General features: G+C 66.5%; 60 protein-coding genes (1 of these 60 cut by a window edge). 24 read left to right on the top strand and 36 right to left on the bottom strand.

The genetic code is table 11. The features are described from left to right. From proC to OSH07_RS21515, 3 genes are all read right to left on the bottom strand, one after another. On the bottom strand, positions 1-811 hold the 5' portion of the coding sequence (gene proC, locus OSH07_RS21525) for a pyrroline-5-carboxylate reductase (protein WP_266340757.1). The gene continues 14 nt to the left of window position 1, outside the view; 811 of the gene's 825 nt are visible here — the first part of the coding sequence; its start codon is at positions 809-811; its stop codon lies beyond the left edge, outside the window. 171 nt (positions 812-982) lie between these two features. After that, on the bottom strand, positions 983-1,486 hold the full coding sequence (locus OSH07_RS21520; RefSeq protein ID WP_266340756.1) for a type III secretion system chaperone family protein: 504 nt from the start codon (positions 1,484-1,486) through the stop codon (positions 983-985). Between the two features lie 340 nt (positions 1,487-1,826). Next, complete coding sequence (locus tag OSH07_RS21515; protein WP_266340755.1) at positions 1,827-2,039, bottom strand: cold-shock protein; 213 nt, start codon at positions 2,037-2,039, stop codon at positions 1,827-1,829. Between the two features lie 644 nt (positions 2,040-2,683). Between OSH07_RS21515 and OSH07_RS21510 the strand changes: the two genes are divergently transcribed. After that, positions 2,684-2,884 (top strand): hypothetical protein, encoded by a 201-nt coding sequence (locus tag OSH07_RS21510; RefSeq protein ID WP_266340754.1) that lies wholly within the window; start codon positions 2,684-2,686, stop codon positions 2,882-2,884. A 2-nt stretch (positions 2,885-2,886) separates the two neighbouring features. Here OSH07_RS21510 and OSH07_RS21505 read toward each other — a convergent pair whose 3' ends face one another. Both OSH07_RS21505 and lepB read right to left on the bottom strand, forming a co-directional pair. Then, the gene (locus OSH07_RS21505; protein WP_266340753.1) at positions 2,887-4,056 is read right to left on the bottom strand and encodes an MFS transporter; all 1,170 of its coding nucleotides are present in this window, start codon (positions 4,054-4,056) and stop codon (positions 2,887-2,889) included. A 151-nt stretch (positions 4,057-4,207) separates the two neighbouring features. Then, positions 4,208-4,978 carry a signal peptidase I gene (gene lepB / locus OSH07_RS21500; RefSeq protein WP_420909668.1) on the bottom strand — a complete coding sequence of 257 codons (771 nt, stop codon included), beginning with the start codon at positions 4,976-4,978 and terminating at the stop codon, positions 4,208-4,210. Between the two features lie 227 nt (positions 4,979-5,205). Between lepB and OSH07_RS21495 the strand changes: the two genes are divergently transcribed. The 5 genes from OSH07_RS21495 to OSH07_RS21475 all read left to right on the top strand — a co-directional run bounded on the left by OSH07_RS21495 (position 5,206) and on the right by OSH07_RS21475 (position 9,166). After that, on the top strand, positions 5,206-6,270 hold the full coding sequence (locus OSH07_RS21495) for an LLM class flavin-dependent oxidoreductase (protein WP_266340751.1): 1,065 nt from the start codon (positions 5,206-5,208) through the stop codon (positions 6,268-6,270). Between the two features lie 339 nt (positions 6,271-6,609). Next, on the top strand, positions 6,610-7,317 hold the full coding sequence (gene minC, locus OSH07_RS21490; protein WP_266340750.1) for a septum site-determining protein MinC: 708 nt from the start codon (positions 6,610-6,612) through the stop codon (positions 7,315-7,317). Positions 7,318-7,337: 20 nt separating this feature from the next. Further along, on the top strand, positions 7,338-8,153 hold the full coding sequence (gene minD, locus OSH07_RS21485; RefSeq protein WP_266340749.1) for a septum site-determining protein MinD: 816 nt from the start codon (positions 7,338-7,340) through the stop codon (positions 8,151-8,153). After that, positions 8,150-8,434 (top strand): cell division topological specificity factor MinE, encoded by a 285-nt coding sequence (gene minE, locus OSH07_RS21480; RefSeq protein WP_266340748.1) that lies wholly within the window; start codon positions 8,150-8,152, stop codon positions 8,432-8,434. Before minD ends, minE begins: the two co-directional genes overlap by 4 nt. A gap of 264 nt (positions 8,435-8,698) precedes the next feature. After that, complete coding sequence (locus tag OSH07_RS21475; protein ID WP_266340747.1) at positions 8,699-9,166, top strand: DUF4126 family protein; 468 nt, start codon at positions 8,699-8,701, stop codon at positions 9,164-9,166. Positions 9,167-9,181: 15 nt separating this feature from the next. On the opposite strand, the gene OSH07_RS21470 is transcribed toward OSH07_RS21475, so the two are convergent. The 5 genes from OSH07_RS21470 to OSH07_RS21450 all read right to left on the bottom strand — a co-directional run bounded on the left by OSH07_RS21470 (position 9,182) and on the right by OSH07_RS21450 (position 12,291). After that, on the bottom strand, positions 9,182-9,412 hold the full coding sequence (locus tag OSH07_RS21470; protein WP_266340746.1) for a SlyX family protein: 231 nt from the start codon (positions 9,410-9,412) through the stop codon (positions 9,182-9,184). 76 nt (positions 9,413-9,488) lie between these two features. After that, a complete protein-coding gene (locus OSH07_RS21465; RefSeq protein ID WP_266340745.1) occupies positions 9,489-10,760 on the bottom strand; it encodes an RNA polymerase sigma factor in 1,272 nt (423 codons plus the stop codon). Positions 10,761-10,842: 82 nt separating this feature from the next. Further along, the gene (locus OSH07_RS21460) at positions 10,843-11,382 is read right to left on the bottom strand and encodes an SRPBCC family protein (protein ID WP_266340744.1); all 540 of its coding nucleotides are present in this window, start codon (positions 11,380-11,382) and stop codon (positions 10,843-10,845) included. A gap of 30 nt (positions 11,383-11,412) precedes the next feature. Beyond that, complete coding sequence (locus OSH07_RS21455) at positions 11,413-11,832, bottom strand: YciI family protein (RefSeq protein WP_266340743.1); 420 nt, start codon at positions 11,830-11,832, stop codon at positions 11,413-11,415. Between the two features lie 39 nt (positions 11,833-11,871). After that, positions 11,872-12,291, bottom strand: a complete 420-nt coding sequence (locus OSH07_RS21450; protein WP_266340742.1) for a YciI family protein — start codon at positions 12,289-12,291, stop codon at positions 11,872-11,874. Positions 12,292-12,532: 241 nt separating this feature from the next. Here OSH07_RS21450 and OSH07_RS21445 point away from each other — a divergent pair, with 241 nt between their 5' ends. Then, positions 12,533-13,558: an Ldh family oxidoreductase gene (locus OSH07_RS21445; protein ID WP_266340741.1), complete on the top strand. Its 1,026-nt coding sequence runs from the start codon at positions 12,533-12,535 to the stop codon at positions 13,556-13,558. On the opposite strand, the gene OSH07_RS21440 is transcribed toward OSH07_RS21445, so the two are convergent. Then, entirely contained in the window at positions 13,533-14,501 is a 969-nt protein-coding gene (locus tag OSH07_RS21440; RefSeq protein WP_266340740.1) for a DMT family transporter, read from the bottom strand. The two genes, OSH07_RS21445 and OSH07_RS21440, sit on opposite strands and share 26 nt — an antisense overlap. Before the next feature lie 60 nt (positions 14,502-14,561). Then, complete coding sequence (locus OSH07_RS21435; RefSeq protein ID WP_266340739.1) at positions 14,562-15,356, bottom strand: AraC family transcriptional regulator; 795 nt, start codon at positions 15,354-15,356, stop codon at positions 14,562-14,564. 97 nt (positions 15,357-15,453) lie between these two features. Between OSH07_RS21435 and uvrB the strand changes: the two genes are divergently transcribed. Beyond that, positions 15,454-18,285 (top strand): excinuclease ABC subunit UvrB, encoded by a 2,832-nt coding sequence (gene uvrB, locus OSH07_RS21430; protein ID WP_266340738.1) that lies wholly within the window; start codon positions 15,454-15,456, stop codon positions 18,283-18,285. Between the two features lie 67 nt (positions 18,286-18,352). On the opposite strand, the gene OSH07_RS21425 is transcribed toward uvrB, so the two are convergent. From OSH07_RS21425 to OSH07_RS21415, 3 genes are all read right to left on the bottom strand, one after another. Further along, positions 18,353-19,069: an MgtC/SapB family protein gene (locus OSH07_RS21425; RefSeq protein ID WP_266340737.1), complete on the bottom strand. Its 717-nt coding sequence runs from the start codon at positions 19,067-19,069 to the stop codon at positions 18,353-18,355. Between the two features lie 196 nt (positions 19,070-19,265). Then, on the bottom strand, positions 19,266-19,571 hold the full coding sequence (locus tag OSH07_RS21420; RefSeq protein WP_266340736.1) for a hypothetical protein: 306 nt from the start codon (positions 19,569-19,571) through the stop codon (positions 19,266-19,268). Positions 19,572-19,706: 135 nt separating this feature from the next. Further along, complete coding sequence (locus tag OSH07_RS21415; protein WP_266340735.1) at positions 19,707-20,432, bottom strand: phytochelatin synthase family protein; 726 nt, start codon at positions 20,430-20,432, stop codon at positions 19,707-19,709. A 505-nt stretch (positions 20,433-20,937) separates the two neighbouring features. Between OSH07_RS21415 and chvE the strand changes: the two genes are divergently transcribed. From chvE to mmsB, 3 genes are all read left to right on the top strand, one after another. Further along, the gene (gene chvE / locus OSH07_RS21410; RefSeq protein WP_266340734.1) at positions 20,938-22,005 is read left to right on the top strand and encodes a multiple monosaccharide ABC transporter substrate-binding protein; all 1,068 of its coding nucleotides are present in this window, start codon (positions 20,938-20,940) and stop codon (positions 22,003-22,005) included. A gap of 104 nt (positions 22,006-22,109) precedes the next feature. Further along, positions 22,110-23,642: a multiple monosaccharide ABC transporter ATP-binding protein gene (mmsA, locus tag OSH07_RS21405; protein ID WP_266340733.1), complete on the top strand. Its 1,533-nt coding sequence runs from the start codon at positions 22,110-22,112 to the stop codon at positions 23,640-23,642. Beyond that, positions 23,642-24,928: a multiple monosaccharide ABC transporter permease gene (mmsB, locus tag OSH07_RS21400; protein WP_266340732.1), complete on the top strand. Its 1,287-nt coding sequence runs from the start codon at positions 23,642-23,644 to the stop codon at positions 24,926-24,928. Before mmsA ends, mmsB begins: the two co-directional genes overlap by 1 nt. A 223-nt stretch (positions 24,929-25,151) precedes the next feature. Here mmsB and OSH07_RS21395 read toward each other — a convergent pair whose 3' ends face one another. Continuing rightward, positions 25,152-25,979 carry an SDR family NAD(P)-dependent oxidoreductase gene (locus OSH07_RS21395; RefSeq protein ID WP_266340731.1) on the bottom strand — a complete coding sequence of 276 codons (828 nt, stop codon included), beginning with the start codon at positions 25,977-25,979 and terminating at the stop codon, positions 25,152-25,154. 88 nt (positions 25,980-26,067) lie between these two features. Continuing rightward, positions 26,068-26,346, bottom strand: a complete 279-nt coding sequence (locus OSH07_RS21390) for a TM2 domain-containing protein (RefSeq protein WP_266340730.1) — start codon at positions 26,344-26,346, stop codon at positions 26,068-26,070. Between the two features lie 176 nt (positions 26,347-26,522). Between OSH07_RS21390 and OSH07_RS21385 the strand changes: the two genes are divergently transcribed. Continuing rightward, complete coding sequence (locus OSH07_RS21385; RefSeq protein WP_266340729.1) at positions 26,523-26,876, top strand: DMT family protein; 354 nt, start codon at positions 26,523-26,525, stop codon at positions 26,874-26,876. A 120-nt stretch (positions 26,877-26,996) separates the two neighbouring features. Here the strand turns inward: OSH07_RS21385 and OSH07_RS21380 are convergent, their stop codons facing one another. Together OSH07_RS21380 and OSH07_RS21375 are read right to left on the bottom strand one after the other, a co-directional pair. Continuing rightward, entirely contained in the window at positions 26,997-27,230 is a 234-nt protein-coding gene (locus OSH07_RS21380; RefSeq protein ID WP_266340728.1) for a hypothetical protein, read from the bottom strand. Positions 27,231-27,436: 206 nt separating this feature from the next. Further along, positions 27,437-28,057 carry a glutathione S-transferase family protein gene (locus tag OSH07_RS21375; RefSeq protein ID WP_266340727.1) on the bottom strand — a complete coding sequence of 207 codons (621 nt, stop codon included), beginning with the start codon at positions 28,055-28,057 and terminating at the stop codon, positions 27,437-27,439. A 157-nt stretch (positions 28,058-28,214) separates the two neighbouring features. Between OSH07_RS21375 and modA the strand changes: the two genes are divergently transcribed. The 5 genes from modA to modC all read left to right on the top strand — a co-directional run bounded on the left by modA (position 28,215) and on the right by modC (position 31,346). Further along, a complete protein-coding gene (modA, locus tag OSH07_RS21370; RefSeq protein WP_266340726.1) occupies positions 28,215-29,021 on the top strand; it encodes a molybdate ABC transporter substrate-binding protein in 807 nt (268 codons plus the stop codon). Positions 29,022-29,026: 5 nt separating this feature from the next. Beyond that, positions 29,027-29,233 carry a TOBE domain-containing protein gene (locus OSH07_RS21365; protein WP_266340725.1) on the top strand — a complete coding sequence of 69 codons (207 nt, stop codon included), beginning with the start codon at positions 29,027-29,029 and terminating at the stop codon, positions 29,231-29,233. Positions 29,234-29,317: 84 nt separating this feature from the next. Beyond that, a complete protein-coding gene (locus OSH07_RS21360) occupies positions 29,318-29,590 on the top strand; it encodes a molybdopterin-binding protein (RefSeq protein ID WP_266340724.1) in 273 nt (90 codons plus the stop codon). Beyond that, a complete protein-coding gene (gene modB, locus OSH07_RS21355; RefSeq protein ID WP_266340723.1) occupies positions 29,587-30,282 on the top strand; it encodes a molybdate ABC transporter permease subunit in 696 nt (231 codons plus the stop codon). Before OSH07_RS21360 ends, modB begins: the two co-directional genes overlap by 4 nt. Continuing rightward, complete coding sequence (modC, locus tag OSH07_RS21350; protein WP_266340722.1) at positions 30,279-31,346, top strand: molybdenum ABC transporter ATP-binding protein; 1,068 nt, start codon at positions 30,279-30,281, stop codon at positions 31,344-31,346. The genes modB and modC overlap by 4 nt, the downstream gene beginning before the upstream one ends. Positions 31,347-31,472: 126 nt before the next feature. Here modC and OSH07_RS21345 read toward each other — a convergent pair whose 3' ends face one another. Further along, positions 31,473-31,853, bottom strand: a complete 381-nt coding sequence (locus OSH07_RS21345) for a septal ring lytic transglycosylase RlpA family protein (protein WP_266340841.1) — start codon at positions 31,851-31,853, stop codon at positions 31,473-31,475. 202 nt (positions 31,854-32,055) lie between these two features. Further along, on the bottom strand, positions 32,056-32,847 hold the full coding sequence (locus OSH07_RS21340; RefSeq protein ID WP_266340721.1) for a DUF72 domain-containing protein: 792 nt from the start codon (positions 32,845-32,847) through the stop codon (positions 32,056-32,058). Positions 32,848-32,919: 72 nt separating this feature from the next. Between OSH07_RS21340 and OSH07_RS21335 the strand changes: the two genes are divergently transcribed. Then, the gene (locus tag OSH07_RS21335) at positions 32,920-33,159 is read left to right on the top strand and encodes a YgaP-like transmembrane domain (RefSeq protein ID WP_266340720.1); all 240 of its coding nucleotides are present in this window, start codon (positions 32,920-32,922) and stop codon (positions 33,157-33,159) included. A gap of 40 nt (positions 33,160-33,199) precedes the next feature. Here OSH07_RS21335 and OSH07_RS21330 read toward each other — a convergent pair whose 3' ends face one another. Together OSH07_RS21330 and arfB are read right to left on the bottom strand one after the other, a co-directional pair. Further along, on the bottom strand, positions 33,200-33,454 hold the full coding sequence (locus OSH07_RS21330; protein WP_266340719.1) for a GlsB/YeaQ/YmgE family stress response membrane protein: 255 nt from the start codon (positions 33,452-33,454) through the stop codon (positions 33,200-33,202). A 73-nt stretch (positions 33,455-33,527) separates the two neighbouring features. Next, on the bottom strand, positions 33,528-33,947 hold the full coding sequence (arfB, locus tag OSH07_RS21325; RefSeq protein WP_266340718.1) for an alternative ribosome rescue aminoacyl-tRNA hydrolase ArfB: 420 nt from the start codon (positions 33,945-33,947) through the stop codon (positions 33,528-33,530). A 131-nt stretch (positions 33,948-34,078) separates the two neighbouring features. Between arfB and OSH07_RS21320 the strand changes: the two genes are divergently transcribed. Then, on the top strand, positions 34,079-34,267 hold the full coding sequence (locus OSH07_RS21320; protein WP_266340717.1) for a hypothetical protein: 189 nt from the start codon (positions 34,079-34,081) through the stop codon (positions 34,265-34,267). Between the two features lie 206 nt (positions 34,268-34,473). Here the strand turns inward: OSH07_RS21320 and OSH07_RS21315 are convergent, their stop codons facing one another. The 3 genes from OSH07_RS21315 to OSH07_RS21305 all read right to left on the bottom strand — a co-directional run bounded on the left by OSH07_RS21315 (position 34,474) and on the right by OSH07_RS21305 (position 36,355). Then, a complete protein-coding gene (locus tag OSH07_RS21315; RefSeq protein WP_266340716.1) occupies positions 34,474-34,800 on the bottom strand; it encodes a GYD domain-containing protein in 327 nt (108 codons plus the stop codon). A 144-nt stretch (positions 34,801-34,944) separates the two neighbouring features. Further along, entirely contained in the window at positions 34,945-35,202 is a 258-nt protein-coding gene (locus tag OSH07_RS21310) for a hypothetical protein (RefSeq protein WP_266340715.1), read from the bottom strand. Between the two features lie 163 nt (positions 35,203-35,365). Next, positions 35,366-36,355 (bottom strand): substrate-binding domain-containing protein, encoded by a 990-nt coding sequence (locus tag OSH07_RS21305; protein WP_266340714.1) that lies wholly within the window; start codon positions 36,353-36,355, stop codon positions 35,366-35,368. A gap of 469 nt (positions 36,356-36,824) precedes the next feature. Here OSH07_RS21305 and OSH07_RS21300 point away from each other — a divergent pair, with 469 nt between their 5' ends. From OSH07_RS21300 to OSH07_RS21290, 3 genes are all read left to right on the top strand, one after another. Next, a complete protein-coding gene (locus OSH07_RS21300) occupies positions 36,825-37,565 on the top strand; it encodes an ATP-binding cassette domain-containing protein (protein ID WP_266340713.1) in 741 nt (246 codons plus the stop codon). A 31-nt stretch (positions 37,566-37,596) separates the two neighbouring features. Next, positions 37,597-38,592 (top strand): ABC transporter permease, encoded by a 996-nt coding sequence (locus OSH07_RS21295; protein ID WP_266340712.1) that lies wholly within the window; start codon positions 37,597-37,599, stop codon positions 38,590-38,592. Positions 38,593-38,735: 143 nt separating this feature from the next. Then, complete coding sequence (locus tag OSH07_RS21290) at positions 38,736-39,101, top strand: winged helix-turn-helix domain-containing protein (protein WP_266340711.1); 366 nt, start codon at positions 38,736-38,738, stop codon at positions 39,099-39,101. A gap of 3 nt (positions 39,102-39,104) precedes the next feature. On the opposite strand, the gene OSH07_RS21285 is transcribed toward OSH07_RS21290, so the two are convergent. From OSH07_RS21285 to OSH07_RS21265, 5 genes are all read right to left on the bottom strand, one after another. Next, positions 39,105-40,349: a BaiN/RdsA family NAD(P)/FAD-dependent oxidoreductase gene (locus OSH07_RS21285; protein ID WP_266340710.1), complete on the bottom strand. Its 1,245-nt coding sequence runs from the start codon at positions 40,347-40,349 to the stop codon at positions 39,105-39,107. Positions 40,350-40,425: 76 nt separating this feature from the next. Beyond that, complete coding sequence (locus OSH07_RS21280; RefSeq protein WP_266340709.1) at positions 40,426-41,253, bottom strand: lytic murein transglycosylase; 828 nt, start codon at positions 41,251-41,253, stop codon at positions 40,426-40,428. Between the two features lie 164 nt (positions 41,254-41,417). After that, a complete protein-coding gene (locus OSH07_RS21275) occupies positions 41,418-41,930 on the bottom strand; it encodes a YaiI/YqxD family protein (protein ID WP_266340708.1) in 513 nt (170 codons plus the stop codon). Positions 41,931-42,226: 296 nt separating this feature from the next. Further along, complete coding sequence (locus OSH07_RS21270) at positions 42,227-43,462, bottom strand: lytic murein transglycosylase (protein WP_266340707.1); 1,236 nt, start codon at positions 43,460-43,462, stop codon at positions 42,227-42,229. A 72-nt stretch (positions 43,463-43,534) separates the two neighbouring features. Beyond that, positions 43,535-44,329 (bottom strand): DUF1194 domain-containing protein, encoded by a 795-nt coding sequence (locus tag OSH07_RS21265; RefSeq protein WP_266340706.1) that lies wholly within the window; start codon positions 44,327-44,329, stop codon positions 43,535-43,537. Between the two features lie 172 nt (positions 44,330-44,501). Between OSH07_RS21265 and OSH07_RS21260 the strand changes: the two genes are divergently transcribed. Next, entirely contained in the window at positions 44,502-46,019 is a 1,518-nt protein-coding gene (locus tag OSH07_RS21260) for a DHA2 family efflux MFS transporter permease subunit (RefSeq protein ID WP_266340705.1), read from the top strand. Here the strand turns inward: OSH07_RS21260 and OSH07_RS24480 are convergent. From OSH07_RS24480 to OSH07_RS21245, 3 genes are all read right to left on the bottom strand, one after another. Continuing rightward, complete coding sequence (locus OSH07_RS24480) at positions 45,903-47,828, bottom strand: diguanylate cyclase (RefSeq protein WP_266340704.1); 1,926 nt, start codon at positions 47,826-47,828, stop codon at positions 45,903-45,905. The genes OSH07_RS21260 and OSH07_RS24480 overlap by 117 nt on opposite strands. 181 nt (positions 47,829-48,009) lie before the next feature. After that, positions 48,010-50,073 carry an elongation factor G gene (locus tag OSH07_RS21250; protein ID WP_266340703.1) on the bottom strand — a complete coding sequence of 688 codons (2,064 nt, stop codon included), beginning with the start codon at positions 50,071-50,073 and terminating at the stop codon, positions 48,010-48,012. Positions 50,074-50,289: 216 nt separating this feature from the next. Further along, a complete protein-coding gene (locus tag OSH07_RS21245; protein ID WP_266340702.1) occupies positions 50,290-50,805 on the bottom strand; it encodes a DUF992 domain-containing protein in 516 nt (171 codons plus the stop codon). Between the two features lie 232 nt (positions 50,806-51,037). Here OSH07_RS21245 and OSH07_RS21240 point away from each other — a divergent pair, with 232 nt between their 5' ends. Beyond that, on the top strand, positions 51,038-52,006 hold the full coding sequence (locus tag OSH07_RS21240; protein ID WP_266340701.1) for a magnesium transporter CorA family protein: 969 nt from the start codon (positions 51,038-51,040) through the stop codon (positions 52,004-52,006). A gap of 18 nt (positions 52,007-52,024) precedes the next feature. On the opposite strand, the gene OSH07_RS21235 is transcribed toward OSH07_RS21240, so the two are convergent. Continuing rightward, entirely contained in the window at positions 52,025-53,467 is a 1,443-nt protein-coding gene (locus OSH07_RS21235) for a phospholipase D-like domain-containing protein (protein WP_266340700.1), read from the bottom strand. A gap of 36 nt (positions 53,468-53,503) precedes the next feature. Continuing rightward, positions 53,504-53,908 (bottom strand): VOC family protein, encoded by a 405-nt coding sequence (locus OSH07_RS21230; protein ID WP_266340699.1) that lies wholly within the window; start codon positions 53,906-53,908, stop codon positions 53,504-53,506. Positions 53,909-54,031 lie beyond the last annotated feature (123 nt).

Raw genomic sequence — 54,031 nt, 5'->3', positions numbered from 1 at the left:
CCTGTGCGCGTTGCTTGGCGGCGGCGACGGCACGGGTGAGAATCGGCTCGATGCCGTCCTCGGCCATCAGAACGTTCAGCGCCGCGGCCGTCGTGCCGCCCGGCGATGTAACGTTCTTGCGCAGGATATCGGCCGGCAGCGGCGACTGGTTGAGCAGTTCGCCGGCGCCCACGATCGTCTGGCGGGCGAAGCGCTCCGCCTGCTCGGGCGAGAAGCCGGCCTCGACGCCGGCTTTCGCCAGGTACTCGGCGAGCAGGAAGACATAGGCCGGGCCGGAGCCGGAAACCGCCGTCACCGTATCGATCAGCCCTTCGCTTCCGACCCAGCCGAATTCGCCGACCGCGGAAAGCAGCGCGCCGACCAACTCGCGGTCCTCGGCGGTCACGGCCGGGTTGGCGAAGGCGCCGGTCATGCCGCGGCCGACCTGCGCCGGCGTATTCGGCATGGCCCGGACGATGGCGCCGCCGAGCGCGGCCTCGAGCGTCGCGAGCGTCGTTCCTGCCGCGATCGACACCGTGACCGTGCCCGGTCCGATCAGGTCGCGCACGGCGGGGAGGGCGGTGCCCATCATCTGCGGCTTGACCGCGAGAAGCAGCACGCGGGCCGCGACGCCGGCAGGCGCGCTGGTCCGATGCTCGACGCCATGCTTCGCGAGAAGCGCCCGCGTCTCCTCCGGCGGGTTCGGATCGACGACGATCGCCGCCTTCGGATCGAGGCCGGAAGCGAGCCAGCCGGTGAGCAGGGCGCCGCCCATCTTGCCGGCGCCGATCAGGACGATGGGGGAGGAGGGCGTGAGGGCGGACAGGGACATGCGGAAGCGCTCGCTCTTCGATGACGACGCTTGTCTGTACGCGGCTCCGCGCCCGGGCGAAAGGCCCTCCTTGCCGGGCAGGATCCTACCTGCCGGCGGCGGCCGGCACGGCGGCCTCGGTCCCATCCGGCAAGAGAGGCGGCGCGTACCGGCACGCGCCGCCTTGTGGTCTCAGGCCTCGCCGACCGTCTCGAACAGGACGGTCTCCAGCGCCTCGGCGGCGGACTTGCCGGCCCAGACGACGAACTGGAAGGCCTGGTAATAGCGCTCGCAGCTTTCGATGGCGTTCTCGAGGAGGCCTTCGACCTGGCGGCTGTTCGGCTCGGCGCCGCCGGCGAGCAGCAGAGTCTGCCGGTACATGACGACGCCTTCCTTGCTCCAAAGGTCGAAATGGCCGATCCACAGCTGCTCGTTGACCAGCGACAGCAGTCGCATGACCTCGGTTTTGCGCGGTTCCGTAACTTTAAGGTCGAAGGCGCAGGCGAGGTGCACGGCCTCCATGTCCTCCATCCAGGAGAAGGAGACGTGATAATCGCACCAGCCGCCGGCTATCGAGATGGTGATCTCGTCGTCGCCGGATCGCTCGAAGCTCCAATCATTGAGCCCTGCGATTTGCTCGATCATATCAACCGGGTTGGATTGCCGGTCTTCGGTTTCGAAGTCGATGAGGCTCATGGCCGACCCTCGCGCTTGATCGGGGGATACGCAACGCAACAAAACGACTGCCGAAAGCAGATCTCGAGATCGAGCCCTCCTGTTGAGCAAAAACCGCTCCGCCCCGCGCGGAAAAACCGGTCTCCCATTCCAACTCAACGGCGGTGCTTGGCAGAGCAGCGCGAATCTTCATTTAGTATCAGTATATAGGCAGGCGAAGAGAATGCGCGATGACTTTTCCTGCACGGGCGTGTCGGAATTGTGGACGCAGCGTCAGGCGCCTGTCGCGACCGGGAGGCAGACGCGCAAAAGCCGCCGGGCAGGCCGGCGGCTTTCTGGACTTGTCCGCGAAGGCGAGGGGCTAGCCGGGTTGCAGGTCTACCGCCTTCGGGCCCTTGCCGCGCTTATCGGGCTCGGTCTCGAACGTGATCCGCATGCCGTCATTCATGTTCGCAATGCCCGAACGCTCGACAGCCGTGACGTGCACAAACACATCCTTGCCGCCATCGTCGGGGGTGATGAAGCCAAAGCCCTTCGACGCATTGAAGAACTTGACCGTACCAGACTGTCGCATCGCTGTTCCTTTCCCATTCTTCTTTACTCTACCAGCCGCTCCGCTCGGCCGGCACACTCCAGGCACTCAGGTTGTCGGGGAAAGGTCTCTGCGTCTTGTCGATATCGTGCGGTCGCTCGCGCAAGCCGCCCCGCGAATGCCGTAGCATCCGACGCGCGTTTGTCCAGTCTCCGTCGGGTCCTATGCCCGTGCGAGCGAAACTATGCTTCAGCATCCACAGAAAATCAATGGGTCGTATTCCCTAACGTAAAGTTGCAGTTGCTTCACCTACACTGAAAAGGACCGTTATGTTGTCCGATATAGGCAGCTTACTATCAGGATAGCATTGTTTGGCGGCGCCCTGCCGTCTGCGTCTCCCGGGACGCGCCGACCCGCGGCCTTGAAGAGCGGACCGCCCATCCGGCGCAAAGCCGACGCGCCGGAGACACAATGCGCCCGGTCGTCCGCGAATACTTCCGTTTTTCTCGCGTCGGGGCCGTCAATTGTCATCAAGCTGGCATGATCGCTGCATATTGCGATGCGAAATCATCGGCCAAGCGGATCCCGATCGACCTCCTGACGCAAATTTGATGTCGGAGGGCGGAACCCGCAGGTCGGGGACGTATTATTTAACAGTGCATCGCAGGGCAGGGCGGAGTTTGGCTATGTCGGGATTGACCGCGGATAATCTGCTGGCTGTCGCGGCTGTGTGGGTCGCGATCATGTTGCCGAGTGCGGCATTTGGCGGTGATCCGGTCGCCGCGCAAACCGAGGCGCAGCGCTGCGAAACACTGGCGGTGCCGCCCGCCGGGGCCGCCCTTATTGCCGCCGTGCAGGGTCGCTTCGAGGCCTGGCAGGCCGACTGAGCCTAGCCGGTCGAAGCGACCGCCATCGGCTGCCTGCCGAGATGCCAGGACAACAGCGCGATCATCAGTGCCAGCACCGTCAGCGCGGCGCCGACGAGCGGCAGGCTGTCGAAGCCGGCGCCGAAGGTGATGGCGAGGCCGCCGATCCAGGCGCCGCCGGCATTGCCGATATTGAAGGCGCCCTGGTTGAGCGTCGATGCGAGATTGGGCGCCTCGCCGGCGCATTCGATTACCCGCATCTGCAGCGGCGCGATCAGGATGAACATCACGCAGCCCCAGACGAACACGCTGACGCAGGCGCCGACGACGGAGTGGCTGGTGTAGGAGAACTGCGCCAGCACGACGATCAGCGCGGTCAGCGCGCCGAGGATTGTCGGCATCAGCTTCCAGTCGGCCAGTCGGCCGCCAATCAGGTTGCCGATGGTGATGCCGACGCCGAACAGCAGCAGCACCCAGGTGATCTGGTGCGATTCCAGCCCCGTCACCGTCTTCAGGATCGGCGCGATATAGGTGAAGCAGGCGAAGGTGGCGGCGGCGGCCAGCACGCTGACCGCCATGGCGAGCCAGACCTGCAGGCGCTTGAACACCGCGAATTCGCGCATCAGGCTCGGCGGCGCCGAGGCGCCTCGGTCCGACGGCACCCAGGCGATGATGGCGGCGACCGAGACCAGCCCGATCAGGACTACGGCCCAGAAGGTCGAGCGCCAGCCGGCGATCTGGCCGAGCGCGGTGCCGCCGGGAACGCCAAGGATATTGGCGAGCGTCAGGCCGGCGAAGACCAGCGCCATGGCCTGGGCACGCTGGTTGCGCGGCACCAGCGTGCCGGCGACGACGGCGCTGATGCCGAAAAAGGCGCCATGGCCGAAGGCGGTGAAGACGCGCGCCGCCATCAGCAGCCCGTAGGTCGGCGCGATGGCGCAGAAGAGATTGCCGATGACGAACAGCATCGCCAGCCCGACCAGCGTGATCTTGCGCGGCAGCCGCGATGTGGCGAGCACGATGATCGGGCCGCCGATGACGACGCCGATGGCATAGCCGGTGATCAGCAGGCCGGCGCTGGGGATCGAGACGCCGAGATCGGCCGCCACTTCCGGCAGCAGCCCCATGATGACGAATTCAGTCGTGCCGATGCCGAACGAGGCAATGGCCAGGGCGAAGAGGGCGATCGGCATGGGGTGGTCCGGCGGTGAGGATCAGGCGGGCGCGGAGGCGCGACCCTCACGACAATGACCGCCGATTCGTGCATTTTGCAATGCACAAATCGGCGGTCGTTGCATTTTGCGATGCGTGTCACTCAGGCGCGACGGTGGCCTGCCTGCGGCGTCAGGTAATCGAGGTGAACAGCCGGTTCCAGCGGATCGACCAAGGCCACTTCCAGAACTCCCAGACGCGCGATCCTTCGTCGATCGAGAAGAACACCCAGCGCGCCTTGCCCTCGACATTCTCGTTCGGGACGTAGCCCATCGACTGCATGTCGCGGGAATCGGCCGAGTTGTCGCGGTTGTCGCCCATCATGAAGAGATGGCCCGGCGGAACCTCGTATTTCGGCGTGTTGTCGAACGAGCCGCGATCGCCCTCGATCTCGATGATCTGGTGCTTGACGCCGTTCGGCAGCGTCTCCTCATAGCGCGCCGCCGAGATCGTGTTGCCGAAGAAGTCCTTGGTCTCGTAGGGCTCGATCTGCTGGCGCTCCACCATCTTGTCGTTGATGTAGAGCCGGCCGTCGATCATCTGCACGGTGTCGCCGGGCTTGCCGATGACGCGCTTGATGAAGTCGGTCGAATTGTCCTTCGGTCCCTTGAAGACGACGATGTCGCCTTGGTTTGGCTCCGAGCCCCAGATGCGGCCCTCGAACGGACCCATGCCGAAGGGGAACGAATAGCGCGAATAGCCGTAGGAATATTTGGAGACGAACAGGTAGTCGCCGATCTCCAGCGTCGGGATCAGCGAGCCCGACGGAATCTCGAACGGCTGGAACAGGAAGGTGCGCACGATCAGCGCGATGATCAGCGCCTCGGCGAAGACGCGGATGGTGCCGCCGAGGCCGTCCTTGGACGCCTGCTTCTTCTCGGCGCTCTTCGTGGTGTCTTCCATCATGCGACTTTCGGTCGATTGGGGAACCCGTCATTTAGGGGATGCGGGGCGAGGCGGCAACCAAAAGCCGTGCGCCGCGCCGACGTTGCGGAAGGACATGCCCGTTTCGGTTGACGATGCGTCTTCCTGCGTCGGGGCTGACAATCCGGCGCCGGGTTGCCATATCTGCCGCGAAACGGGGCGATCCGGGCATTTCCGCGCCGACGTCATTCGGAGAGGCGACCAGAATGGAATTCGGCATCTACACCTTCGGCGACAATATGCCCGACCCGACGACCGGCGTGCGGCTCGATCCGGTCGAGCGGATCCGCAATCTCATCGAGGAGATCGAACTGGCCGATCAGGTCGGTCTCGACGTCTTCGGCCTGGGCGAACACCACCGGCCCGACTATCTGGTCTCTGCGCCTGACGTCGTGCTGGCGGCTGCCGCCGCGCGCACCAAGTCCATACGCCTGACCAGCGCCGTCACGGTGCTTTCCTCCGATGATCCCGTGCGCGTTTTCCAGCGCTTTTCGACGCTCGACCTTGCCTCGAACGGCCGGGCCGAAGTCATGGCCGGGCGCGGCTCGTTCATCGAATCCTTCCCGTTGTTCGGTTTCGATCTCGCCGATTACGACGCGCTGTTCGCCGAAAACCTCGAACTGCTGCTGCGTATTCGCGACAGCGAGCGGGTAAGCTGGCCGGGCGGCCATCGCGCCGCGATCCAGGATCTCGGTGTCTATCCACGCCCCGCCCAGGATCCGCTGCCGGTCTGGATCGCTGTCGGCGGTACGCCGCAATCGGTCGTGCGCGCCGGCGTGCTCGGCCTGCCGCTGGCGATCGCCATCATCGGCGGCAATCCAGCCCACTTCCAGCCGCTGGTCGAACTGTACCGCCGCGCCGGCAAGGAAGCCGGCAGCGATCCCGCGCGGCTGAAGGTCGGCATCAATTCACACGGCTTCATCGCCGAGAACTCGCAGGAAGCCGCCGACATCGCCTATCCCCCCTTCGCCGCCGTGATGACCAAGCTCGGCAAGGAGCGCGGCTGGCCGCCGACGACGCGCGGACAGTTCGAGGCGCAGCGCCGCCTGCATGGCGCGCTCTTCGTCGGCAGCCCGTCCGAGGTGGCGGAGAAGATCCTCTACCAGCACGAACTGTTCGACCATGACCGCTTCCTGATTCAGTTCAGCGTCGGCACGCTGCCGCACGACAAGATGATGAAGTCGATCGAACTGTTCGGGACGAAGGTCGTGCCGGAGGTGAAGCGGGCGCTCGCCGCCAAGGCTTCGGACGTCGCGCCGGAACAGGCCTGAGGCCATGCCTCGCACCGCCGCGGCGGCTTCGAACAAGCGGGTGTAAACGTTAACGGCGCCCCCTGGCGGGGCGCTGGATCGATTCGCCGAATCCGCTCTGCGGCGGGCGCCGGGTCGATTCGGCATGACGCAGCGCTTCGCGATGGAATCGAGGCAAAGGGCGGCTTTTCGCGCTGCTGTTGACGGGTTTCCGGACTGCAACCCAGATTTTTTTGTTCGGCCTAACCCCCTCGGGATTCCTCAGCTTTTGCCCTCCAAACCCTTAACGGGTCCGACGTGGTTAACCACTCGTTAACCAGCGTGTCGCACACATTGCTTAACAGAAGGCAAACAGCGACCGTGGCTACTCCCGCTTCCAAACAACGCGCAGCGATCCGGTTCCGGGGAAGATCCTTCCTCGCCACCGTTCTGGCGCCCGAACTCCCGCTGGCCGACTGGCTGGCGGAACTCGACAAGCTTTCCAAGCGTTCCGAGGGCTACTTTGCCAGTCGCCCCGTCATTCTCGACGTCACCGGCCTCGCCATCACCAAGCGCGACTTCGCAGAGCTGATCGCCATGCTCTACGAACGCGAGATCAAGGTGATGGGGGTCGAGGGCGCCGATCCGTCCTGGCTCGGCTTCGGCATGCCTCCGTCCGTCAGCGGTGGCAAGCAGACCGAAATCCTGCACAAGCCGTCCGCCGAGCCACCCAAGCAGAACAGCTTCGTCGACCGAGCGGTCCCGTCGCTGCTGATCGAGACGCCGGTCCGTTCCGGCCAGTCGATCATCTTCCCGCAGGGCGACGTGACCGTGGTCGGCTCCGTCGCATCCGGCGCGGAGATCATCGCCGGCAACTCGATCCACATCTATGGCACGCTGCGCGGCCGCGCCATCGCCGGATCGACCGGCAACGCGGCGGCGCGGATCTTCTGCCAGAAATTCGAGGCCGAGCTGATCGCCATAGACGGCCTCTACCAGACTGCCGACGACCTCGACCCGGGCCTGCGCGGCCGCGCGGTCCAGGCTTGGCTCGCAAATGACAAGATGAACATGGCGGCGCTGGCCTGAGCCAGCAAGGAGCAGAAGCAATGTCTCAGGTTCTCGTTGTGACATCGGGCAAGGGCGGCGTTGGCAAGACGACGTCCACCGCCGCCATCGGCGCCGCGCTGGCCATGTCCGGCCAGCGCGTGGCTGTCGTCGATTTCGACGTCGGCCTGCGCAATCTCGACCTCGTCATGGGTGCCGAGCGCCGCGTCGTCTACGACCTGATCAACGTGGTCCAGGGCGAGGCGAAGCTGCAGCAGGCGCTGATCCGCGACAAGCGGCTCGACACGCTCTATGTGCTGCCGGCCTCGCAGACGCGCGACAAGGACGCGCTGACCGCCGAGGGCGTCGCCCGCGTCATGGAAGAGCTGCGCGGCCATTTCGACTGGGTCGTCTGTGACAGCCCGGCCGGCATCGAGCGCGGCGCCATGCTCGCCATGCGCCATGCCGACGTGGCCATCGTCGTGACCAATCCGGAAGTGTCGTCGGTGCGCGATTCCGACCGCATCATCGGCATGCTCGATTCGAAGACGCTGAAGGCCGAGCGCGGCGAGTACATGGAGAAGCACCTCCTGCTCACCCGCTATGACGCCGCCCGCGCCGAGCGCGGCCAGATGCTCAAGGTCGAGGACGTCCTCGAGATCCTGTCGATCCCGCTGCTCGGCATCATCCCCGAGAGCGAGGCGGTGCTGAATGCCTCGAATGTCGGCTGCCCGGTCACGCTGGTCGATGCCGACAGCGCCCCGGCGCGCGCCTATATCGATGCGGCCCGCCGCCTCGAAGGCGAAAACATCCCGATGGTCGTTCCGGCGGAGCGGCGCGGCTTCATGAGCAAGCTTTTCGGTCGGAGGGCTGCATGACGATCTTCAACTTCTTCAAGCCGGCGCGATCCGCGCCGGTGGCGCGCGACCGGCTGCAGATCCTGCTGCAGCACGAGCGAGTCTCGGCCGGCGCCAGCGATCTGATCGCCAAGCTCCGCGAAGAGATCCTCGGTGTCATCGCCCGCCACGTCGACATCCCGGCCGACAAGGTCCAGGTGAAGATGCAGCGGGCCGAGGCCGTCTCCACCCTCGAGGTCGAGATCGAGCTGCCGAACCCGGTCCGCCAGCGGCGGAAAGAGGGCGCCGAGGCGGCAGCATGAGACCCTGAAGCCGGCAGCGATGCCGGCTTTTTCATGCCCGCCTGCGCAGGAACCGACCGAGTCGCGGCGTGGCCTGACGAAGCGTCTGCCTGCAGGGCCGGCGCTACCCGAGCGGCCAAAGGTTCCTTAGGGTAAGAAATTCCGCCCGCCGGGCACGGCATGGCGGCTTCCTAGTTTTTCTTTTCTGCAATCGAACAAATCCCTGGCATCGACGGCCGGAAATCCGTCACCCTGCGGTTGTGGGCAACGTAGGGGGAAGACAGCATGTTCATCTATGTCCTGGCGCTGTTGATCGGCGTCGTCGCCGGCCTGCGCGCGATGACCGCGCCGGCGGCCATCGCATGGGCCGCCTATCTCGGCTGGATCAATCTTGACGGCAGCTGGCTCTCCTTTCTGAGCCACTGGCTGGCGCCGGTGATCCTCACCGTGCTGGCCATCGCCGAACTGATCACCGATCAGCTGCCGACGACGCCGAGCCGCAAGGTGCCGGTGCAGTTCGCCACCCGCATCTTCATGGGCGCGGTCTGCGGCGCCGCGCTCGGCTTTGCCGGCGGCGCCTGGATCGTCGGCCTGATCCTCGGTGCGATCGGCGCCGTGATCGGCACGCTCGGCGGCTACGAGGCGCGCAAGCGCCTGGTTGCGGCAACGGGCGGCAGGGACCTGCCGATCGCCCTCATCGAGGATGGCATCGCCATCGCGCTCGCGCTCTGGATCGTCGCCTACGCCACCTGAGCGCGGCGCCGGCTCTCAATAATGGGGCGGCGGCGGCTCGGGCAGGTTCGGGCGGCCGATCTGCTCTGATGTCTCGCGCAATTGCTCGGTCAGCTGCGCGATCTTGCGGGTCAGGAGATCGACCTGTTTCCATTGCGCCGTGATCGCGCTGTTCAGGTCCTCGATGGTTTCATCCTGGTAGGCGATCCGGATTTCCAGCGCTTCGATGCGGCTCGCCAGAGCCTCTTCGGCGTTCGTGTCGGTCATCCGATCCTCCCTCTGCCATCTGCGTGCTCCCTAAGGCGCGCCGGCCGCCGGCGCAAGGGCAGGCCGGCGGGCGGGATCAGACGGCGATGCCGTTCGCACAGGTCGCGGCGCGCTCGAGCAGCAGCTGGCGTTCGCGCAGATTGCGGGTGAGGGCGGCGGCACGCTCGAAATCGAGCTTCGCCTCGGCGAGGCGGCCGAGCTTCATCAAGAGGTCGGCGCGCACGCCCGGCAGCAGATGCGAGCTCGCCAGCGCCGGCTCGGTTGCCAAAGGCTCGACCACGGCGAGGCCGGCGGCCGGTCCCTCGGCCATGCCGACAGCGACGGCACGGTTCAGCTCCACCACCGGCGAGGGCGCGATCGCACCCAGCTCGGCATAGAGCCCGGCGATGCGGCGCCAGTCGGTCTGGTCGGCGGTCGGAGCGCGCGCGTGGCAGGCCGCGATCGCCGCCTGCAGCGTATAGGTGCCGCGCGGACCGAGCGCCTCGGCGCGGGTCAGCGCCGCGAGGCCACGGCGGATCAGTAGGTGATCCCAGCGCGCCCGGTTCTGGTCCATCAGCAGCACCGGCTCGCCATTCGGGCCGATCCGCGCCGCGAAGCGCGAGGCCTGGATTTCCATCAGCGCGACGAGGCCGTGCACGTCCGCTTCGTTCGGCGCGAGACCAGCCAGGATGCGGCCGAGCCGGACCGCCTCGTCGGCCAGCTGCGGCCGGATCCAGTCCTCGCCGGCGGTCGCCGAATAGCCCTCGTTGAAGATCAGGTAGATTACCTCGATCACCGAGGCGAGGCGTTTGGCCAGTTCGTCCCCGCGCGGCACCTCATAGGGCACGTTGGCGTCGGCGAGCGTCCGTTTCGCCCGAACGATGCGCTGCGCCACGGTCGACTCGGGCACGAAGAAGGCGCGGGCGATCTCGCCGGTCGAGAGGCCGCCGATCAGCCGCAGCGTCAGAGCCACGCGCGCCTCGGCGGAGAGGATCGGATGGCAGGCGGTGAAGACGAGCTTCAGCAGGTCGTCGCCGATGTCGTCGTCGAGCCGCGCTTCCAGTTCGTCGACGACGCTATCCTGGTCGAGATCGCTGATATAGCCGATCTCGGCGTGCTTCGCGTCCGCCAGCTTGCGATGGCGAAGCCGGTCAATGGCGCGCCGCTTGGCGGTCGCCATCAGCCAGGCGCCTGGATTGTCCGGGATGCCGGTTTGCGGCCAGCGCTCCAGCGCCGCGACCAGCGCGTCCTGCGCCAGTTCCTCGGCAACGCCGATGTCGCGCAGCATCCGGGCGAGGCTGGCGACGAGCTTCGCCTGCTCGATCCGCCAGACGGCGCTGATCGCTTGATGGGTTTCGGTGTGTGTCACGGCCGCGGATCAGGCCATGTCTGCTCCGTGGACGCAAGGCCGGAGATGGCCCCGTCACGTCCACGGGCCGAAGTCGGCGGGGCTATCGCGTCTCCGTCGCTGCCTTGAGATTGGCGAGGCCGGTTTCGAAGTCGCGGCCGACCATCTTGTCCATGTCGACGAAGAGGCCGATCACCTTGGCGAGGAAGGGCGTCGCGCCGTCCATCGACCAGCTTACCCGGGTCGCATCGCCGTCCGGCTCCAGGGTGAACGCCGCGACGTTGCGGGCCTGGAACGGTCGGGTGAAGGCGAGGTCGATCTCGATTCGCGACGGTGGCGAGGCGTCGGCGATCTCCATCCGCCCGGTGCCGGCCTTGCCGTCGCTGCTCCATTCATAAACGGCGCCCTTGCCGCTCTGCGGGCCGGAATAGCTGCGGTGCATGGCCGGATCCAGCTTTTCGTAAGGCGACCATGTCGCCCAGCTGTGGAAGTCGGCGATCAGCGGAAAGATCCGGTCGGCCGGCGCCTGGATCCGCGCCTGCCGCTCGACGCGAAAGTGGTCGGGGCGGGTCGCTGCATAGGCGAGCACCACCCCGATCGCGGCGACCAGCACGATCGCCGCGACGAGAAGGAACCTGAGCATGGTGTTTCTCCGGTGTCGCAGGCCGGGCGTCTAGCGCCCGCCGGCCCGCTTCTGCATGTCGTCGAATCCGGCGGCGGCGGCCTGCACGTCGGCGGGGAAATCCTCCATTTCCTGCACCTGGCGAACCTCGATCGTCTCATTGTCGCCGGCCGGGCACTTCTTGGCCCATTCGATCGCTTCCTCGCGCGACTTGACGTTGATCATCCAGTAGCCGCCGAGCACTTCCTTCGCCTCCGCGAAGGGGCCGTCACTGACCTTGGGCTTGCCGCCCTGGAAGGTGACGCGGGCGCCCATGGATGGCGGATGCAGCCCGTCCAGCGCCAGCAGGATGCCGGCCTCCTGCAGGGCTTCGTTGTATTTCATCATGGCGGCGACGGCGTCCGCCTCCGGCATGGTGCCGGGTTCGGCGGTCTCGTATCCCTTGGGGATCATCAGCATCATGAAGCGCATGGGTCTGTCCTCGTCTCGGATTGCTGTCTGTGGGGCGGTTCAGGCGCGCGCGCCGCTTTCCATCTGGCGGAGGCGGTCGATCGACTCGCCCGGCTCGAAATCATCGAGCTCGAACAATTGCCGGAGCTCGATCTCGCCGGCCTTGCCCTCACCGGCGGGATTGGGCATCCGCTTCGCCCACTCGATCGCCTCGTCGCGCGATTTCACCTCGATGATCGTGTAGCCGGCGATCAGTTCCTTGGTCTCGGCGAAGGGGCCGTCGATGACGGAGCGTTGGCCGCCGGGGGAGAACTGGATGCGGGCGCCTCTGGCGCTCGGCTGCAGTCCGGAGGCGTCGAGCAGCGCGCCTGCCTTGGCGAGATCCTCGTGATAGGCCGCCATATCGGCGATCAGCTTCTCCTCCGGCATCACGCCCGCTTCGGTGTCCGGGTTGGCCTTGACGATGATCATGAACCGCATGGCTTGCTCCTTCTGGATCGCGGCTGCCGGCAGTGTCGGATTTCGAGGCTGCCGATCGTGCTCTCATGTCACGACGAGCGACAGGTGGCGGGATCGACAGGGGCGCCGATTTTTTTCTTTGCGGGCGCCCGATGACGCGTCATGGGTGGCGACGGCGAGCGTCCATCGCCGACATTGTCGGTCCGTCGGCGCGCTGCTAGAGACTGTCGACTGAATGCATACAACGAGGGGCAGATTGGGCATGGAACAATCCGGGGATCGCGTGACGCTCGGCCTCGACGAGGTCTTTGCAATCGCGAAGTCGGTGCTCGTCGCGGCCGGCCTGCCCGAGCGGCAGGCCGAGCCGGTGGCGCGCGTGATCACCGAAGGCCAGCGCGACGAATGCCATTCGCATGGCCTGTTCCGCCTGCCCGGCTGCGTCCAGACGATCAACCATCCGCGCTTCAACCGCGCCGCCGTGCCGGTCGTCGAGAACACGACGCCGGCCGTGACCAAGGTCGACGCCGGGTTCGGCTATTCGCTGCCGGCGCTGGAGGCGGCGATGCCGCTCTTCGTCGAGAAGGCGAGGACGGTCGGCATCTCGGTGCTCGCGATCAACAACTGCTTCCATTTCTCGGCGCTCTGGCCGGAGATCGAGATGCTGACGGCGAAGGGGCTGGTCGCGATCGCCATGACGCCGAGCCATAGCTGGGTGGCGCCTGCCGGCGGCAGCAGGGGCGCGCTCGGCACCAATCCGATCGCCTTCGGCTGGCCGCGCGCCGGGCAGGATCCCTACGTGTTCGACTTCGCCACCAGCGCGATCGCGCGCGGCGACATCTCGCTGCACAAGATGGCCGGCAAGCCGCTGCAGCCGGGCTGGGCGATCGACGCGGACGGCAATCCCACCACCGACGCGGCGGCGGCGCTCGACGGCGCCATGCTGACCTTCGGCGGCCACAAGGGCTCGGCGCTGTCGACGATGATCGAGCTCCTGGCCGGGCCGCTGATCGCCGACATGACCAGCCTGGAATCGATGGATTTCGACGACGGCGTCAAGGCGGCACCGGCGCATGGCGAGATCCTGATCGCCTTCGATCCCGCCATCCTCGGCGGCGGCGTCCGCGACAACCAGGCGAGCAGCGAGCGGCTGTTCTCGGCCATCGTCGACCAGGGCGCGCGACTGCCTTCCGTCCGCCGCTACGAGGCGCGCGCGCGCAGCCTGGCGCATGGCGTCCAGATCCCGCGCCACCTCTATGATCAGGTCATGAGCCTGCCTCGGGCTGGCTGACGGGTTCGGTCCCATCGCTTCGCGCCCGGTGCGCGGTGACGCAGGCGAGCACGCTCGCCACCACCAGAACGATGGCGACGCTTTCCAGCGTCGTCGGCAGGCGGCGCTCCCACAGGAAGCCGTAGAGCAGGGCGAACAGGGTCTCGAACAGGATCATCTGGCCGACCAGGGTCAGTGGCATCAGCCGGCTCATCCAGTTCCAGCAGAAATTGCCGACGATCGAGGCGAACAGCGCCACGCCGGCCGCAACCGCGGCGAAGCGCAGCCATTCGCTGGTGTCGTGGCCGTGCGCGCCGATCAGCAGCGCCGGCGGCAGCAGCAAGAGCGACAGAGCGCCGGTGACGATGCCGGTCAGCAGGTTCCAGTCCTGCGACGACAGGTGGCGCACGCGTACCAGCCAGCGGGCGTTTTGGACGGCATAGGTCGACCATGACGCCAGCGCGGCGATGGCGCAGGCGAGACCGAGAAGGGAGTCCGGCTGCAGGCCGCTTCCGATCGAGCCGAGCGACTGCCAGCCGATGCAGAGGATGCCGGCGGTGCCGAGCAGCAGCGACGGCGCCAGTCGCGTGAGCGGCGTGGCGCCATGGTCGCGGCTGCCGATCAGGGTGACCGCCACCGGCAGGAAGCCGATGATCAGCGAGGTCATGGCGATGCCGCCGAGCTGCACCGCGCTCGCCAGCAGCACATAGTAGACGATGTTGCCGAGCAGGCTGAGCCAGACCAGCGCTCCCCATTCGCGCGGACCGAGGACGCGGACGAGCCGCCGCCAGCGCGGCGCGATCAGCGCCGCCGCGAACAGGCCGTAAGCGAGGTAGCGGGCGGCGGCGAGCTGGAGCGGCGTGAACTCGCGCACCAGCTGGGGCGCGAGGAACACCAGTCCCCACAGCGCTCCGGCCGCGACGCCGCAGCCAAGTCCAGCCCACATCCTGCCGTTGCTGGTCACGTCAATCTCCCGGGAAAGACCCGGTGATGACATGGCTTGCCGGCAGGGTCTCGGCCGAAGCTATCGCATCTTAGGCCGAGGCTCGCCAGACGCGTCAGGCGCCGCTTCGTCGGGCGCGACGCGGGACTGGCGGCGATAGGCGGCGGGCGTCAGCCCGGTGGCGCGGCGCATGGCCCGGGTCAGCGCGTTCTGGTCGGAATAGCCGGCGCGAAACGCCAGTTCGGCGATGGCAACGTCCGATGTCGCCAGCCATTCGCGCACCCGCTTCAGCCGCAGCTCCGACAGCCAGGCGGCCGGCGTCGTGTCGAGCTCGCTGCGGAAAAGCGCGTGCAGGCGGCTGACGCTCATCGCCGTCCGCTCCGCCATGGTCTCGGTCGTCCAGGGCTTTTCCGGCGCCGCCTCGATCTGGCCGAGCAGGGCGGCGAGCCGCGTCTGCGGCCGCGCCGGTGTCTGCACCAGCGCATCGAGCAGCAGCGCCAGCCAGGGCTCGGTCTGCTCGCTTCGGGCCACGCTGCCGCCGGCTATGAAGCCCATATAGTCAATCAGCCGGTTCGCGGCCGGCGTCAGGGTCAGGAAGGGGCGGGCGACGAGCCTGTCGACCACCTCCGGCTCCAGCCTGGCGAGGTCGAGGTCGACGATGATCGAGCGGTTGGCGGAATCGCCCTCTTGCGAATGCGGGGCGCCGGTCTCGACGAAGGCGATGCGGTAGGCGTCGAGGCGCTGCTCGCGGCCGGCGATGTCGATGTCCAGCGTCCCCCGCAGCGGCAGGACTAGCTGCGCGAAGTCGTGCCAATGCGGCGTGCTGGTGCCGTGGTAGCTGCGGATATCGAGATTGAGCAGGGCGTTCGGGCGCATCGGCAGAGTATATCAGGCTCGCCTAGGCATTCCGAAGTGGCAAACTTTGCATGCCGCCCCCTTCAAATTCGTGCGCGGACGTTCTACTTTCGTACCCATGGCCAAGCGTCCCAAAACAACCGGCTTCGGCGAAGCGCCGCAGGCTCCGCTCGAAGGGGCTCCCCTGTCGGGCAATATCGCCGACTGGATGGAGGAGATCGCGCGCGCGGCGGATGCCGAGCCGCTCGCCCCGAAGCCGAAGCGCGCGCCGCGCGCCCGGCCGGAGCGGATGCAGCTCGTCGACCTGCCGGTCGACGCCGAGCGCAAGGCGAAATCCGGATCGAAGGGCGAGAAGAAGGCCGACAAGGCGACGGACACGCACAAGTCCGGGCGCGGCACCTCGATAGGCGTTGCGAGCAGCGCCCGCGAGCGCGCCGCGAGCGGCCTCAATCCGGTCTCCGGCCTCGAGATCAGCCTCGAGGAAGCCGAGTCGATGGCGTCGTCCTCGGTGACGGCGACCGTCGCGGCGCTTTCGGCGCTGATCGAGAACGGCCGGCCGGAGATCCGCGACAAGACCTGGGTGCCGCACCGGCCGCCGCGGCCGGAAAAGTCGGAGGGCGGCAGGCCGTTCCAGATCGTCTCCGCCTTCGAGCCACGCGGCGACCAGCCCAACGCCATCCGGGAGCTGGTCGACGGTGTCGCCGAAATGGAGCGCGACCAGGTCCTGCTCGGCGTCACCGGCTCGGGCAAGACCTTCACCATGGCCAAGGTGATCGAGCGCACGCAGCGCCCGGCGCTGATCCTGGCGCCGAACAAGACTCTGGCGGCCCAGCTCTATGGAGAGTTCAAGGCGTTCTTCCCGGATAACGCCGTCGAGTATTTCGTCTCCTACTACGACTACTACCAGCCCGAGGCCTATGTGCCGCGGACCGACACCTATATCGAGAAGGAATCCTCGGTGAACGAGCAGATCGACCGGATGCGCCATTCGGCGACCCGTTCGCTGCTGGAGCGCGACGACGTCATCATCGTCGCCTCGGTTTCCTGCATCTACGGTATCGGCTCGGTCGAGACCTATACGGCGATGACCTTCGGCATCGAGCTCGGCGAGAAGCTCGACCAGCGGCAGCTGCTCGCCGATCTCGTGGCGCTGCAATACAAGCGCTCCGACGCCAATTTCACCCGCGGCACCTTCCGGGTGCGCGGCGATACCGTCGAGATCTTCCCGGCCCACCTGGAGGATCGCGCCTGGCGGCTGTCGCTGTTCGGCGACGAGGTCGAGAGCATCACCGAGTTCGATCCGTTGACGGGCACGAAGACGAACGAGCTCAAATTCGTCAAGGTCTACGCCAATTCGCACTATGTGACGCCGAAACCGACGCTCAACCAGGCGATCGCCTCGATCAAGCATGAGCTGCGCTTGCGGCTGGCGGAACTGGAGGCATCGGGCCGCCTGCTCGAGGCGCAGCGGCTGGAGCAGCGTTGCCGCTTCGATATCGAGATGATGGAGGCGACCGGCGCCTGCGCCGGCATCGAGAACTATTCGCGCTACCTGACCGGCCGCCTGCCGGGCGAGCCGCCGCCGACCCTGTTCGAATATCTGCCCGACAACGCGCTCGTCTTCACCGACGAGAGCCACGTCACCATCCCGCAGATCGGCGGCATGTATCGCGGCGACTTCCGGCGAAAGGCGACGCTGGCCGAATACGGCTTCCGCCTGCCGTCCTGCATGGACAACCGGCCGCTTCGCTTCGAGGAATGGGACGCGATGCGGCCGCAGACGGTGCACGTCTCGGCGACGCCCGGCTCGTGGGAGATGGAAGCGACCGGCGGCGTCTTCACCGAGCAGGTCATCCGGCCGACCGGTCTGATCGACCCGCCGGTCGAGATCCGCTCGGCCAAGACCCAGGTCGACGACCTGCTCGGCGAAGTGCGCGAGACGGCGAAGAAGGGTTATCGCACGCTGGTCACGACGCTCACCAAGCGCATGGCCGAGGACCTGACCGAATATCTGCACGAGAACGGCGTCCGCGTCCGCTACATGCATTCCGACGTCGAGACGCTGGAGCGCATCGAGATCATCCGCGATCTCCGCCTCGGCGCCTTCGACGTGCTGATCGGCATCAATCTCCTGCGCGAAGGCCTGGATATTCCGGAGTGCGGGCTCGTCGCCATCCTCGATGCCGACAAGGAGGGCTTCCTGCGCTCCGAGACGTCGCTGATCCAGACCATCGGCCGCGCGGCGCGAAACGTCGACGGCAAGGTCCTGCTCTATGCCGACCGGGTCACCGGTTCGATGGAGCGGGCGATGGCGGAAACCGAGCGCCGCCGCGAAAAGCAGCTCGCCTACAACGAAGAGCACGGCATCACGCCGGAATCGGTCAAGAAGCAGATCGGCGACATCCTCTCCTCGGTCTACGAGCAGGATCACGTCACCGTCGACGCCGGCATGGCCGATACGGCGCTGGTCGGCAACAATCTGAAGGCGCATCTCGACGCGCTCGAGAAGAAGATGCGCGACGCGGCGATGAACCTCGAATTCGAGACGGCGGCGCGGCTGCGCGACGAGATCAAGCGCCTCAAGGAGACCGAACTCGCCATCGCCGACGATCCGCTGGCGCGCCAGTCGGCGATCGACGATCGTACCGGCGGCTATCGCGGCGAGCGAAAATACGGAAGCGCCGGCAACCTGCCGCCGGAGCCGGCCACGCGTGCCCGCAAGAACGACCTCGACGAGATGACGGTGAAGCGCACCGAGGTGCCGCTGGCGTCGCGGGCGCGCAAGCCCGAGCTCGACGAGATGGGCGTCAGCTCGAACCTGACCTCGGTCTCGACGGACGAGCATGAGCGGCCGCAGCGCCCGGATCCGATGACGACGAACCATCGCCCGCGCTCCGTCGGCGGACGTCCCGGCAGCTCGGCCGGCCGCAAGGGGCCGAAGCGGCGATAGACGTCCCGAAGCTCGGCGGCTCCCTCGCCCACGCAGTGGGAGAGGGGGCAACATCAGTGGCGAGGGCTCAATCCTTGGTGCTGATCGCCCAGGAAGCATGGGTGACGCCGGCCAGGCGCTCGATCCGGCGGGCGACCGCGTCCATCTCGTTCGGATTGACGGCGGTGTTGACCAGCGTCGCGACGATTTCGGCCAGGTCCTCGCCGCGATCGTGCGCCTCGAGGTCGCCGGCCGGATAATGCGCCTTCTCCAGCATGTCGGCGACCAGGGTGCGCAGGCGTGGCAGCTCGCCCGCGCGCACCGTGACCGTCACCTCATAGGTCGCCTCGGAGGCTTCCTCGTCGAGCGGCTTGCGGTTGATGGCGTTGGCCAGCGGCCGCAGCAGCGTGTTGCCGGCGATGACGAACACAGTCACCAGCGCCGCATGGGCGATCATGTCGGCGCCCGCACAGGCGCCGATCGCCGCTGAGCACCAGAGCGTCGCCGCCGTGTTGAGGCCGCGGACATTCATGCCCTCGCGCATGATGGCGCCGGCGCCGAGAAAGCCGACGCCGGAGACGACATAGGATATGACGCGCGTCGCCTCTGCCGGGCCGGTGATCGCCATGGCGAGATCGACGAAGGCGGCGGCGCCCACGGCGACGAGGACATTGGTGCGAAGGCCGGCCGTGCGCTGGCGGTACTGGCGCTCGACGCCGACCAGCGTTCCGAAGATGAAGGCGGCGGCCAGGCTGACGACGGTGTCGAGAAAGGGCCAGAACTCGAAGACTTCGATGAAACGCAAGATCGGCCCCGGCGGGTGAGGAGGGAATCAGCGGATCCTCATTCTAGCCGAGGCGCATCGACGTTCCATGACGGCCACTCGCAACGAAATCGGCCGGACGCGCAAGCGAGCCTGCGCCGGATGCGGCGCCCCGGGGGATCGCTCCGAGGCGTCGGAAACAGGGAAGCCCGGGGGGCGGCCACGGGCGGAAGCGAGGCTATTTCTTCTTCATCTTCATGGCGGATTCGCAGGCCATCTTGCCATTGGCCATCTGCATGTCGTTCGCCATGTACATCTTGCCGTCGGAACCCATCATCATCATGACGCAGCCATCCATCGGCTTTGCGTCCTTCATCATGGCGTCCGTCATCGCCTTGTCGGTGTGCATCATGCGGGCCATCTGCCCGTTCGGCATCATCATGACGGTTTCCCCCTTCCGCATCATTGTTTCGGCGGCGAAGGCGGGGGCGGTGGCGGCCGTCGCCAGAGCGGCGGCCGCCAGGACCATGGACCATCTGCGCATGTTTTCCTCCAATATCGATGCACCTAGCCGTTTTGCGGCTACCGGGTATTGTAGGACTCCAGCATCGGCTGTTCCGTTGAAACGAGCATCACTTTGCCGTGTCTCGACAATGTGCGGATTCTGGTTCCCGGCGGGCTAGTTGGCTGTCTTCCGCGAGATCAGTACATAGCCGCGCGTCCGGCCGCCATTGTCCCTGTCGGGTGTGTTCATGGCCGCGAACAGGTCCGAAGCGGTGACCCAGACCGGCGGATATTTGTAGCGGGCGACGTCGAGGATCAGGAAGCGGTCGGCCTCCGCGTCATAGGCTGCGAGCGGCGAGATATGGCCGCCCGTCTGCTGGCCCAGCGCCTTGCGCAGATAGTTGACGAGGACGAACTGACCCGGTTGGGCAAGATGGTCACGCGCGGCAGTGCGGAAGGCGTCGAGGCTGTCGTCGCCGGCATGCTTCACCGTGACGTCGAGCGGCTGCAGCGCCAGCACGCCGCCCAACTGGTCGAGCGTCATGCCCTGCCGCAGGATCGTCTCGCGCGGCACGACGGCGTCGGTCCGCGCGTCGAGGAGATTATCCTGCGTGAAGGTGCGATAGGGCTCGTATTCCGGCACGGTGGGCGCCGGCACGCCCGCCGCATTGAGGACCATCACCATCGAAGCAACGCCGCAGAAGCTCTGGGTCTTCTGGGTGACGAACTGGTCAGCGAGAGGGAAATAGGCGGCGCGCGCCTCGGCGCCGATGAGCAGCGCCTCGCCGTCGGTGGTCGCCGCGCCGACCAGCCCGGCCGGAAGCGGCAGGGTCTCGGCGGAGGCGAAGCCGGCCGAAAGGCCGAGGACGAGCAATGCAACGCGGAGGCTTGGCGCGATCATGATGCGGCTCCAACGCGGACTGGCTGGCGATGATCATCTCGCGTTTCGCGGCGTTGTTCCAGTCCGGACGGTTGCGCCGATGACGTGGCGGGAGCCTGTCTCCTTTCATCGGGCCGGTCCGATCCGCGGACGCCGTGCCGGGGCGCTCCCTGCCGGCTGCGCGGGGGAGGAGCGGCCGGGCAGCGTTCAGGCGGACGCGACGTTCCGTGCTGCTCATTTTGCCGGCAATTCATCGGACCATTGCCGGAGCGCGCGAAAATGCCAACAAATTCACCCTTTGGAGCAAGCGGATACCCGTGCCCAAAAAACGTGTTTGACTGGGACCCGAATTAAATCATACGAAGACGTGCTGGACGCGGTCCCGCCCGATGGGCGACGACCCGAGCAGTCGCAGCCGGGAGGTTGCCGGGCATTGTGATCGTAGGATCGTGAAGACGATGCGCGCCGATTATCGGCGGCTCGGCCAACACGCGTGAGCAAACGTCGTACTATTGGGAGAAGACGAATGAAGCTGTTCAAGTCCGCGCTTGCGGCAGTTACCGTCAGCATGCTGGCCCTCGGGGCGGCTCATGCGGAAGACAAGGGCCTGATCGGCGTCCTGATGCCGACGAAGACGTCCCAGCGCTGGATCAATGACGGCGATGCCGTGAAGTCGCAGCTGGAAGCCAAGGGCTACACCGTCGACCTGCAGTATGCGCAGGACGACATCCCGAACCAGCTGAGCCAGCTCGAGAACGAGATCACCAAGAACCCGAAGGCGCTGATCGTCGCCTCGATCGACGGCACGACGCTCTCCGACGCGCTGCAGAAGGCTGCCGACGCCGGTGTCGTCGTCGTCGCCTATGACCGCCTGATCAAGAAGACCCCGAACGTCGACTACTACACGACCTTCGACAATTTCGGCGTCGGCGTCCTCCAGGCCCAGTCGCTGGTGAAGGGCCTCAAGGAGCGCTTCCCGGACACCAAGCCCTGGAACGTCGAGCTGTTCGGTGGTTCGCCGGACGACAACAACGCCTTCTTCTTCTACAACGGCGCGATGTCGGTCCTGCAGCCGCTGATCGACGACGGCTCGATCAAGATCGTCTCCGGCCAGACCGGCATGGACAAGGTCGGCACGCTGCGCTGGCTCGCCGCCACCGCCCAGGCCCGCATGGACAACCTGCTTTCGGCCAACTACTCGGACGGCAAGCGCGTCGACGGCATCCTGTCGCCGTATGACGGCCTGTCGCGCGGCATCATCGCCTCGCTCCGTGGCGTCGGCTACGGCACCGCCGACCAGCCCTGGCCGATCGTGACCGGCCAGGACGCCGAGACCGCTTCGGTCAAGGCGATCATCGCCGGCGAGCAGTACTCGACCGTCTTCAAGGACACCCGCGATCTCGCCAAGTCGACCGTCGAGCTCGTCGACACGGTCCTGTCGGGCGGCAAGCCTGCCAACCTCGACACCACCACCTACAACAATGACGTCAAGGTCGTCCCGTCGATCCTGCTGACGCCGCATGAGGTGGACAAGTCGAACTACGAGAAGCTCGTCGTCGAGTCCGGCTACATCAAGGCCGACGAACTCAAGTAATCGTCACATAGACGGAGGGGCCTCGCCTTGGCGGGGCCCCTTCTTGTCGGGCTGGCGACGAGGTAAACTCACCCACCCGATGCCCCTTTCCGGAGCGGCTCTGCATGACTTCCTATATTCTCGAGATGCGCGACATCACCAAGACCTTTCCCGGGGTCAAGGCGCTGTCGAACGTCAATCTCAAAGTCGAGGAAGGCGAGATTCACGCCATCTGCGGCGAGAACGGCGCCGGCAAGTCGACTCTGATGAAAGTCCTTTCGGGTGTCTATCCGAACGGCGACTATGAAGGCCAGATCATCTATCGCGACCAGGAGTGCCACTTCCGCGGCATCCATGACAGCGAGGAGAAGGGCATCGTGATCATCCACCAGGAGCTTGCCCTGGTGCCGATGCTGTCGATCGCCGAGAACATTTTCCTTGGCAACGAGCACGCCAAGTTCGGCGTCATCGACTGGAACGCCAATGAGGCGCGCACCCGCGACCTGCTCAAGAAGGTCGGCCTGACCGAGGACCCGAAGACGCTGATCACCAATATCGGCACCGGCAAGCAGCAATTGGTGGAGATCGCCAAGGCGCTCAGCAAGGAAGTCGAGCTGCTGATCCTCGACGAGCCGACGGCCAGCCTCTCGGAGAAGGACAGCCAGGCGCTGCTCGACCTTCTGCTCGAGTTCAAGCGGCAGGGCATCACCTCGATCATCATTTCGCATAAGCTGAACGAGATCAATCGCGTTGCCGACCACGTCACCGTCATCCGTGACGGGCGCACGATCGAGACGCTCGGCCGCGGCGAGATCAGCGAGGACCGGATCATCACCTCGATGGTGGGCCGCTCGCTCGAGGACCGCTATCCGCCGCGCGATCCGAAGATCGGCGAGGTGTTCTTCGAGGTGAAGAACTGGTCGGTCTATCATCCGCTGCATGCGGACCGGCAGGTGATCAAGAATATCAACCTCAACGTCCGCAAGGGCGAGGTCGTCGGCATCGCCGGCCTGATGGGCGCCGGGCGCACCGAATTCGCCATGAGCCTGTTCGGCCGCAGCTATGGCCGCAAGATCACCGGCGAAGTCCTGCTGCACGGCAAGCCGATCGACGTCTCGACGGTGGGCAAGGCGGTCGATCGCGGCCTCGCTTATGTCACGGAAGACCGCAAGGTCTTCGGCCTCAACCTGATCGACGACATCAAGAACAACATCTCGATCGCCAATCTGAAGGGCGTGTCGAGCTATGGCGTGATCGACGACCTCAAGGAACTCGACGTTGCCAACGACTACCGGCGCAAGACCAATATCCGCTCGCCGAACGTCTACCAGAAGACCGGCAACCTTTCCGGCGGCAACCAGCAGAAGGTGGTGCTGTCGAAGTGGCTGTTCGCCGATCCCGAGGTGCTGATCCTCGACGAGCCGACGCGCGGCATCGACGTCGGCGCCAAGTACGAAATCTATACGATCATCGCCCGCCTCGCTGCCGAGGGTAGGGCGATCATCGTGATCTCGTCGGAAATGCCCGAACTGCTCGGCATCTCCGACCGGATCTACGTCATGAATGAAGGCGGTATCGTCGGGGAAATGGCCGCGAGCGAAGCCAGCCAGGAGAAGATCATGCGCGCCATCGTGCGCGGAGAAGGAAAAGTAGCATAATGACCGACACTCCCACACCGCAGTCGGGCGTTGCCCAGGACGTGCCGAGCGCGCCGCGCGTTCCCGTCTCGTCCTTCGTGTCCAATCTCCGGGAATACGGCCTGATCCTGGCGCTGATCGCCATCATGGTGTTCTTCCAGATCACCACGGGCACGCTGTTCAAGCCGGTCAACCTCAGCAACCTCGTCCAGCAGAACAGCTTCATCATCGTGATGGCGCTCGGCATGCTGCTCGTCATCGTCTCCGGCCATATCGACCTGTCGGTCGGCTCCGTCGCCGGCTTCATCGGCGCGCTCGCCGCCATGATGATGGTGATCTGGCCGCTCGGCGGGTTCTTCACCAACCCGCTGGTGGTGGCGATCATCTGCCTGGTGATCGGCGGCGTCATCGGCGCGGCGCAGGGCTACTGGATCGCCTACCACCGCATCCCGAGCTTCATCGTCACGCTCGCCGGCATGCTCGTCTTCCGCGGCATGTGCCAGGGCCTGCTCGGCGGCGGCTCGTCGGTCGGCCCGCTGCCGGATGCGTTCAAGCAGCTGAGCTCGGGCTTCCTGCCCGACATCATCGGCCCGCTCACCCTGGTGCCGCCCGTCGTCAACGCCGCCGGCAAGACCATCGTCGGCTCCGGCGTCGTGCTGCACATGACCACCGTCGTGCTTGGCATCATCGGTGTGCTGGCCTTTGCCTATTCCGGCTTCCGCGCCCGCCGCACCCGCGAGCAGCACGGCTACGAGGCCGAGCCCTTCACGCTCTTCGTCATCAAGACGCTCGTCGTCTCTGTGCTGGCGCTCTTCCTCGTCTACCAGTTCGCCGTCTATCGCGGCTTCCCGATCGTGCTCGTCGTGATGGGGATCCTGGTTGCGATCTTCTTCTTCATCACGCGCCACACCACGATCGGTCGTCGCGTCTACGCCATGGGCGGCAACATCAAGGCGGCGCAGCTCTCGGGCATCAAGACCGAGCGGCTCACCCTCATGGTGTTCATCAACATGGGCGTGCTCTCGGCGCTCGGCGGCCTGATCATCGCGGCCCGCCTCGGCCAGGCCGTGCCGGCCGCCGGTCTCGGCAGCGAGCTCGACGTCATCGCGGCCGTGTTCATCGGCGGCGCGTCGGCCATGGGCGGCGTCGGCCAGGTGATCAGCACCGTCGTCGGCGGCTTCATCATGGGCGTGATGAACAACGGCATGTCGATCATGGGCGTCAATGTCGATTGGCAGCAGGTCGTGAAGGGCCTCGTGCTGCTCGGCGCCGTCGTCTTCGACGTCTACAACAAGAACAAGGGCTGACGGCTTCCACGCCGTGGCCAAAGGAAAAAGCCCCGCTCGACCGAGCGGGGCTTTTTTGCTTCTGGGGATGGTCCGTTGAAGGCCCTCACCCCAGCCCTCTCCCGCCCGCGGGAGAGGGGGCGTTCATCGCAAGCCGCGAGGTTGATGACGAGCTGACCGGACCTCCCGCTTTCGGGAGAAGGTTGGGTGAGGGGCTTGCTTGCTGGGATCGGCGGGGCGGAACTCACCCCTTCAGATAGGCCTGGAACTTGTCGCCAAAATCCTTGTGCCAGCGCGACAGCGGCGGGCGGTTCTCGACGATGTCGCCGGCGGCCCAGAGAATGCGCTTCTCGTCGGTGGCGCGGTCGACGTCGTTGTCGGGGCAGAGGATGTAGAAATCGCCGCGCTCCAGCGAGGCGAGCATGAAATCGACCGTCTGCTCGGGCGTCCAGGCGCCGGCCGGCTTCTCCGTCCGCGCGCCCTTGGTCAGGTGCGTCCAGACGAAGCCGGGGATCAGCAGGTGCGCCGTGACCCTGGCGCCGTCGAGGTTGCGCAGCTCATGCGCCAGCGCCTCGGTCGCGACCTTCACACCAGCCTTGGAGACGTTGTAGCCGGCGTCGCCCGGCGGCGTGGTGATTCCCTGCTTGGAACCGGTGTTGATGACGAGGCCCGGCTCGGTGCCCTTCAGCATCTCCGGCACGAAGACCTGCATGCCGTGCACGACGCCGAACAGGTTGGTGCCGATCACCCGCTCCCAGTTCTCGAAGGAGCCGAGCACGGGGCCGGCGCCATCCGTGCCGGCATTGTTCATCAGCACGTTGACCTTGCCGAAGCGCTCATAGGCGGCGTCCTTCAGCCGCTCGATGTCGTCGCGGCTGGAGACGTTGGTTCGCATGGCCAGCACGTCGCCGCCAAGCAATGCCGCCGCCGCGTCGAGCGCATCCTGGCGATAGTCGGCGATGACGACCTTGAGGCCCAATGCCTGGAATTTCCTGGCAGCCGCAAGGCCGATGCCGGAAGCGCCGCCGGTGATGACGGCGACATGGTTCGGGGCGAGGGCGGGATGGGTCATGGCGGGCCTCCGGGTTGTAGTGACGGACCGGCAGCTAAGTCCGCGCGCGCCGGATTGTCCAGAGCGCGCCCCGCCCGCCACGGGCCCGTCAGGTCAGCGCGGCGCGCTCCAGCCGGCGGCGGATCTCGTCCTGCCTGGCGCGGATCATGCCTGGGATGAGGAAGGCGTCGATGATCACCCAGACGAAGCCGATGACGATGAAGTAGCTGAGGATCTGCAGGATGGCCGTGCCCGGGCGGCCGAGATAGAAGCGGTGCGCCGAGACGAACCACAGGAAGAGCCAGAGCAGATAGGCGGTCGCGGTGCTCGGGCTCTCATTCGCCACCCGCATCTCGATCAGCATCTTTTCTTCGGTCGTCAACGCCATGTTCCGTATCCCCTGATGGTCGGCGGGACCCTAGCGGAACCCGGCGGAAAGGGAAGCCGGCGTTTGCCTGCCTCGCGTGTATTCTCGTGGGTGTACTCGCGATGGCGGATGGAGCTTGACGGCGGCCATGGCGCAGGCAGAGTGCGCGCCGCCCCTCGTCAAGCTCAGGTCACGCCATGCCCAATCTGCTTTCGCCGGCGATCGCTCCGATCGTCCTGCTCGTCATCTCCAATGTCTTCATGACGTCGGCCTGGTACTGGCACCTGAAATATCCGAACACGCTGCTGGTCAAGGTAATCCTGATCAGCTGGTTCATCGCGCTGTTCGAATATTGCCTCGCCGTTCCGGCCAATCGCATCGGCCATGGCGTCTATTCGGCGGCGCAGCTGAAGACGATGCAGGAAGTGATCACCCTCGTCGTCTTCGCGCTGTTCTCGTGGCTCTATCTGAAGGAGCCGCTTGGCTGGAACCATCTCGTCGGCTTCGCGATGATCGCCGGCGGCGCCGCGTTCATTTTTCACAAGTTCTGAGCGGGGCGGCCAGCCAGAACTGCTCGATCTCAAACGAATCGTGATGCCGGCGGCGCTCGCCGCCGGCCGGTTGCCGGCGGACTTCGACGCGTTCGAAGGGGCGGGCAGGGCGGTTGCGCATCATCCGTTCACGTCGACCTGCACGACCGGTATGACCGTGCCGTAGGAAACGCCGGCACGGATCGCCTGCTGCAGGTGCTCGTCATCGGGCTTCGACGGGTTGCCGCCCATGGCATGGACGGTGACGATCGCAACGACGACGGCCGCATAGGCCGCCATCCAGAGGTAGAAAGCCCCGCGTGTGGCCCGTTCGCGCCGCCCGGCGCGGCTCTGGTTCTCATCATTCGTGCGCATCGTCTTTTCCCGTCGATCTTGCCGTCAGCCTTGCCCGTCCCACGCCCCTATTCAGAGCTTCGACTACGGCGCCGGTTCGAATGGATTGTGGCTTTGCTCGACAGATATCGTGTCGAAAGTAAGAGCCTGAAATCACGGTTAAAATTCCGTGAAGACGCTTTATACGACGTGATGGCCGAAGCCGTCTGTGACCGTCGTCACCGGCCTCAGGGACGCCAGTCCAGGCCGACATGCCGGGGCCTTGCCGCGACCCGCGCCAGCCAGGCGACGATCGCCGGATAACGGTCCAGATCGTAATCCGCCTCGCTCGCGACATGCGTGTAGGCATAGAGCGCAATGTCGGCGATCGAAAAGGCCGGTCCGCCAAAGAAGGCGTGCTGCGCCAGGAACTGGTCCATGATGGCGAGGACGCGGTTGCCCTTCTGCTGCCATTCGTCGATCCGGTGCGCCATGGTCTCGCGGCCGCCGGGAATGTAGGTCAGCCAGTTGCGCGCCACGGCGATGACCGGCTCGTGGCTATATTGCTCGAAGAACAGCCACTGGTAGCAGATGGCGCGGTCATAGGCGTCTGTCGGGATCAGGTCGCTGCCTTCGGCGAGATGCAGCAGCATGGCATTCGATTCGGCCAGCGGCCGGCCGTCCGGCAGCACCAGCAGCGGCACCTGGGCGTTCGGATTGAGCGCCAGGAACTCGGGGCTGGTCGTCTGGCCGGCGCCCTTCTGGAAATCGACGATCCGGAACGGAATGCCGAGCTCATGCATGGCAAGCCGCGGCTTGTAGCAATTGCCCGAGAACTGCATCGAATAGAGCGTGTATTCGGCGGCCATGATCCATCCTCTTTCTTTGGCTCAGGCTAGCCGGGCCGGGCGCACCGCGTCCAATTCCAATTCGTGCGCCGTCCATCAGCTTGGGTGATCGATCGGCGGGGCGTTGATCCCTCGACATTTCCGTGCAGAAATGTCGACCCGATTTCAGGAGCTCATCATGTCGATCCATCGCCTCCGCCGCGGGCTTGTCATCCTTGGCAGCCTCGCGCTCTTCGCCGCGCCGCTCGTCGCCCCGTTCGCCGCCGCGACGGCCAGGGCCGCCGACGTCACCGTCTTCGCCGCCGCCAGCCTGAAGAACGCGCTCGATGGCGCCGCCAGCGCCTACAAGGCCAAGACCGGCAAGGAACTGGCGATCAGCTATGCGAGCTCGTCCAACCTCGCCAAGCAGATCGAATCCGGTGCGCCTGCCGACATCTTCTTCTCCGCCGATCTCGACTGGATGGACTATCTCGCCAAGAAGGACCTGATCGATCCTGCCTCGCGCGTGACCCTGCTCGGCAACACGCTGGTGCTGGTCGCCCCGAAGGATTCGACCGCCACGCTGACGATCGCCAAGGATTTCCCGCTCGCCGAGGCGCTCGGCAAGGATGGCAAGCTCGCCATGGGCTCGATCGATTCGGTCCCGGCCGGCAAATACGGCAAGGCCGCCCTGACGGCCCTCGGCGTCTGGGATTCCGTTGCCGCGAACGTCGCGCAGGCCGACAATGTCCGCAGCGCGCTCGCCTTCGTCGCCAAGGGCGAGGCGCCGTTCGGCATCGTCTACGGCACCGACGCCAAGGCCGAGCCCGGTGTCAAGGTGGTCGGGACCTTCCCGGAGGACTCGCATCCGGCGATCGTCTATCCTGTCGCACGGGTCGCCGCATCGACCAGCCCGGACGCCAAGGCGTTCCTGGAGTGGCTGAATTCCGCGGAAGCTCGCCCCAGTTTCGAGGCTCAGGGTTTCGCCCTTCTCGCCAAGGAATAGGCAACATGAAGCTCAGCGCGCGCAACCAGCTGGAAGGCACGGTCACGGCGGTGGAGAAGGGGCAGACGACCGCGCGGGTGAAGATCGATATCGGCCATGGCCTGATCATCACATCGTCGATCACCAATGAGGCGGTCGACGATCTGGGCCTGAAGGTGGGCGACAGGGCGACGGCGGTCATCAAGGCCTCTGACGTCATGGTCGGCAAGTAAGGGCGCGTTCCTCCATGCGGGCGGATCGCGCCTCTGCGCCGGGGCGGCCCGCGCCGGCCTTGTTGGCCGCGCGACGGCTATGCCGTGGCGTTGTCGATCGGCGAACTCGATGCGCAATGTGCCGGCGAGGCCGTGATCCTCGCCTATGAGGGCGGCGCGCCGCCGGCCTCGCCGGACCGTCTCCGGCTGATGGTTCCGGGCCATGCGCATGGCGGCCGCAGCGTCCGCGATGTTGTCCGCATCGAGCTGAAGCAGCCATCGACGCTGCGGCGCGCCAAGATCGCGCCCCCGACCTTCCCAAGCGGCGGCTCCGTGACCGATGATCCGGACTGGCGACTCATGACTGGCGATTCATGACCGATTTCCTCTCCCCTGAAGAATGGACGGCCATCTGGCTGAGCCTGAAGGTGTCGTCGGTGGCGACGCTGGTCAGCCTGCCGATCGGCATCGCCGTCGCGCTGTTGCTGGCGCGTGGGCGCTTCTATGGCCGCATGCTGCTCGACGGGCTCGTGCACCTGCCGCTGGTGATGCCGCCGGTGGTGACCGGCTACCTGCTGCTGCTCGCCTTCGGCCGCAAGGGACCGCTCGGCGCCTTCTTCGAGCAGACATTCGGTCTCGTTTTCGCCTTTCGCTGGACGGGCGCGGCGCTTGCCTGCGGCGTCATGGGCTTTCCGCTGATGGTGCGGGCGATCCGCCTGTCGATCGAGGGCATCGATCGCAAGCTGGAGCAGGCCGCCTCGACGCTCGGCGCCGGCCGGCTGCTGGTCTTCCTGACCGTGACGCTGCCGCTGACCCTGCCGGGCATACTGGCGGGCGTCGTGCTCTCGTTTGCCCGCGCGCTCGGCGAGTTCGGCGCCACCATCACCTTCGTCTCCAACATCCCCGGCCAGACCCAGACGATACCGTCCGCCATCTATGCGCTGATCCAGACGCCGGACGGCGACGCTGCGGCGCTGCGGCTGACGCTGATCTCGGTCGCGATCTCGCTCGCGGCGCTGGTGCTCTCCGAATTCCTCGCCCGCCGGGTTGCCAGGGGGACGGTGGCATGACGCTCTCGGTCGCCATCCGCAAGCAACTCGGCCAGTTCACGCTCGACATCGCTCTGGAGGCAGGATCGGGCGTCACGGCGCTGTTCGGTCGCTCCGGCTCCGGCAAGACGTCGCTGGTCAACCAGATCGCCGGCCTGGCGCGGCCGGACCAGGGCCGCATCGTGCTCGACGGACGGACGCTGGTCGATACGGATCGCTCCGTGTTCGTGCCGCCGGGCAAGCGCCGCATCGGCTATGTCTTCCAGGAGGGGCGGTTGTTCCCGCATCTCTCGGTGCGCTCCAACCTGCTCTATGGCCGCTGGCTGACGCCGCGCTCCCGGCGCTGGGGCAGTCTTGACGAGGTGGTGGACCTGCTTGGCATCGGCGCGCTGCTGGCGCGGCTGCCGCGCGATCTCTCCGGCGGCGAGAAGCAGCGCGTCGCGATCGGCCGCGCCCTGCTTTCGAGCCCGGATTGCCTTTTGATGGACGAGCCGCTCGCGGCGCTCGATCGCGAGCGCAAGGCCGAGATCCTGCCCTTCATCGAGCGGCTGCGCGACGCCAAGCGCCTGCCGATCGTCTATGTCAGCCATTCGGTCGAGGAGGTGGCGCGGCTCGCTGATACGGTCGCGCTGATCGATGGCGGGCGCGTCGTCACGCTCGGGCCGGTCGGCGAGGTGTTCGCGCAGCTGGATTCGGTCGGGGACTGGGAAGCGGGCGCCGTGCTCGAGGCAACCGTGCTGGCGCAGGACCGGCGAGACGGCATCACCCGGCTCGATCATCCGGCCGGCTTCCTGGTCATTCCCTATGTCGAGGCGCCGATTGGCCAGCGCTTGCGGATCCGCATCCGCGCGCGCGACGTGACGCTGGCGGTCGGTGATCCGGGGCGGCTCTCGATCCGAAACCGGCTGCGCGCCCGAATCGTCGCGATCGGGGACGGACGGGCGCAGGATGTCGGGGTACGTCTCGATGTCGGCGGGAAGCCGATGCTGGCGCGCGTCACGCGCGATGCCGTGCGCGAGCTGGAGCTCGCGCCGGGCATGGCCGTCACGGCGCTTGTCAAGGCCGTGGCGCTCGACGGGACCTGACGCGGCTGCGAAACGCGCGCTTCGCGGCTCGCTTGCCGAGGCGAGGTCCCGTCCGGAGGGGATGGAAATACCTGGCTGCCGGCGCCGCGCCTCGAAGGGGGGCGGCCGGGGCGAGGAGAGCCTGGATCAGGCCGGGCAGGCGTTCTTCATGGCGGCGCCGTCGACGACCAGGCGCACCTTGGCGGTGCCGGTCTTGACCATGCCGAGCTGCTGCGCGGCGGCGCGGGAGACGTCGATCACGCGGCCGCCGGCGAACGGGCCGCGGTCATTGATGCGGACGACGACATACTTGCCGTTGTTGAGGTTTTCGACCCGGACGCGGGTGCCGAAGGGGAGGTGGCGGTGCGCCGCCGTCATGGCGTTGGGGTTGTTGCGTTCGCCGCTGGCCGTCTTGCCGCCGAGGGCATACCAGGAAGCCCTGCCGCACTGGCTGCCGGCTTCTGCCGGAAGCGTCCCGATGGAGAGGGCCGCGCCAGCGGTGACAAGGGCGGCGGTGACCGCCGCGATACGCAATTTTACCTGCACACTAAGATCTCTTCTTTTTCGCGTTCGCCGACGCGGGATTGCACCTAAAACCGAAACAAGCTTCGCTGGCTGTTTCTCAACAGTGGAAAAAGGCGAGAATTGGGCGGCGGATTGTTCACAAATCGGATGCAACCGTCCGCAACCCGATGTGACTCGGTGCAGCGCTGCACGAGATCCGGCTGACTCAGCGGGAGCCGAGTTGCTCGATCAGCGCCATGGCGGCGAAGGGCGCCTTCGGCTTGAAGCCATTGATCATGTAAATGAAAACGTCGCGCTTGCCGGCCTTGACCGGTGCGTCGGCGACGAGCGGCAGGTCGGCGGGGACGGAGCCCTCCGCCCAGTTCCGGGCGCGGTCGCGCCACGTGCTCAGGGCCGAGTCCGAATAGCCATTTTTTTCGTCCTCGGAGGCGTCTTGCAGACGCGCATAGACGAAATCGGCGGTGGGGTCGGCAATCTGCGGATGTGTGTCGGAATCCGCCACTACCACGGCGACGCCATGCCGGCGCGCCAAGGCGATGAAGTCAGGCGTCTGGAAACTCGGGTGGCGGACCTCGACGGCGTGGCGGATGGCGATGCCGTCGACCGTCTTCGGCAGCAGTTCGAGGAAGCCGGCGAAGTCGTCGGCGTCGAACTTCTTGGTCGCCATGAACTGCCAGTTGATCGGGCCGAGCTTGGGGCCGAGCTCGGTGACGCCGCTGGCGAAGAAGCGGCTGATCGAGTCGCCCGCCTCGGCCAGAACGCGCCGGTTGGTGGCGAAGCGCGGCCCCTTCAGTGAGAAGACGAAGTCGTCCGGCGTCTCCTCGGCCCATTTGCGGAAGCTCTCGGGCTTCTGCGAGCCGTAGTAGGTGCCGTTGATCTCGATCGAGGTCAGCCTGGAGCTCGCATATTCGAGCTCGCGCTTCTGCGGTAGCCCCGCCGGATAGAAGTCGTCGCGCCAGGGTTCGAAGGTCCAGCCGCCTATGCCGACCCGGATCATCGGCTGCGCCCTTCGACGGGAACGGGTGCCGACCTCGTGCGTTTGCTAGCGTCAGCAATCGGAGGTGCCAAAATGTTTCGGGCCAAACCACCCGTTGTCGTTCCGGAGATTTCGACGGAAGGTCGCGTCGTTTCAGTCATCGCCGGCCTCCTCTTGGCTGCCGCGGCGGTCAAGCCGAGGCCGAACCGCTTGCTGTCCGTTCTGGCGCTCGCGACAGGCTCCTATCTCGCCTATCGCGGCGCGACCGGTCATTGCCCGCTGACCAAGGCGGTGCACGACCACTGTCCGGAGTGGGAAAGACGGGTTCGCTGAATCCGGCTGGCCCCTGGCAGGACGCGGGGTCGGCGCGCCGTCAGGCGCGCTTCTTGACGACCGCGCCCCAGATCAGGAGCACGATGACGGCGCCGACAATGGCGCCGATGAATCCGGCTTGGTCATTCGGGCCGTACCAGCCGATCGCCTGCCCCAGATAGGTGGCGAGAAAGGCGCCGGCGATGCCGAGAAGAACCGTCAGGATGAAGCCGCTCGGCTCGTTGCTGCCTGGCGTGATGAACTTGGCAATGACGCCGGCGACGAAACCGATGATGATGGTCCAGATGATGCCCATGAGGCGCTCCCGGTTATGACACAGCGCATGGCCGCGTCAAAATGTTGCACGCCTTTGGCTGATTTGGCGAGAGCTAATCGAGCTTGACGCTGCCGCGCATCGCCTTGACGCCGGAGCGCTTGGCCTTGCCTTCGAGCCGGCGCTTCTTCGAGGCGAGCGTCGGCCTCGTTGCGCGGCGCGGCGTTGGCGGAACCAGCGCCTCCTGGATCAGCGCCACCAGCCGCTCCAGCGCGTCGGCCCGGTTGCGGGTCTGGTCGCGAAAACGCTGCGCGGTGATGACGATGACCCCGTCCTGCGTCAGTTTCGAGCCAGCGAGGCGCATCAGGCGCACCGCCACCGCATCGGGCAGCGCGCGCGACCGTCTGGCATCGAAGCGCAGTTGCACCGCGCTCGATACCTTGTTCACATTCTGCCCGCCCGGCCCTGAGGCGCGGATGAAGCTTTCCTCGATTTCGCTGTCGTCGAGGGCGATCTCGTCATTGATGCGGATCATTTTCGCCTTCCAGCCGGATCGAATAGCACGGCCAAGATCAATCCGGCAGGGGGAGCGAGCTTTTCTGTCGAGGGTGTCGCCGAGACTCGCCGATTGTGCTAGAATCACCTAGCTGAACGGGGGTGTCGCCGATGAATCTCCAGTTTGGAATAGCTGTAGCGCTGGTCGTGGCAGTCGGCTTTCTGCTTGCGAACAAAGCCGGGGCCGGTCCGATCATCTGGGCCGAACACAGCGTTGCTTCGCAGCGCGCCGTCATGATGTCCGGCGTGTCGTTCGTGTTCAACACGCCGTTTCCGAGCCTTGGCATCCCGGAGCGCTGAGCGCGGCGAACGCTGCCCGGCGGGAGCGACTTTGTCGTGGGGCGTGGCGTGCGGCCTTCGCTTCGCGACCAGGCCGGCGGGCCCAGGTCGCTGGGACCCGCCGTAGCGCGGGTTGTTCGATCCACGTGTCGGGCGGGCCACTGCGAGGCCCGCGGCTTTGAGGCACCGGGCTTCGATGTCCGCCGGTTTCCCCGGATTCCTAGAGCCTATCCGGTCGGCGGCGAATAGCTCGCGGTCTTCGCCTTGCGCATCGCCTCCATGCCTTCCGATGCGGTCATCAGCGTCGTCGTCTGGAATTTGCTGAGCGCGCCGGAGGATGCGGTTGCGAGCGCCACCGATGCCGCCGTCGTCGCGTCGGGGAATTCGGCGATCATCACCACATCGAACTCGCCGAAAGCGAAATGGAACGAATTGAGCTTGCCGCCCATCGATTCGATGAGTTTGCGGATGGCGTCTTCGCGGTTCTGCGGATTGCCGACGAGCGCCTTGACGGCGCCGGGCGCATACGAAGCCTGCAGCATGAAATGAGCCATGGCATCCTCCCTTCGGACGCTCCTGGCGCCCGGAAAGCCTGGCCGGATCCGGAGGGCCGGCCGGGCGATCGCCAACAGTGGACCCGTTGTTGGCGTAAGGGAAGGCGGCGGCAGGGCGCTCGCGAGAGCTTTACCGCTTCCCGTCTATTGCTGGGCCTTGGCCTCCGCGATCGCCTTGTCGTAGGCGGCGCAGATCTCGTCGAAATCGGTGGTCCGTTCGGCAACGCGGTCGACTTCGACCTGGCGGCGGCGCCAGTCCTGCGCCTTGCTCGGGTCCTTGGTGGTGATGGCCTTGACGAGCTCGGCCAGCGAGATCGACTTTTCCTGCAATTCGGCTTCGGTGCAGGCGAAGGCCGGGGTGGCGGCCAGCAGAAGCGAAAGGGCCAGGATGGTGCGGCGCATGCTCGATTGTCCTCGTCTCGTAGCCAGTCCCCGGTCCGGTATAGAGGGTTCGATCCGTCGTTGCACCTGCCGGACGGCAAAAAGAAAGGGGCGTCGAGACGCCCCTTTCCGTACCGGACCCGGCGATCCGGCAAACGATGTCCGGCCTACAACGATGTCCGGCCTACTTGGCCAGGCAGTTGTCGACGTTCTCGGGCAGGCAGACGTCGAGGCCCGTATACAGGATCTCGTCGACCTTCTCGCCATTGATCAGCTTGATCATGGCGTCGGGGGCCTTGTAGCCCATCTCGAACGGACGCTGGCCGATCTGGGCATGGCTGCGGCCGGCCTTCAGCGCTTCGATCTGCGGCGGCAGCGTGTCGCCGGCGATGATCACGAGGTCCTTGCTCTTCAGCCGGTCCATCACGCCATCCGTGACCTGCGCATAGGCCTGCGGGGCGAACTGGGCCCAGCCGCCGACCAGCACGAAGGCATCGAGCTTCGGATTGGCGGTGAAGGTGTCGCTCATCTGCTGGTTGGCGAGGTCGGACTGATCGTTGGTGAAGAGCGGGCAGCCCGCCGGTTCCGTCCAGCCGTTCTGGCCGGTCAGCTTGTCGACATCCTTGGCGCCGGCCAGCGTGTCGCGCACGCCGGCGGCGCGGGCGGCGATGTTGGCGGCGGCGACGTTGCCGAGCTGAAGGCAGACGGTGCCGCCCTTCTTATGCTTCAGCAGCTCTTCGCCCATCTTGACGCCCATCAGGTAGTTGTCGGTGCCGAGATAGGCCTTGCGCAGGGCGGAATCTTCCTTGTTCAGGTCCGCGTCGACCGTCATCACCGGGATGGTCGGGGCGCGCTGCTTCAGAAGGTTGGCCATGGCCGGAGCGTTGGAGGGCGAGATGGCGATCGCCGCGACGCCCTTCGTCAGAAGGTCATCGACGATCTGCACTTCGCCGGCTTCGTCATTGCTGGAAGCAGGGCCAGTATAGAGGCAAGTATAGCCCTTGCCCTGATTTTCGGCATTCCACTTCTGGCAGCCCTTGTTGATCTCCTCGAAGAAGGGGTTGTCGAGACCCTTCACGACGATCGCCAGGACCTTGTCCTCGGCGCGCGCCGCGCCAAGGCCGATCGCCAGGCAGGTGGTGGCGAGAGACAGAATCGCCAGTGTCTTTTTCATGGTGTCCTCCCGAGACAGTATAGCTTCCGCCGCCCGCCGGCCGATTGGGTCTCGCTTCGCGCCATCCCGGGGCTTTCCGGGGGATAGCGCGGCGCACGGATTGTTCCGTTGCCGCTGCGGGCGATAGCAACTAAATTCCGAAATCGAACAAAGTCAATGCGATTAATCCTATGAAACGATCCATGACGCAGTGCAATGTAAATATTGTGCGTCGCAAATTACCTGAATTGAAGTAGCACTTAACATTGTGATTCTCGATTTTTCTGAGAATGAAAGCGCTTACGGTCAATATTTTCCTTGTTTCTGCTTTCTGTATCAGCGGCATTGAAATGTATTTGTCTGATGTTCGGATTGACGTCGTCCAGACGCGCCCATAAGGGTTAATTCGAGGATCGGACGGCTTCGCCGGACGGAAACGAGGGAAGCGACGGGCCGATCAACGGCCTGCGCGGCAGGGAGGAGCGCCGGGATGAGCGTCCTGGAACTCAAGGGAATATCGAAGCATTTCGGGGCGATTCAGGCCCTGAACGACGTGTCGCTGACCATCGAGCCGGGCGCCGTCGTCGGGCTGATGGGGGACAATGGCGCCGGCAAGTCGACGCTGGTGAAGATCATCGCCGGCAATTTTCCGCCCTCGCACGGCACGATGCGGGTGCAGGACCAGGAGGTCCATTTCCACAAGCCGGTCGAGGCGCGCGAGAGCGGCATCGAGGTCGTCTACCAGGATCTCGCGCTCTGCAACAACCTGACCGCCGCCGCCAATGTCTTCCTTGGCCGCGAGCTGCGCCGCGGCGTCTGGCCGTTCCGCATCCTCGACTATGCGACGATGTACAAGCGCGCCGGCGACCTCTTCAAGGAGCTCAAATCCGAGACGCGGCCGCGCGATCTGGTCAAGCAGATGTCCGGCGGCCAGCGCCAGGCCGTCGCCATTGCCCGCACCCGCCTTTCCGATGCGCGCATCGTGCTGATGGACGAGCCGACGGCGGCGATCAGCGTGCGCCAGGTGGCCGAGGTGCTGAACCTCATCCGTCGCCTGCGCGACCAGGGCATCGCCGTGATCCTGATCAGTCACCGCATGCCGGACGTCTTCTCGGTCTGCGACAAGATCGTCGTGCTGCGGCGCGGCACCAAGGTCGCCGACAAGGAGATCGCCAAGAGCTCGCCGGAAGAAGTCACCGCATTGACCACTGGCGCGCTCGAGCGCGCCTGACATCGAGCGAAACGAAAGGGAGGACGTATCAATGGCTGTTTCGCTCGACGACACCATCAATCGCCAGACGCACAGCACGCTGAGCTGGCTGCTTTCGCGCCAGACCTTCTGGGTATTCGTCGCGGCGGTGCTCGCCTGCGTCGCGCTCAGTCTGCTCACCGACACATTCGCCACCCGCAACAACCTGTTCAATGTCACGCGCAACTTCGCCTTTGTCGGCATTGTCGCGATCGGCATGACGGTGGTGATCATCTCCGGCGGCATCGATCTGTCGGTCGGCTCGACGCTCTGCCTGTCGGCGATCGTCACCGGCCTGGTGATGAGCGCCGGCTATCCGCTTGCCGTCGGCATCGCTGCGGCTCTCGTCGCCGCCATCATCGTCGGCGTCGTCAATGGCGTGCTCATCGCCTATGTCGGCATGCCCCCCTTCGTGGTGACGCTCGGCATGCTTTCGGTGGCGCGAAGCATGGCGCTGGTGCTCTCCAACAACAAGATGGTCTACCAGTTCGGGCCGGACCAGGCGCTGCTGCTGCAGCTCGGCGGCGGCACCACCTTCGGCATCGCCAATCCGCTGATCGCGCTCGCCGTGATGGCGGTGATCGCCGGCTTCGTCTTCCGCTGGACCGGCTGGGGCCGCCACATCTACGCCATCGGCGGCAACGAGCAGGCCGCGATTCTGACCGGCGTTCCCGTCCGGCGGATCAAGGTCGGCGTCTATGTGATCTCGGCGCTGACGGCGGGCATCGCCGGCGTGCTGATGACCGGCTGGCTCGGCAGCGTGACCACCAATCTCGGCACCGGCATGGAACTGACCGTGATCGCGGCGACCGTCATCGGCGGCGCCAACCTCGCCGGCGGCACCGGCACGGCGTTTGGCGCCGTGGTCGGCGCCGCGCTGATCGAGGTCATCCGCAACAGCCTGATCCTGCTGGGAATCTCGACCTTCTGGCAGGGCGCCTTCGTCGGCTCCTTCATTGTCATCGCGGTCGCCTTCGACCGCATCCGCAGCTTCCGCCAGTCGGATTGATCCTCTTGTGCCGGGCATCGCTTCGGCGGTGCCCGGTTTCTTCACCTCTCCCATGGGGAGAGGCGAGGGGAACTTCGGCCCTCGACTATCGGGATCGGCGCAAGCAAGAATAGGCTCCGATCCAGGAGCCATCCCGAAACCGCATGAAACTTCCCAACCAGACCGAAGGCCTTCGCTTCCGTCTCGTGCTGAAGCCCGGCTTCGCGCTCGGGCCCGGCAAGGCGGACCTGCTCGAGGCGATTGCCGCTACCGGCTCGCTGGCGGCGGCCGGAGCGCGTCTCGCCATGAGCCAGAAGCGCGTCTGGGGGCTCGTCCGCGAGATGAATACGGCGTTTCGCGATCCGCTCGTCGAGACCGAGAAGGGCGGCACGGGCGGCGGCGGCAGCGCGCGTCTGACCGCCACGGGCCGGCTGGTGCTCGACCGCTATCGCGCCATGGAGGCGGAGACCAATGCGGCGATCGCCGCCGGCGTCGCCGAACTGCGCGGCCTGATGCGCGAAGAGGGCTGAGGTTCAGCCCTCGGCAATGCCGAGGCGGGCGAAGATGCCCCGTGCGGCGGCGATGCCGGTGGCGAAGCTTGCCTGCAGCAGATAGCCGCCGGTCGGCGCTTCCCAGTCGATCATCTCGCCAGCGACGAACACGCCCGGCAACCCCTTCAGCATCATGTTTTCGTCGATACCGCTCCAGGCGACGCCGCCGGCGGTCGAGATCGCTCGTTCGAGGCCCTCGGTGCCGGTGAGCCGGATCGGTACGGCTTTGATCAGGGCGGCAAGGGCTTCGGCCTCGGCCGGAAGCATCGGGCCGCCGGCGCCCTCGCGCAGCAGGTTGATCGCCACGGGCGATAGATGCGCTGCCTTGCGCAGCCGGTTGGAAAGCGACTGGCTCGGCTTCTGCGCGGCGATGCGCGCGGCGAGTTCGTCAGCTTTCCGGCCGGGCGCGAGGTCGAACTGGACCGTCGCCGCGCCGTCGCGCGCGATCGCGTCGCGAAGCGGCGCGGACAGGGCGTAGACGACGCCGCCTTCGAGGCCGTAGGCCGTGATCATCGCCTCGCCGCGCAGCGTCGTCTCGCCGAAGCGAATGGCGAGCGTCTTCAGGGGATGTCCGGCGAAGCGGCTGCGGAAGATTTCCGACCAGGCGACCCGGAAGCCGACATTGGCGGGGCGGAGCGGCGTCACGTCGACGCCTCGTTCCCAGAGGATATCGGAAAAGGCGCCGTTCGAGCCGAGGCGCGGCCAGCTGGCGCCGCCGAGCGCCAGCAGCGTCGCGTCCGCCTCGACCGTTCCGGTCGTGCCGTCGGCATGGCGGAACATCGGATTCCGGTCGGCGTCGAAGCCCTGCCAGTCGTCGCGCAGGACGAAGCGGACACCGAGCTCGTCGAGCCGGCGCAGCCAGGCGCGCAGCAGCGGGGAGGCTTTCAGCGAGGTCGGGAAGACGCGGCCGCTGGAGCCGACGAAAGTCGGCTGGCCGAGCCCCTCGGCCCAGTCGCGCAGCGCCGAGGGCGGAAACGCCTCGATCAGCGGCCGCAGCCGCTCGCTCGCGGCGCCATAGCGGTTCAGGAAGGCTTCCAGCGGCTCGCTATGGGTCAGGTTGAGGCCGCCCCGGCCGGCCATCAGCAATTTGCGGCCGACGGAGGGCATGCGGTCATGCACCGAGACGGCGAGACCGGCCTTGGCGAGCGTCTCCGCGGCGATCAGCCCGGCAGGGCCGGCGCCGATGATCGTGACGGAACGAGTCGGAGAAGTGGGTTCGTTGGACATCGCCGCGGTTTGTCGGTCGAAACCGCGGCGATCGCAAGGGGGTAGGCGAAGCGTCTGCCGCCTCGCCCGAAGTCGCCTAGCGCTTGCCGACCAGCTTGTCGGCGAAGAGCGCCGCGCTCTTGGCGTAGACGCCGGCCTTGTTCCATTCGCGCAGGACCGCGAAGTTGTGCGAGCCTTCCTCCCAGCTGCCGCCGCGCTGCCAGCCATAGCCCTTCAGGTAGTTGGCGGTGGAGGCGAGCACGTCGACCGGGCTGTTGCGCAGGTCGGCATGGCCGTTGCGGTCGAAATCGACGGCGAAACGGACATAGGAGGAGGGCAGGAACTGGGTCTGGCCGAGCTCGCCCGCCCAGGCGCCCTTCATCTGCGCCGGCGAGAGGTCGCCGCGCTGGACGATCTTCAGCGCGTCCATCAGCTGGTCCTGGAAGAAGTCGGTGCGGCGGCAGTCGAAGGCGAGGGTGGCCAGCGAGCGGAAGGTCGACATGTTGCCGCTGCCGGCGCCGAAATCGGTCTCCATGCCCCAGATCGCGATCAGGATCGGGCCGGGAACGCCAAACTGCTTCTCGATCCGGTCGAGCGTCGAGGCATAGCGCTGCATCAGCTGCTTGCCCTTGGCCACGCGGGCCGGCGAGACGACGCGCTTCGAATAGACCTCGAAGGGTTGCGAGAAGTGCTTCTGGTTGCGGTCGAGCTTGATGACGCGCGGATCGTAGGTGACGCCCCCGAGCGCCTGCTCGACGACGCCGCGCGAGATGCCGGCGGAAACCGCTTCGGCCTTGAAATCCTGCAACCACGCGCCGAACTGCGCGGGATCCTTGCCGCAGGTCGCAGCTTCGGCCCGTCCCAACCCGACCGCGAGCGCGGCGGAGAGAACCAGGGCCGACAGGCGGAGCTTCGAGGTCTTCATTTTAAGCCTTTGTCTAGTCGGGGGCCGAGAACGATGCGGGCTTGGCAGCACGCGCGAGAGGACACTAAACGCGTGATGGTTACCTAGCGGTTGAAGAGAGGCGAGTGGTGTGATTGCGATCACATTGTGACAGGTTTTTATCGCCTGACACGCCTCCTCTTGCGCTATTTCGCCTTCGTCGCGCCGAAGCCGGCACGTTTAAGCCGGACGATGGCGAGATCGAGCGCGGACAGGAAAGCGGAGCGGTCGCGCGGCGAGAACGGGCGAGGGCCGCCGGTGACGGCGCCGGCCGAGCGCAGGTCCTCCATCAGGTTGCGCGTCGCCAGCACATTGCCGATCGAGGCCTCGGTGAAGGGCTTGCCGTTCGAGCCGATGACGTCGGCGCCGGCCTTGATGCAGCGGTCGGCCAGTGGAATGTCGGCCGTGACGACGATGTCGCCGCGGCCGACGCGCTCGGCGATCCAGTCATCGGCAATGTTGAGCCCGCTCGGCACGAGCACGCGCTCGATCCAGGGCTCGCGCGGGATGCCGATCGGGGTATTGGCGACGACATGGACCTTGAGGCCGTGCCGGCCGGCGACCTTGTAGATCTCGTCCTTCACCGGGCAGGCGTCGGCGTCGACATAGATCTCGATCGGGCGGGGGCCGTCGGGGAGGGTTTCGCTGGAAGCTTGCATGGAACGCTCGAAAAGGAAGAAGGGCCGCCCTTGCGGACGACCCTTCCATTGTCAGACCGCGACCCGGCACGAAGCCGGAGGAAAGCCGGTCACGCGGCGCAAACCTCTGCAAAGAGAGAGATCCGGACCATTGGAACCGACATACGCGGTGAACGACAATGAGACACTAGACCACCTCCTTTCGTTTGTTGATGACATGGTTAACGTAGCGCGTTTCGACCCGATTCGTAAGGGTAGCCGGCAAGGTTCCGTAGCGACGCGCTGCATTTGTCACACTCGGCGGCTCGGGAGCCGGCTCAGCGGATCGAGCGCAGCATGCCGGCATCGGGGAAGCAGGTGGCCCGGCGGCCGTTCGCTTCCTCCCAGGCGCCAATGGCGATCCGCGTCTTGAAGCCGACCAGGCCATCGGCCGTGCCGACATCGACGCCGCGCTTTTCCAGGCGTTCCTGCATGGCGCGGACATCGGAGCGGGTGAAGCCGCCGACATCGCCCCAGGCATTCGCGATCGGCCCGGCGCCGCGCAGCCGGTCGCCCAGATGGCCGATGAACAGCGCGTAGAGATCGGACTCGTTGTAGCTCTTCAGCACGTAGAAGTTCTGCGAGACGATGAAGGCGGGGCCGTGCCTTCCGGCCGGCATCAGCAGGTGGCCGATGCGGTCGGGCGTGCGGCCGGCGAGCTTGCCGCCGCCGACGGGGCGCACGCCCATCGCCTGCCAGGCGGAAAGCGGCTTGCCCTGTTCCGGTCCCTCGAGGCTGCAGGAGACACTCTCCGGCACCTCGACCTCGACGCCCCAATTGACCCCAGGCTGCCAGCCGCTCTGGCGCAGGTAATTGGCGATCGAGGCGAGGCTGTCGGGTACCGAGTTCCAGATGTCGCGCTTGCCGTCGCCGTCGAAATCGACCGCCAGCGTCAGATATTTCGACGGCAGGAACTGCGGCTGGCCGAGCGCGCCGGCCCAGGAGCTGCGCATCTCGTTGAGGCCGATATGGTCACCGTCGACGATCTGCAGCGCGGCGAGGAATTCGGGATAGAAGCTCGCCTTGCGCGCGCCCATGAAGGCTTCGGTCGCCAGCGCCCGCACGGCCGGATAGGGCATCTTGGCGGCGCCATAGCCGCTTTCGCGGCCCCAGATCGCGACGACGATCGGCGCCGGAACCCCGTAGGTCTTCTCGATCTTGGCGAGCGTCTTCCCCCATTTCGCCAGCAGCGTCCTGCCGCCATTCGCCAGCGTCGCCACCTTCTGCTCGCTGAAATAGCGGGCCGGGCCGGAGAATTCCGCCTGCCGCTGCGGCTCGTCCTTCTTGCGCGGCACGCCGGGCGGGGCAAGGTCAGGCAGCGACCAGTCAAGCGTCAGGCCGGACAGCGCCGCATCGAGGGTCTGGCGCGAGATGCCGCGCTTCTGCGCGTCGGCGCGAACGGTCGTTGCCAGCCAGTTCTGGAACTGCTTTTCGATCCGGGCCTTGTCGGCGGTCTGGGCGGCCGCCGGCAAGGCGGCGAGGAAAAGCAGGCAGAGGCTGAGCAGAATGCGCACGGGATGGGTCACCTGGCCGTTGATGTCGACGGCACCTTGGCGAAGCCGGACGTCCGGCGCAACCTCCATCGCTCAGCGCGGCGCGCGGACCGTCCCGCCCTCGCTGCTCGTGCAATCGGTCCTGGCCTCCTGCGACCGGTCGGCGACCAGGATGACCGGCGGCGGCTGCGCGGCGATTTCGGTGACCAGCTTGCGGCGGATCGCGACCTCGAACTGGTCGACGTCGTGCACGGGAAGGGTGAAGGCGCCGAGGCCGCCGACGACGCAGTCGCGGTAGTAGTCGTCGAGATTGTCGATCTCGAAACTGCTGTCGCTGCGCGGCGGCTTCAGCGTGATCGCCAGTCCGTTGATCGTGATGCCCTGCGCGATCACCGCGTCGCGCGCCGCAAGCACGGGGGGGCCCATATTGTTCGGCCCGTCGCCCGAAATGTCGATCGTTCGCCGCGCGCCGGCATAGCCGTTGTTGTCGAAGAGGGAGGCCGCGAAGGTGAGGCTGCCCGATATCGAGGTTCCGTAGCGTCCGAACACCTCGCCTGGCGAGATGCGGGAGGCGACCGCGTCGGCGCTTTCGGCATCGTCGACCAGGCTCCAGGGTACGATGATCGTCTGCGAGTTGTAGCCGGACCATTCGAAATAGGCGATCGCGATGCGGCCGGTCGGGCCGGACTGGATCGCGGCGATGACGTCCGGATGGTGCAGCGCTGCGACATAGCCCTGCCGCTGCAGGGCCTGTTCGTCGGCATCCATCGAGCGCGAGACGTCTACGGCGAGGATGAGCTCCAGGTCCACGGGGAGGTCCCGCGCCGCGGCGGGGAAGGGCGCCGCCGCCGTCACCAGGGTCGCGATCAGCATTTCGGGAAACCGCATGACGCACCTCGATTGGTTTGGGGCCCCATCGATCAGGCTAGGGCTCGGGCGTCATGCCTCAAGGGGCAGGCGGCCGCGCCGGATCAATTCCGCGACACCCGAGGGGTGATGGCCGAAGCGGCGAGGCCAAAACTCGGCTACGCTCGCGGGCGTGGAGAGGGTGGAGGCGAGCTTGATCGAAGCCGGCAGAAACCAGGGCGAGGCGGGCGGCGCCGGGGCGCGCGCCTCTGTGCTCGTCGCCACCATTCTCGCCTCCGGCATGGCCTTTATGGACGGCTCGATCATCACGGTCGGCCTGCCGGCGATCCGGGCCAATCTCGGCGCCAGTTTCGGCGAGGCGCAATGGACCTCGAACGCCTATACGCTGACGCTCGCCGCGTTCACCCTGCTCGGCGGCGCCGCCGGCGACGCCTATGGCCTGCGCCGCGTCTTCATGCTCGGCATCGCCCTGTTCGGGCTCGCCTCCGCCGCCTGCGGCTTCGCCTGGTCGCCGGAAAGCCTGATCCTCGCCCGCGCCATCCAGGGCGTCGGCGGCGCTCTGATGGTGCCCGGTTCGCTGGCGCTGATCTCGGCGCATTATCCGCCCGAGATCCGGGGAAGGGCGATCGGCACCTGGGCCGCCGCTTCGTCGATCGCGCCGGCGATCGGCCCGATCCTCGGCGGCGCGCTGGTCGATCTCGGCTCCTGGCGGGCGCTGTTCCTGATGAACGTGCCGATCGCCGTCGTCGCCTGGCTTGTCTGCCGATACCAGGTGCCGGCGGACCGCAGGGTCGCCGCTATCCGGATGGACTGGATCGGCGGCGCCTTCGCGGTGGTCGGCCTCGGCGTGCTGACCTACGGCCTCACGGAAATGGGCGCCGGCGCGGGCGGCATCCATGTCGAGCTCGCCGCCGGGCTGGCGCTTGCCGGAGCAGCCGTGCTGGTCGTCTTCATCCTCTGGGAGGCGCTCGCGCCGGCGCCGATGATGCCGCTCGGCCTCTTCGCCAGCCGTATGTTCTCCGGCGTCAATGTGCTGACGCTGCTGCTCTATTTCGCGCTGGCCGGGGCGCTGTTCTTCCTGCCGACGGCGCTGATCCAGGCGCACCGCTATCCGGCGGCCCTGGCGGGATCGGTGTTCCTGCCCTTCGTCATCGTGATGGCGCTCTTGTCGCGCTTCGGCGGCGGCCTTTCCGATCGCCTCGGTGTCCGGCCCTGCCTGACCGTCGGGCCGATCCTGACGGGCATCAGTTTCCTGCTGCTGGCGCCGGCGGTGTCGGATGGGCGGTTCTGGCCTGCGCTGGTGCCGGTCATGCTGCTGATGGGGCTCGGCATGGGCATCACCGTGGCACCGCTCTCGACGGCGGTGATGAACGCCGCGCCGGAAGCGCGGCGAGGCGCGGCGTCCGGCATCAACAATGCGGTGGCGCGCGTCGCCGGGCTGATCGCGGTGGCAAGCCTCGGCATCGCCGTCAGCCATGGTTTCGACGGCGTACTGGCGGCGGCGGACGGCAACGCGGCCAGGCTGGTGCGGCAGGCAGGCTTCGGCGGCGCGCTGCCGGCGACGGACGGCGTCGACATGGCCGCCCTTCGCTCGCTATGGGAGCAGGCGACGATTGCCGGCTTTTCGGCCATCGCGATGGTCTGCGGCGTCTTCGCCCTGGCCGGTGGCGTCGTCGGCTGGATCTTCACCGGCGAGGCCGGGAAGGGCTGAGGCTGGCTTGCCCCGTCGCGACTGCCCGGACGGGCGGGACGATCCGGCGGTGCGATAGATCGAGCCACCGGCCGCCTTGGCGTCGTAGAGCGCGATATCGGCCATCCGATATGTGGTTTCGAAGTCGGGCGCGCCGTCCGATGCCGGCGCGATGCCGATGCTGGCGCCAGTGGTGACGAGCGAGTCGGCATAGCCGATCGCCTCGGAGATGCGTTCTATCAGCCGCCGCGCCGTGAACTCGGTATCGGCCTGCGGCGCGTCGATCAGAAGCGCGAACTCGTCGCCGCCCAGGCGCGCGGCGACGTCATCCTTGCCGATGCAGGCGCGGATGCAGTCGGCAATGGCGAGCAGGACGTGGTCGCCAAACTGATGGCCAAACCGGTCGTTGATCGGCTTGAACGCGTCGAGATCGATCAGCACGAAGCAGAAGCTGCGCTTCTCGCGGTTCCAGCGCTCGAAGCTCTCGATGAGAGACGTCCGGTTGGCGAGACCCGTCAGGGAATCGTGATGGGCGCGGCGGTCGAGTTCGTCCTGGCGGGCTCGAAGGCGCGAAATGTCCTGCAGCGTGCCGACCGCGCGCAGCGGCCGCCCCTCGGCGTCGCGCTCGACGATGCTTCCGCGATCGAGAACCCAGATCCAGTCGCCATTCTTGTGGCGAAAGCGCTGCTCGATGCTGTAGCGCGGCGTCCGCCCCTCGAGATGATCGGCGATGCGCCGCCGGTTCTCGGCATTGTCGTCAGGATGCCGCAGATGGTCCCAACTGCGCTCATGCGGCTCGATCTCGCCGGGCTCGTAGCCGAGGATCTCGTGCCAACTGTCGCTGAAATAGGTTTCGCCGGTGGCGATGTTCCAGTCCCATACGCCTTCGCCGGATCCGGCCAGCGCATAGCGCAGCCGCTCCTGGCTCTGCTTCAGCGCGCGCGCCGACTTGTGGAGTCCGGCCATGGCCGCCGCGATGAAGAGGGTGGGGAGGGTATTGAGGCTGAGCGATAGCTCGATGCGCTGCAACTGCCAGGCCAGCGGTTGGCTTGAATAGGCGTTCGGCCATTCGCCGGCGATGGTCAGCAGAATGATGAGCAGGGAGAGACAGGATGCCGTGATGGTCGTCGGCGCCTGCCCGAAGCGGATCGCGCACCAGAGCAGCGGCGCCGTGAAGAAGCTGATCAGCGACTGGCCGCTCCACCACATGAAGACGACCGCGCCGAGGATGACGGCGACCAAAGCGAGATATTCGAGGCCGCGTGCCCAGGCGCCATGGCGCAGGGTCTGGCGGATCTCGTCGAGCCGTCCCGGCGTCGCAATCGCAAAGAAGGGCGCGAGGACCAGCAGAGCGCTGGTCATGTCGAGCCGCCACAGCATGAAAACGCTGTCGAGAACGGGCACCTGGCGGAACAAGGCGACGCCGACAGCCGCCATCACGGCGTTCGCTACCGTGGCGACCATGAGGATGGCAATCATGGTGACGACGCTGGCGATGCTCTGCAGGCCGGAGCCCAGCAGCCGCGCGCGGTGCGCCGCGATGGTCACGATGGCGATCTCGAGGATGTCGCCGAGCGCGATCCAGGTCCCGAGCGCTCCGGCGCCCGCCAGCTTCTGCAAGACGAAACCGGCCGCCGCGATGCCGGCGAGCACCCATCCCATGCGATGGATTCCGACCGAAAGGATCAGGGCCACCGCCAGTCCGTTGGCGGGCCAGAAGGCGGGGGCGCTGTTGGCGATGCGCATCAGCCATACGCCGAGACCGCCTGCCGTCACATAGAGCAACACGCCGGCGGCGAAGAACATCATGGGAAGAAGGAAGCGCTGCACCACATGCGGCCTGATGGGATCTTCGACAGACCACGCATCGCAGCTATTCGTTGAGGAAGAACGAACAGATGCGATCAACTTGCTTCGTTTTGCGTCATTGTTGGTCGATGCCGGAAACTGGCGTCGATGAAGGCAGGGCCGCGGCGCGGCGGCCCTGCCTTCACTGCTCTCGCGGGCCTTCTCAGGCGGCGCGCGTTCCCTTCCTGTCCGAGACCTGATCAGCCAGGCGTCCGGTCAGTTCGGCGAGATGATCGAAGCGGCTCGAATAGGTGCCGACGCCGGCCGTCGCCGACCGCAATTCGACGATCAGCCCGCGCATCTCCGATTCCGGGATTTCCGCCTCGACGACGTCCCAGCCGGGCCAATCCGGCTTGGCGTCGAAGCCGAGCAACTGGCCCCGGCGCTGCGTCACCATCATGTTGACCCGCGAGCTCGCCTCGGAGGGCACCGTCACCGAGACATGCAGCACCGGTTCGAGCAGGACTGGGCTGCACGCCTCCAGCGCCTCGCGCATGCCGAGCTGCGCCGCCGTGCGAAAGGCCTGATCGGAGGAATCGACGCTGTGATAGGAGCCGTCGGTGAGCTTGACGGCGACGTCGACGACCGGGAAGCCGAGCGGGCCGCGCTTCATCACGTCCTGCACGCCGGCTTCGATGGCCGGAATGTAGTTGCGCGGCACGACGCCGCCGGTGATCGCATCCTCGAACAGGAAACCATTGCCGCGGCGCTGCGGGCGGATCTCAAGGACGCAGTCGCCGAACTGGCCGTGGCCGCCGGACTGCTTCTTGTGCCGGCCACGCACCGTCGCCTCGCCGCGGATCGTCTCGCGATAGGGGATGGCGGGTGGTTTCGTCTCGACCTTGAGGCCGTAGCGCGCGGCGAGCCGCTCGAGCGCCACGCGCAGATGCATCTCGCCCTGGCCGGCGAGGCGGATCTCGCTGGCCTCCTCGTCCTGCGAGACACGCAGGGCGGGGCTTTCCTCGGTGAGGCGCAGCAGCGCGGCCGAGAGCTTGGTCTCGTCCTTGCGCTCGGCCGGCGAGACGGCGACGGCGATCACCGCCTCGGGCGCGACGAGCGGCGCGAGCTGCGCGGGCACCTGCTTGCCGGTCGCAAGCGTCATGCCGGTCGCGGCGCCGTCGAGCTTGCCGAGGCCGACGACCTCGCCGGCGGCAGCCGGTTCGCGCTTGTTCACCTGCTGGCCGAAGACGCGCAGCAGGCCGGAGACGCGGCCGACCGAGCCTTCCGGCCCCATCAGCTCGACGCCGTCCTGGATCGTGCCGCGCAGCACGCGAGAGATCGAGAGCTTGCCGGCGTGCCCGGTATGCACGGTCTTCATCACCTGCAGCACCGTCTCGGGGCCATCGCCGAGGCCGAGCCGCCCGACGGTGGCGGCGACATCCGGCGCCTCGTGGCGGATCGCCTTCAGCAAGCGGCCGACGCCATGGCCATGCAGGGCGGAGCCGATCAGCACCGGGCAGACGAGGCCGGCGCGCATGTCGACCACGAGATCCGCCAGCACATGCTCGCGTGACGGCTCGACGTCCTCCAGGAGCTCCTCCATCAGGGAATCGTCATAGTCGGCGAGCTTTTCCAGCATCGCATAGCGTTCGCGCACCTCATTGACGCGGACGTCGTCGGACATGTCGACCAGTTCGCTCGGCGCGTATTCGCGATAGATGAACGCTCGCTCCAGCGCGAGGTCGACGAAGCCGGTAACGATATCGTTCTGGCGGATGGGGATGTGGCGGAGCAGCAGCGGGACGCTGCTCGCCGGCTGCAGCAGCGCAAGCGTCTCGCGGACGCCTTTCTCGCTCTTGTCGATCTTGTTCAGGAAGAGGATGCGCGGAATTTTGAGCGCCTCCAGCCGCCGCAGGATGAGCTGCAGCGCGCCGACCTTCTTCTCGTCGGCCTCGGCGACGACAACGGCGCAGTCGACGGCGGCCAGAACCGCCTCCGCCTCATGCGCGAACTCGACCGAGCCCGGGCAGTCGAGCAGGGCGATTCGTTCGCCCATGAAGCTGGTCTCCGCGACGTTGAGCTCGACGCTCATGGCATGGGCGCGGGCTTCCGCGCCGGCGTCCCCGACCGCGGTGCCGTCGCCGACGAGACCCTGACGGTGAATGGCGCCGGTGCGCGCGAGGATCGCCTCCATCAGCGTCGTCTTGCCGCTGCCGAATGGCCCGATCAGGGCGATCGCCTTGGGGCCGGCGCTTCTGCCGACACCACCTCCGTTCCTGTCCGTCATCGCTTCCTCCGTTCATGAAATGTTCTTGTGGCATTCTCATGTCTTGGACGCGTGGACCGGAGCCAGAGACCCGGCCCGCAAACGGATCGTCTCAGGGAAAGCCGGGCATGGCAAGGCGGTGTGAAAACGCGAATTCGTGTGGCCCGGAAACGACGAAGGCCCGCGCCGATGGCGCGGGCCTTCTGATCCCGAAGGATGAAGCGCGAGAACCAGGTCTTAGTTGACCGGGTCGAGCAGCAGGGCAGCGCCGCCGGCGGCGACGTTCAGGCCGATCTGGCCGGTGGCGCTGATCGGCTGCAGGGCGATCGAGCCGCGAGTGCCGCCGAACAGGAGGTTGGTGCCGATGCCGGCGCCGACGGTCGCCTCGGCGGTCGCGCCGAGATAGAGACCGCCGAGCGAGCCGCGGTGGTAGCCGGCGGTCGGAGCGAACACGGCCCAGATCAGGCGGCTCTGGCTGGTGTAGCCGAGGTCGACGCCGAGCTTCTTGATGTTGCCGACGTAATCCTCGGCGCGGCCGCCATTCGGCTTGAACGTGCAGGCGACTTCCTTGGCCGAGGCGATGACGTAGCCGAGGCCCGAATTGATGTCGCAGGTCAGCATGCCGATGCGAATGCCGTTGCGGCCGTCTTCGTAAACCGGGGCGACGATGTCGGCGGCCTTGGCAACACCCATGCCGGCCAGCACGACAGCGGTAGCCGCTGCAATGGACTTAAGGGAAACAAACTTCGCCATAATGAATTTTTCCTTTCGTGTTACGGCCCGGTCTCCCGAGCCGCGATGCGGATTCCGTCGGTGGGGGTTCGGCGGAACCGCGGGTGACGACCGCGCTTGGTCCTACAACGGGCCTTGCAGCGGTTCGATCCCATCGACATAGGACTTAGGTTCGTCATGACAAACGTTTGAGGGCGGCGCAAGTGACAACGCTCACAAGCCTTGCCATTCGGTTAACGCACTGGAGCTTTGCATGCTGACTGCCTACGCGATTTCAGCAACCGGCCTCGCACCGATCGCGATCGATGCGCCGGCGGCCGGCACGTCGGCCGCCTGGCTCGACCTCTTCGCGCCGACTGCCGAGGAAGAGCACGCCGCCGAAGCCTTTCTCGGCGCTTTGGTGCCAACGCGCGAGGAGACTCAGGAGATCGAGTTCTCCAGCCGCTTCTATGTCGAGAACGGCGTCGTGTTCATGACGGCGAGCGTGCTCGCCGGTCTCGACGCCGGTCATCCCGTGCTGACGCCGTTCACCTTTGGCGTCGGAAAGACGAAAATAGTTACCTTGCGCTACGAGGACATGAAGGCGTTTCGCCAGTTCCTCGCCATCGCGCCGAAGCCCGACAGCGGCTGCGGCACCCCGGCCGGCATCTTCAACGGACTGCTCGAGGCCTTCATAGCCCGCACGGCGGACGTGCTCGAGCACATCGCCCAGGCGGTCGACCGCATCAACAGCGAGATATTCACCCGCAAGGCCAGCGAGCGGATCCGCTCCAAGCGGCTCTCCATCCTGATCGGCGCGATCGGCATGCAGGGCGACCTCGCCTCTAAGGCGCGCGAGAGCCTTTCCTCGCTGGAGCGGCTCGCCCAATATGCCGCCGCCATGCTGCCGGACCTGAAGAACGGCAACAATGCGCGGCTGAAGCTGGCGCTGCGCGACGTGCGATCGCTCGAGGACCATGTCAATTTCGTCCTGAACAAGATCACCTTCCTGCTCGACGCGACGCTCGGCCTCGTTGCCAACCAGCAGAACCAGGTGGTGAGCGTGCTGACGGTCGCCTCGACCATCCTGATGCCGCCGACGCTGATCGGCACGATCTACGGCATGAACTTCAAGGACATGCCGGAGCTCGGCTGGGGCTTCGGCTATCCGCTGGCGCTGGTGATCATGGTGGTGTCGGCGCTGGTGCCGTTCCTCTATTTCAAGCGGCGCGGCTGGCTATAGCCGAATTGCCGCTCGTGCCTAGAGATAGGGCGTCAGCAGCCGGGTGGCGGCGTCGCGCAGGCGGGTCGGCAGGCGGCGGCGACGCAGTTCCGCCAGGGTGACGGGTCGCCCCTTGGCCTGTTTGTGGTCGATCAGCCGGTCGATCACGTCCGCGAACGCGGCGTCATAAGCCTCGACGTTGAACTCGAAGTTGAGCCGCAGGCTGCGCGCATCCCAATTGGCGCTGCCGAAGAGCGCCCAGGCGCCGTCAACGGTCATCAGCTTGGAGTGGTCGAAGGGCGGCTCGGCACGGCTGATGCGGCAGCCGGAACGGATCAGCGGCGACAGCGAGGCGTTCATCGCCCAGTCCATGTAGGCCTGGTCGGAGATCTCGGGCAGCAGGATTTCGACCGAGACGCCACGCAGCGCTGCCAGCGCCAGCTGCGAATTGATGCGTTCGTCCGGCAGGAAATAGGGCGTAACGATGCGGATGCGCCGCTCGGCGCGGGCGATCGCCGCCGCCATCGTCCACATCAGCTTCTCATTGTCCTCGTCCGGACCGCTGGCAATGCCGCGCGCCGGGATCGAGCCGGCGCCGCCGATTTCCGGGAACCAGGCCGGACCCTCGAGCAGTTCGTTGGCGGTAAACGCCCAGTCCTCGGCGAAGGTCTCCATCAGGTGCGAGACCACCGGGCCCTCGACGCGGAAATGCACGTCCTGCACGGCGCGGTCCATCGGGATGGTGATGTCGCGGTAGAGATTGCCGGCGCTGATGTTCATGCCGCCGGTGAAGCCGTGGCTGCCGTCGACCACCATCACCTTCTTGTGGTTGCGGAGGTTGATGAACGACATCTTCCAGGGCGCGACCTCATGCAGGAAGCGGGCGACCGGGACCTTGGCGGCGAGCAGCCGGTCATAGGCTGGGTTCTTCAGGTATCCGCCGCCGATGCCGTCGAGCAGAACCCGCACGGCGATGCCGCGCCCATGCGCCGCGATCAGCGCGTCGATGATCGGCGCGCCGCCGAGATCGTCATGGAAGATGTAGCCGGAGATGCCGACGCTCGTCGTCGCCGCGTCGATGGCGCGTATCATCTCGGGATAGGCGGCGTGGCCGTCCACCAGAGGCGTGATGCCATTGCCGGCCAGCAGCGGCCGGCCGGTGATCCGGAGCCCGAACTTCGCCAGGGGCTCCAGATGTTCGTCTTCGCCATGGGCGACGTCGGCCGGGGTCAGCGCGAAGCGCGATTCCGGCGGGTCGATGTCGTCGCCCGGGCTGGAAAGCTTGATCGCCTTGCGACGGACCCGGTTGACGCCGAGCATGACGTAAAGAAGGGCGCCGATATAGGGCGACAGCCAGGCGAGGCCGATCCAGGCGACGGTCGACTGCGGGTTCAGTCGGGTCAGCAGCGCGTGGATCGTCACCGCCGCGGCGAAGACGATGTGCAGGAACGAGAAGAAGAGGGCGAGATGATTGGCCGTCATGGCCTGCCTGACGCTTGAGCGGGGAGGGGACCGCGATCAGGGAGCACCATTGACCTCCACGACGTTGCGGTCGGGGTCGCGCAGGTATAGCTGCGGGAAACCGGCGGGACCGTCGCGCAGTACGTAGAGGCGCATCGGATCGTTCGTGTCCGGGCCCTCGTGGAAGCCCTGCGCCAGCAGGTGGTCGAGGATGGCGTAGAAGTCGCGCGTGTGGAACGAGAAGTGGACGTCGTTGTTGTCGATCGCCTCGTTGGCGCGATAGGTGCCCTGCGGGTAGAGGATCAGGTGGATCTGCTGGCCATGGCAGTCGAGCCAGGCGCCCTGCGTCTTGAAGGGCGGGCGCGGCAGGCGCTCGAGGCCGAACGCCTTCTGGTAGAAGGCGACCGATCGCTCGAGGTCAGTCACGACGATAGAGACGTGGTGAAGGCGCAGATCAAGCATCGAGGCCGGTTCCCCCGGAGTGGCGCGAAATTCGGCAGGAGGATACGACCTGCGGGAGGTTCTGTCTTCCCGCATGTGCAGCGACGCGCCGAGACGATGCCCGCGGATGGGGAACGCGTCCGG

The sequence above is a fragment of the Kaistia nematophila genome (assembly GCF_026343855.1).
GTDB lineage: Bacteria > Pseudomonadota > Alphaproteobacteria > Rhizobiales > Kaistiaceae > Kaistia > Kaistia nematophila.
This window is presented reverse-complemented; position numbering and strand designations above follow the sequence as displayed.

Bases quoted from the DNA above. Each gene is read 5' to 3' on its own strand.
- OSH07_RS21310 (WP_266340715.1), bottom strand. From the start codon at position 35,202: ATGCGCCGCACCATCCTGGCCCTTTCGCTTCTGCTGGCCGCCACCCCG.
- OSH07_RS21510 (WP_266340754.1), top strand. From the start codon at position 2,684: ATGTCGGGATTGACCGCGGATAATCTGCTGGCTGTCGCGGCTGTGTGG.
- OSH07_RS21520 (WP_266340756.1), bottom strand. From the start codon at position 1,486: ATGAGCCTCATCGACTTCGAAACCGAAGACCGGCAATCCAACCCGGTT.
- mmsB (WP_266340732.1), top strand. From the start codon at position 23,642: ATGACCGACACTCCCACACCGCAGTCGGGCGTTGCCCAGGACGTGCCG.
- modA (WP_266340726.1), top strand. From the start codon at position 28,215: ATGTCGATCCATCGCCTCCGCCGCGGGCTTGTCATCCTTGGCAGCCTC.
- modC (WP_266340722.1), top strand. From the start codon at position 30,279: ATGACGCTCTCGGTCGCCATCCGCAAGCAACTCGGCCAGTTCACGCTC.
- OSH07_RS21390 (WP_266340730.1), bottom strand. From the start codon at position 26,346: ATGGCGTTGACGACCGAAGAAAAGATGCTGATCGAGATGCGGGTGGCG.
- modB (WP_266340723.1), top strand. From the start codon at position 29,587: ATGACCGATTTCCTCTCCCCTGAAGAATGGACGGCCATCTGGCTGAGC.
- OSH07_RS21330 (WP_266340719.1), bottom strand. From the start codon at position 33,454: ATGGGCATCATCTGGACCATCATCATCGGTTTCGTCGCCGGCGTCATT.
- arfB (WP_266340718.1), bottom strand. From the start codon at position 33,947: ATGATCCGCATCAATGACGAGATCGCCCTCGACGACAGCGAAATCGAG.
- OSH07_RS21435 (WP_266340739.1), bottom strand. From the start codon at position 15,356: ATGCGCCCGAACGCCCTGCTCAATCTCGATATCCGCAGCTACCACGGC.
- OSH07_RS21460 (WP_266340744.1), bottom strand. From the start codon at position 11,382: ATGCTCAGGTTCCTTCTCGTCGCGGCGATCGTGCTGGTCGCCGCGATC.
- OSH07_RS21375 (WP_266340727.1), bottom strand. From the start codon at position 28,057: ATGGCCGCCGAATACACGCTCTATTCGATGCAGTTCTCGGGCAATTGC.
- OSH07_RS21300 (WP_266340713.1), top strand. From the start codon at position 36,825: ATGAGCGTCCTGGAACTCAAGGGAATATCGAAGCATTTCGGGGCGATT.
- OSH07_RS21305 (WP_266340714.1), bottom strand. From the start codon at position 36,355: ATGAAAAAGACACTGGCGATTCTGTCTCTCGCCACCACCTGCCTGGCG.
- OSH07_RS21380 (WP_266340728.1), bottom strand. From the start codon at position 27,230: ATGCGCACGAATGATGAGAACCAGAGCCGCGCCGGGCGGCGCGAACGG.
- OSH07_RS21475 (WP_266340747.1), top strand. From the start codon at position 8,699: ATGTTCATCTATGTCCTGGCGCTGTTGATCGGCGTCGTCGCCGGCCTG.
- lepB (WP_420909668.1), bottom strand. From the start codon at position 4,978: ATGGAAGACACCACGAAGAGCGCCGAGAAGAAGCAGGCGTCCAAGGAC.
- OSH07_RS21495 (WP_266340751.1), top strand. From the start codon at position 5,206: ATGGAATTCGGCATCTACACCTTCGGCGACAATATGCCCGACCCGACG.
- OSH07_RS21250 (WP_266340703.1), bottom strand. From the start codon at position 50,073: ATGACGGACAGGAACGGAGGTGGTGTCGGCAGAAGCGCCGGCCCCAAG.
- OSH07_RS21365 (WP_266340725.1), top strand. From the start codon at position 29,027: ATGAAGCTCAGCGCGCGCAACCAGCTGGAAGGCACGGTCACGGCGGTG.
- OSH07_RS21290 (WP_266340711.1), top strand. From the start codon at position 38,736: ATGAAACTTCCCAACCAGACCGAAGGCCTTCGCTTCCGTCTCGTGCTG.
- OSH07_RS21285 (WP_266340710.1), bottom strand. From the start codon at position 40,349: ATGTCCAACGAACCCACTTCTCCGACTCGTTCCGTCACGATCATCGGC.
- OSH07_RS21415 (WP_266340735.1), bottom strand. From the start codon at position 20,432: ATGATCGCGCCAAGCCTCCGCGTTGCATTGCTCGTCCTCGGCCTTTCG.
- minE (WP_266340748.1), top strand. From the start codon at position 8,150: ATGACGATCTTCAACTTCTTCAAGCCGGCGCGATCCGCGCCGGTGGCG.
- OSH07_RS21320 (WP_266340717.1), top strand. From the start codon at position 34,079: ATGAATCTCCAGTTTGGAATAGCTGTAGCGCTGGTCGTGGCAGTCGGC.
- uvrB (WP_266340738.1), top strand. From the start codon at position 15,454: ATGGCCAAGCGTCCCAAAACAACCGGCTTCGGCGAAGCGCCGCAGGCT.
- OSH07_RS21505 (WP_266340753.1), bottom strand. From the start codon at position 4,056: ATGCCGATCGCCCTCTTCGCCCTGGCCATTGCCTCGTTCGGCATCGGC.
- chvE (WP_266340734.1), top strand. From the start codon at position 20,938: ATGAAGCTGTTCAAGTCCGCGCTTGCGGCAGTTACCGTCAGCATGCTG.
- OSH07_RS21295 (WP_266340712.1), top strand. From the start codon at position 37,597: ATGGCTGTTTCGCTCGACGACACCATCAATCGCCAGACGCACAGCACG.
- OSH07_RS21340 (WP_266340721.1), bottom strand. From the start codon at position 32,847: ATGATCCGGGTCGGCATAGGCGGCTGGACCTTCGAACCCTGGCGCGAC.
- mmsA (WP_266340733.1), top strand. From the start codon at position 22,110: ATGACTTCCTATATTCTCGAGATGCGCGACATCACCAAGACCTTTCCC.
- OSH07_RS21395 (WP_266340731.1), bottom strand. From the start codon at position 25,979: ATGACCCATCCCGCCCTCGCCCCGAACCATGTCGCCGTCATCACCGGC.
- OSH07_RS21420 (WP_266340736.1), bottom strand. From the start codon at position 19,571: ATGCGCAGATGGTCCATGGTCCTGGCGGCCGCCGCTCTGGCGACGGCC.
- OSH07_RS21450 (WP_266340742.1), bottom strand. From the start codon at position 12,291: ATGCGGTTCATGATCATCGTCAAGGCCAACCCGGACACCGAAGCGGGC.
- OSH07_RS21385 (WP_266340729.1), top strand. From the start codon at position 26,523: ATGCCCAATCTGCTTTCGCCGGCGATCGCTCCGATCGTCCTGCTCGTC.
- OSH07_RS21335 (WP_266340720.1), top strand. From the start codon at position 32,920: ATGTTTCGGGCCAAACCACCCGTTGTCGTTCCGGAGATTTCGACGGAA.
- OSH07_RS21235 (WP_266340700.1), bottom strand. From the start codon at position 53,467: ATGACGGCCAATCATCTCGCCCTCTTCTTCTCGTTCCTGCACATCGTC.
- OSH07_RS21230 (WP_266340699.1), bottom strand. From the start codon at position 53,908: ATGCTTGATCTGCGCCTTCACCACGTCTCTATCGTCGTGACTGACCTC.
- OSH07_RS21315 (WP_266340716.1), bottom strand. From the start codon at position 34,800: ATGGCTCATTTCATGCTGCAGGCTTCGTATGCGCCCGGCGCCGTCAAG.
- OSH07_RS21275 (WP_266340708.1), bottom strand. From the start codon at position 41,930: ATGCAAGCTTCCAGCGAAACCCTCCCCGACGGCCCCCGCCCGATCGAG.
- OSH07_RS21265 (WP_266340706.1), bottom strand. From the start codon at position 44,329: ATGCGGTTTCCCGAAATGCTGATCGCGACCCTGGTGACGGCGGCGGCG.
- OSH07_RS21280 (WP_266340709.1), bottom strand. From the start codon at position 41,253: ATGAAGACCTCGAAGCTCCGCCTGTCGGCCCTGGTTCTCTCCGCCGCG.
- OSH07_RS21245 (WP_266340702.1), bottom strand. From the start codon at position 50,805: ATGGCGAAGTTTGTTTCCCTTAAGTCCATTGCAGCGGCTACCGCTGTC.
- minD (WP_266340749.1), top strand. From the start codon at position 7,338: ATGTCTCAGGTTCTCGTTGTGACATCGGGCAAGGGCGGCGTTGGCAAG.
- OSH07_RS21515 (WP_266340755.1), bottom strand. From the start codon at position 2,039: ATGCGACAGTCTGGTACGGTCAAGTTCTTCAATGCGTCGAAGGGCTTT.
- OSH07_RS21470 (WP_266340746.1), bottom strand. From the start codon at position 9,412: ATGACCGACACGAACGCCGAAGAGGCTCTGGCGAGCCGCATCGAAGCG.
- OSH07_RS21445 (WP_266340741.1), top strand. From the start codon at position 12,533: ATGGAACAATCCGGGGATCGCGTGACGCTCGGCCTCGACGAGGTCTTT.
- OSH07_RS21455 (WP_266340743.1), bottom strand. From the start codon at position 11,832: ATGCGCTTCATGATGCTGATGATCCCCAAGGGATACGAGACCGCCGAA.
- OSH07_RS21240 (WP_266340701.1), top strand. From the start codon at position 51,038: ATGCTGACTGCCTACGCGATTTCAGCAACCGGCCTCGCACCGATCGCG.